This is a genomic window from Aquabacter cavernae, assembly GCF_003993795.1.
GTDB lineage: Bacteria > Pseudomonadota > Alphaproteobacteria > Rhizobiales > Xanthobacteraceae > Aquabacter > Aquabacter cavernae.
Genome location: NZ_RWKV01000003.1, coordinates 223530 through 278677, shown reverse-complemented (window position 1 = coordinate 278677; position 55148 = coordinate 223530). Strand labels below are relative to the sequence as shown.

General features: G+C 68.1%; 57 protein-coding genes (2 of these 57 cut by a window edge). 38 read left to right on the top strand and 19 right to left on the bottom strand.

Annotated elements, in window-relative coordinates; all coding sequences use genetic code 11:
* The 5 genes in view from EJJ38_RS03095 to EJJ38_RS03075 are tightly spaced (at most 7 nt apart) and all read left to right on the top strand, a layout consistent with a single transcriptional unit that may run on beyond the window.
* Positions 1-344, top strand: the 3' portion of a protein-coding gene (locus tag EJJ38_RS03095) for a branched-chain amino acid ABC transporter permease (protein ID WP_127088646.1). It extends 577 nt beyond the left edge of the window; 344 of the gene's 921 nt are visible here — the last part of the coding sequence; the start codon falls outside the window, past its left edge; the stop codon is at positions 342-344.
* Positions 341-1270, top strand: coding sequence for a branched-chain amino acid ABC transporter permease (locus tag EJJ38_RS03090; RefSeq protein WP_127088645.1), 930 nt, complete (start codon positions 341-343; stop codon positions 1268-1270). The genes EJJ38_RS03095 and EJJ38_RS03090 overlap by 4 nt, the downstream gene beginning before the upstream one ends.
* Positions 1267-2013: an ABC transporter ATP-binding protein gene (locus EJJ38_RS03085; RefSeq protein ID WP_127088644.1), complete on the top strand. Its 747-nt coding sequence runs from the start codon at positions 1267-1269 to the stop codon at positions 2011-2013. Before EJJ38_RS03090 ends, EJJ38_RS03085 begins: the two co-directional genes overlap by 4 nt.
* Positions 2010-2723, top strand: a complete 714-nt coding sequence (locus tag EJJ38_RS03080) for an ABC transporter ATP-binding protein (RefSeq protein ID WP_127088643.1) — start codon at positions 2010-2012, stop codon at positions 2721-2723. The genes EJJ38_RS03085 and EJJ38_RS03080 overlap by 4 nt, the downstream gene beginning before the upstream one ends.
* Positions 2724-2730: 7 nt before the next feature.
* On the top strand, positions 2731-3228 hold the full coding sequence (locus EJJ38_RS03075) for a peptide deformylase (protein WP_127088642.1): 498 nt from the start codon (positions 2731-2733) through the stop codon (positions 3226-3228).
* An 80-nt stretch (positions 3229-3308) separates the two neighbouring features.
* Here EJJ38_RS03075 and EJJ38_RS03070 read toward each other — a convergent pair whose 3' ends face one another.
* Positions 3309-4148: a transglutaminase-like domain-containing protein gene (locus EJJ38_RS03070; protein ID WP_127088641.1), complete on the bottom strand. Its 840-nt coding sequence runs from the start codon at positions 4146-4148 to the stop codon at positions 3309-3311.
* A gap of 23 nt (positions 4149-4171) precedes the next feature.
* Here EJJ38_RS03070 and EJJ38_RS03065 point away from each other — a divergent pair, with 23 nt between their 5' ends.
* A complete protein-coding gene (locus EJJ38_RS03065; RefSeq protein ID WP_205666088.1) occupies positions 4172-5068 on the top strand; it encodes an N-formylglutamate amidohydrolase in 897 nt (298 codons plus the stop codon).
* A gap of 17 nt (positions 5069-5085) precedes the next feature.
* Here EJJ38_RS03065 and EJJ38_RS03060 read toward each other — a convergent pair whose 3' ends face one another.
* Together EJJ38_RS03060 and EJJ38_RS03055 are read right to left on the bottom strand one after the other, a co-directional pair.
* Positions 5086-5874, bottom strand: a complete 789-nt coding sequence (locus EJJ38_RS03060) for a TrmH family RNA methyltransferase (protein WP_127088640.1) — start codon at positions 5872-5874, stop codon at positions 5086-5088.
* Positions 5871-6929: a LacI family DNA-binding transcriptional regulator gene (locus EJJ38_RS03055; protein WP_127088639.1), complete on the bottom strand. Its 1059-nt coding sequence runs from the start codon at positions 6927-6929 to the stop codon at positions 5871-5873. Before EJJ38_RS03055 ends, EJJ38_RS03060 begins: the two co-directional genes overlap by 4 nt.
* A 189-nt stretch (positions 6930-7118) precedes the next feature.
* Between EJJ38_RS03055 and EJJ38_RS03050 the strand changes: the two genes are divergently transcribed.
* A complete protein-coding gene (locus EJJ38_RS03050) occupies positions 7119-8024 on the top strand; it encodes an NAD(P)-dependent oxidoreductase (RefSeq protein ID WP_127088638.1) in 906 nt (301 codons plus the stop codon).
* Positions 8025-8089: 65 nt separating this feature from the next.
* On the opposite strand, the gene EJJ38_RS03045 is transcribed toward EJJ38_RS03050, so the two are convergent.
* Positions 8090-8602 carry a hypothetical protein gene (locus EJJ38_RS03045; RefSeq protein ID WP_127088637.1) on the bottom strand — a complete coding sequence of 171 codons (513 nt, stop codon included), beginning with the start codon at positions 8600-8602 and terminating at the stop codon, positions 8090-8092.
* Between the two features lie 425 nt (positions 8603-9027).
* On the opposite strand from EJJ38_RS03045, the gene groES reads away from it, so the two are divergent.
* The 7 genes from groES (at position 9028) to EJJ38_RS03010 (ending at position 16922) form a co-directional block, all read left to right on the top strand.
* Complete coding sequence (groES, locus tag EJJ38_RS03040; RefSeq protein ID WP_127088636.1) at positions 9028-9315, top strand: co-chaperone GroES; 288 nt, start codon at positions 9028-9030, stop codon at positions 9313-9315.
* Positions 9316-9363: 48 nt separating this feature from the next.
* Entirely contained in the window at positions 9364-11001 is a 1638-nt protein-coding gene (groL, locus tag EJJ38_RS03035) for a chaperonin GroEL (RefSeq protein WP_127088635.1), read from the top strand.
* 388 nt (positions 11002-11389) lie between these two features.
* Positions 11390-12538, top strand: coding sequence for an ABC transporter substrate-binding protein (locus EJJ38_RS03030; protein ID WP_127088634.1), 1149 nt, complete (start codon positions 11390-11392; stop codon positions 12536-12538).
* A 93-nt stretch (positions 12539-12631) separates the two neighbouring features.
* A complete protein-coding gene (locus EJJ38_RS03025; protein ID WP_127088633.1) occupies positions 12632-13522 on the top strand; it encodes a branched-chain amino acid ABC transporter permease in 891 nt (296 codons plus the stop codon).
* Positions 13522-15162: a branched-chain amino acid ABC transporter ATP-binding protein/permease gene (locus tag EJJ38_RS03020; RefSeq protein WP_127088632.1), complete on the top strand. Its 1641-nt coding sequence runs from the start codon at positions 13522-13524 to the stop codon at positions 15160-15162. Before EJJ38_RS03025 ends, EJJ38_RS03020 begins: the two co-directional genes overlap by 1 nt.
* A gap of 25 nt (positions 15163-15187) precedes the next feature.
* Positions 15188-15895 carry an ABC transporter ATP-binding protein gene (locus EJJ38_RS03015; RefSeq protein ID WP_205666090.1) on the top strand — a complete coding sequence of 236 codons (708 nt, stop codon included), beginning with the start codon at positions 15188-15190 and terminating at the stop codon, positions 15893-15895.
* Positions 15896-15938: 43 nt separating this feature from the next.
* Entirely contained in the window at positions 15939-16922 is a 984-nt protein-coding gene (locus EJJ38_RS03010; RefSeq protein WP_127088630.1) for a hydroxyacid dehydrogenase, read from the top strand.
* Positions 16923-16953: 31 nt separating this feature from the next.
* Here the strand turns inward: EJJ38_RS03010 and EJJ38_RS03005 are convergent, their stop codons facing one another.
* A complete protein-coding gene (locus EJJ38_RS03005; protein ID WP_127088629.1) occupies positions 16954-17868 on the bottom strand; it encodes an SMP-30/gluconolactonase/LRE family protein in 915 nt (304 codons plus the stop codon).
* 229 nt (positions 17869-18097) lie between these two features.
* Between EJJ38_RS03005 and EJJ38_RS03000 the strand changes: the two genes are divergently transcribed.
* The 3 genes from EJJ38_RS03000 to EJJ38_RS02990 are packed head-to-tail and all read left to right on the top strand — an operon-like array spanning position 18098 to position 20838.
* The gene (locus EJJ38_RS03000) at positions 18098-18571 is read left to right on the top strand and encodes a flavin reductase family protein (RefSeq protein WP_127088628.1); all 474 of its coding nucleotides are present in this window, start codon (positions 18098-18100) and stop codon (positions 18569-18571) included.
* A 45-nt stretch (positions 18572-18616) separates the two neighbouring features.
* A complete protein-coding gene (locus tag EJJ38_RS02995) occupies positions 18617-19963 on the top strand; it encodes an NtaA/DmoA family FMN-dependent monooxygenase (protein WP_127088627.1) in 1347 nt (448 codons plus the stop codon).
* A gap of 14 nt (positions 19964-19977) precedes the next feature.
* Positions 19978-20838, top strand: coding sequence for an amidohydrolase family protein (locus EJJ38_RS02990; protein WP_245454084.1), 861 nt, complete (start codon positions 19978-19980; stop codon positions 20836-20838).
* 61 nt (positions 20839-20899) lie between these two features.
* Here EJJ38_RS02990 and EJJ38_RS02985 read toward each other — a convergent pair whose 3' ends face one another.
* The 4 genes from EJJ38_RS02985 to EJJ38_RS02970 form a co-directional block, all read right to left on the bottom strand.
* Positions 20900-21772, bottom strand: coding sequence for an IclR family transcriptional regulator (locus EJJ38_RS02985; RefSeq protein ID WP_127088626.1), 873 nt, complete (start codon positions 21770-21772; stop codon positions 20900-20902).
* A gap of 107 nt (positions 21773-21879) precedes the next feature.
* Positions 21880-23763, bottom strand: a complete 1884-nt coding sequence (locus tag EJJ38_RS02980; protein WP_127088625.1) for a TRAP transporter large permease — start codon at positions 23761-23763, stop codon at positions 21880-21882.
* Between the two features lie 107 nt (positions 23764-23870).
* The gene (locus tag EJJ38_RS02975) at positions 23871-24878 is read right to left on the bottom strand and encodes a TRAP transporter substrate-binding protein (RefSeq protein ID WP_127088624.1); all 1008 of its coding nucleotides are present in this window, start codon (positions 24876-24878) and stop codon (positions 23871-23873) included.
* 159 nt (positions 24879-25037) lie between these two features.
* Positions 25038-25745, bottom strand: coding sequence for an RraA family protein (locus EJJ38_RS02970; protein WP_127088623.1), 708 nt, complete (start codon positions 25743-25745; stop codon positions 25038-25040).
* Between the two features lie 482 nt (positions 25746-26227).
* Here EJJ38_RS02970 and EJJ38_RS02965 point away from each other — a divergent pair, with 482 nt between their 5' ends.
* The 5 genes from EJJ38_RS02965 (at position 26228) to EJJ38_RS02945 (ending at position 31822) form a co-directional block, all read left to right on the top strand.
* Positions 26228-27862, top strand: a complete 1635-nt coding sequence (locus tag EJJ38_RS02965; RefSeq protein ID WP_245454083.1) for an ABC transporter substrate-binding protein — start codon at positions 26228-26230, stop codon at positions 27860-27862.
* A 139-nt stretch (positions 27863-28001) separates the two neighbouring features.
* Positions 28002-28970, top strand: a complete 969-nt coding sequence (locus EJJ38_RS02960; protein ID WP_127088621.1) for an ABC transporter permease — start codon at positions 28002-28004, stop codon at positions 28968-28970.
* Between the two features lie 128 nt (positions 28971-29098).
* On the top strand, positions 29099-29854 hold the full coding sequence (locus EJJ38_RS02955) for an ABC transporter permease (protein WP_245454089.1): 756 nt from the start codon (positions 29099-29101) through the stop codon (positions 29852-29854).
* Positions 29851-30855, top strand: coding sequence for an ABC transporter ATP-binding protein (locus EJJ38_RS02950; protein ID WP_127088619.1), 1005 nt, complete (start codon positions 29851-29853; stop codon positions 30853-30855). The genes EJJ38_RS02955 and EJJ38_RS02950 overlap by 4 nt, the downstream gene beginning before the upstream one ends.
* Positions 30818-31822 carry an ABC transporter ATP-binding protein gene (locus EJJ38_RS02945; protein ID WP_127088618.1) on the top strand — a complete coding sequence of 335 codons (1005 nt, stop codon included), beginning with the start codon at positions 30818-30820 and terminating at the stop codon, positions 31820-31822. Before EJJ38_RS02950 ends, EJJ38_RS02945 begins: the two co-directional genes overlap by 38 nt.
* A gap of 6 nt (positions 31823-31828) precedes the next feature.
* On the opposite strand, the gene EJJ38_RS02940 is transcribed toward EJJ38_RS02945, so the two are convergent.
* Complete coding sequence (locus EJJ38_RS02940; RefSeq protein WP_127088617.1) at positions 31829-33199, bottom strand: LLM class flavin-dependent oxidoreductase; 1371 nt, start codon at positions 33197-33199, stop codon at positions 31829-31831.
* 257 nt (positions 33200-33456) lie between these two features.
* Here EJJ38_RS02940 and EJJ38_RS02935 point away from each other — a divergent pair, with 257 nt between their 5' ends.
* From EJJ38_RS02935 to EJJ38_RS02910, 6 genes are read left to right on the top strand one after another with little or no spacing between them, the layout of a single operon-like run.
* The gene (locus EJJ38_RS02935; RefSeq protein WP_127088616.1) at positions 33457-34686 is read left to right on the top strand and encodes an ABC transporter substrate-binding protein; all 1230 of its coding nucleotides are present in this window, start codon (positions 33457-33459) and stop codon (positions 34684-34686) included.
* Positions 34683-35459, top strand: coding sequence for an ABC transporter ATP-binding protein (locus EJJ38_RS02930; RefSeq protein ID WP_127088615.1), 777 nt, complete (start codon positions 34683-34685; stop codon positions 35457-35459). Before EJJ38_RS02935 ends, EJJ38_RS02930 begins: the two co-directional genes overlap by 4 nt.
* Positions 35456-36175: an ABC transporter ATP-binding protein gene (locus tag EJJ38_RS02925; RefSeq protein ID WP_127088614.1), complete on the top strand. Its 720-nt coding sequence runs from the start codon at positions 35456-35458 to the stop codon at positions 36173-36175. The genes EJJ38_RS02930 and EJJ38_RS02925 overlap by 4 nt, the downstream gene beginning before the upstream one ends.
* Complete coding sequence (locus EJJ38_RS02920) at positions 36175-37035, top strand: branched-chain amino acid ABC transporter permease (protein WP_127088613.1); 861 nt, start codon at positions 36175-36177, stop codon at positions 37033-37035. The genes EJJ38_RS02925 and EJJ38_RS02920 overlap by 1 nt, the downstream gene beginning before the upstream one ends.
* On the top strand, positions 37032-37931 hold the full coding sequence (locus EJJ38_RS02915) for a branched-chain amino acid ABC transporter permease (RefSeq protein ID WP_127088612.1): 900 nt from the start codon (positions 37032-37034) through the stop codon (positions 37929-37931). Before EJJ38_RS02920 ends, EJJ38_RS02915 begins: the two co-directional genes overlap by 4 nt.
* A 13-nt stretch (positions 37932-37944) precedes the next feature.
* Positions 37945-38502, top strand: coding sequence for a carboxymuconolactone decarboxylase family protein (locus EJJ38_RS02910; RefSeq protein ID WP_127088611.1), 558 nt, complete (start codon positions 37945-37947; stop codon positions 38500-38502).
* Positions 38503-38526: 24 nt separating this feature from the next.
* Here the strand turns inward: EJJ38_RS02910 and EJJ38_RS02905 are convergent, their stop codons facing one another.
* The gene (locus EJJ38_RS02905; protein ID WP_127088610.1) at positions 38527-39987 is read right to left on the bottom strand and encodes an NAD(P)-binding domain-containing protein; all 1461 of its coding nucleotides are present in this window, start codon (positions 39985-39987) and stop codon (positions 38527-38529) included.
* Between the two features lie 180 nt (positions 39988-40167).
* Here EJJ38_RS02905 and EJJ38_RS02900 point away from each other — a divergent pair, with 180 nt between their 5' ends.
* The 7 genes from EJJ38_RS02900 to EJJ38_RS02870 are packed head-to-tail and all read left to right on the top strand — an operon-like array spanning position 40168 to position 46952.
* Positions 40168-41067 carry a branched-chain amino acid ABC transporter permease gene (locus EJJ38_RS02900; protein ID WP_127088609.1) on the top strand — a complete coding sequence of 300 codons (900 nt, stop codon included), beginning with the start codon at positions 40168-40170 and terminating at the stop codon, positions 41065-41067.
* The gene (locus tag EJJ38_RS02895; RefSeq protein WP_127088608.1) at positions 41064-41927 is read left to right on the top strand and encodes a branched-chain amino acid ABC transporter permease; all 864 of its coding nucleotides are present in this window, start codon (positions 41064-41066) and stop codon (positions 41925-41927) included. The genes EJJ38_RS02900 and EJJ38_RS02895 overlap by 4 nt, the downstream gene beginning before the upstream one ends.
* On the top strand, positions 41924-42685 hold the full coding sequence (locus EJJ38_RS02890) for an ABC transporter ATP-binding protein (RefSeq protein ID WP_127088607.1): 762 nt from the start codon (positions 41924-41926) through the stop codon (positions 42683-42685). Before EJJ38_RS02895 ends, EJJ38_RS02890 begins: the two co-directional genes overlap by 4 nt.
* 3 nt (positions 42686-42688) lie before the next feature.
* Positions 42689-43417 carry an ABC transporter ATP-binding protein gene (locus EJJ38_RS02885; protein WP_127088606.1) on the top strand — a complete coding sequence of 243 codons (729 nt, stop codon included), beginning with the start codon at positions 42689-42691 and terminating at the stop codon, positions 43415-43417.
* 11 nt (positions 43418-43428) lie between these two features.
* Positions 43429-44565, top strand: a complete 1137-nt coding sequence (locus EJJ38_RS02880) for an ABC transporter substrate-binding protein (RefSeq protein ID WP_205666087.1) — start codon at positions 43429-43431, stop codon at positions 44563-44565.
* 54 nt (positions 44566-44619) lie between these two features.
* Positions 44620-45831: an N-methyl-L-tryptophan oxidase gene (gene solA / locus EJJ38_RS02875; protein WP_127088605.1), complete on the top strand. Its 1212-nt coding sequence runs from the start codon at positions 44620-44622 to the stop codon at positions 45829-45831.
* Complete coding sequence (locus tag EJJ38_RS02870) at positions 45828-46952, top strand: CMD domain protein (protein WP_127088604.1); 1125 nt, start codon at positions 45828-45830, stop codon at positions 46950-46952. The genes solA and EJJ38_RS02870 overlap by 4 nt, the downstream gene beginning before the upstream one ends.
* A gap of 118 nt (positions 46953-47070) precedes the next feature.
* Here the strand turns inward: EJJ38_RS02870 and EJJ38_RS02865 are convergent, their stop codons facing one another.
* Entirely contained in the window at positions 47071-47682 is a 612-nt protein-coding gene (locus EJJ38_RS02865; RefSeq protein WP_127088603.1) for an NAD(P)-dependent oxidoreductase, read from the bottom strand.
* A 142-nt stretch (positions 47683-47824) separates the two neighbouring features.
* Between EJJ38_RS02865 and EJJ38_RS02860 the strand changes: the two genes are divergently transcribed.
* Positions 47825-48217, top strand: coding sequence for a winged helix-turn-helix transcriptional regulator (locus EJJ38_RS02860; protein ID WP_127088602.1), 393 nt, complete (start codon positions 47825-47827; stop codon positions 48215-48217).
* Here EJJ38_RS02860 and EJJ38_RS02855 read toward each other — a convergent pair.
* Positions 48211-49356, bottom strand: coding sequence for a hypothetical protein (locus tag EJJ38_RS02855; RefSeq protein ID WP_127088601.1), 1146 nt, complete (start codon positions 49354-49356; stop codon positions 48211-48213). The genes EJJ38_RS02860 and EJJ38_RS02855 overlap by 7 nt on opposite strands.
* Before the next feature lie 92 nt (positions 49357-49448).
* On the opposite strand from EJJ38_RS02855, the gene EJJ38_RS02850 reads away from it, so the two are divergent.
* Positions 49449-50147: a TIGR00266 family protein gene (locus tag EJJ38_RS02850; protein WP_127088600.1), complete on the top strand. Its 699-nt coding sequence runs from the start codon at positions 49449-49451 to the stop codon at positions 50145-50147.
* Positions 50148-50201: 54 nt separating this feature from the next.
* Here the strand turns inward: EJJ38_RS02850 and EJJ38_RS02845 are convergent, their stop codons facing one another.
* The 5 genes from EJJ38_RS02845 to EJJ38_RS02825 all read right to left on the bottom strand — a co-directional run bounded on the left by EJJ38_RS02845 (position 50202) and on the right by EJJ38_RS02825 (position 54157).
* A complete protein-coding gene (locus EJJ38_RS02845) occupies positions 50202-51254 on the bottom strand; it encodes a CobW family GTP-binding protein (protein ID WP_127088599.1) in 1053 nt (350 codons plus the stop codon).
* Between the two features lie 76 nt (positions 51255-51330).
* On the bottom strand, positions 51331-52287 hold the full coding sequence (locus EJJ38_RS02840; RefSeq protein WP_127088598.1) for a metal ABC transporter substrate-binding protein: 957 nt from the start codon (positions 52285-52287) through the stop codon (positions 51331-51333).
* Between the two features lie 18 nt (positions 52288-52305).
* Positions 52306-53175: a metal ABC transporter permease gene (locus EJJ38_RS02835; protein WP_127088597.1), complete on the bottom strand. Its 870-nt coding sequence runs from the start codon at positions 53173-53175 to the stop codon at positions 52306-52308.
* A gap of 47 nt (positions 53176-53222) precedes the next feature.
* On the bottom strand, positions 53223-53975 hold the full coding sequence (locus EJJ38_RS02830; protein ID WP_127088596.1) for a metal ABC transporter ATP-binding protein: 753 nt from the start codon (positions 53973-53975) through the stop codon (positions 53223-53225).
* Positions 53972-54157, bottom strand: coding sequence for a hypothetical protein (locus EJJ38_RS02825; protein WP_127088595.1), 186 nt, complete (start codon positions 54155-54157; stop codon positions 53972-53974). The genes EJJ38_RS02830 and EJJ38_RS02825 overlap by 4 nt, the downstream gene beginning before the upstream one ends.
* 144 nt (positions 54158-54301) lie before the next feature.
* On the opposite strand from EJJ38_RS02825, the gene EJJ38_RS02820 reads away from it, so the two are divergent.
* Positions 54302-54949: a bifunctional 4-hydroxy-2-oxoglutarate aldolase/2-dehydro-3-deoxy-phosphogluconate aldolase gene (locus EJJ38_RS02820; RefSeq protein WP_127088594.1), complete on the top strand. Its 648-nt coding sequence runs from the start codon at positions 54302-54304 to the stop codon at positions 54947-54949.
* Positions 54950-55009: 60 nt separating this feature from the next.
* Here EJJ38_RS02820 and EJJ38_RS02815 read toward each other — a convergent pair whose 3' ends face one another.
* Positions 55010-55148, bottom strand: the final stretch of a protein-coding gene (locus tag EJJ38_RS02815) for a hypothetical protein (protein ID WP_127088593.1). Its footprint extends 686 nt past the window's final position; 139 of the gene's 825 nt are visible here — the last part of the coding sequence; its start codon lies off the right edge, out of view — the gene reads right to left on this strand; its stop codon occupies positions 55010-55012.

The window sequence follows — 55148 nt, the reverse complement described above, 5'->3', positions numbered from 1 at the left end:
CCAAGGTGTTCGCCTTCGGCGCCATGCTCGCTGCCTTCGCGGGCGCCATGGCCGGGCCCATCCTCTCCGTGGAGCCGGGCATGGGCGACGGGCTGCTCATCCTCGCCTTCGTGGTCATCGTCATCGGCGGCATCGGCTCCATCCGGGGGGCGTTCGTGGCCGCACTGCTCGTGGGGCTCATCGACACGCTGGGCCGCTCCTTCCTCACCGACCTGCTGAAGCTGGTGCTCCCCCCTTCGGACGCCACCCAGGCGGGGCCCGCGCTTGCGTCCATGAGCGTCTACCTGCTCATGGCCGGCATCCTCTTCTTCCGCCCGCGCGGCCTGTTTCCGGCGCCGGCATGAGAGCCGCCGCCCTCACCCTCGCCGTCCTGGCCGCGCTCGCCCTGGTGCCGCTGGGCGCGGACAATTACACGCTGTCCCTGGTGGCGCGCGCCATGATCTTCGCGCTTGCCGCCATGAGCCTGGATTTCATCCTGGGCGGAGCCGGCCTCGTCTCGTTCGGCCATGCGGCCCTCATGGGGATCGGCGCCTATGGGGTAGGCATCCTCATGGAGGAAGGCACCCGCGACGCGCTCGTCGCCTTCCCCGTCGCCATGGCCGCCGCCGGACTGTTCGCCCTCCTGACCGGCGCCATCTGCCTGAAGACGCGCGGCGTCTATTTCATCATGATCACCCTGGCCTTCGGACAGATGGCCTTCTTCGTGACCCAGAGCCTGTCCGCCTATGGCGGCGATGACGGGCTGACGCTCGCCGCCCGCTCCACCATTGCCGGCCAGCGCTGGCTGAAGAGCCCACTCACCTTCCATTATGTGACGCTGGGGCTGCTGGCCGCCGCCACCGGCCTTTGCGCGCTTTTCCTCGCCTCGCCCTTCGGCCGGGTGCTCAAGGCATCCAAGGAGAATGAGCGGCGGGTGCGGGCGCTCGGCATCGATCCCTATCCCTATCGCCTCGTGGCCTATGGGCTGGCGGGCGCCTTCGCGGGCCTGTCGGGAGCGCTGCTGGCCAATCTCACGGAATTCGTCTCCCCCGCCTTCCTCTCCTGGCATCGCTCGGCCGAGATCATCGTCATGGTGGTGGCAGGCGGCATGGCCGCCTCGGCGCTGCGGGCCGGGGGCATGGGGCGGCTTGGCGGCGCCATCCTCGGTGCGGTGGGCGTGATCCTGGTGGAAGAGAGCCTCTCCAACTTCACCGAGCATTGGCGCATCCTGTTCGGGCCGCTTTTGGTGCTGCTGGTGCTGGCGGGCGGCTGGCGGGGAAGGCGGGCATGAGCGCGCTGCTGGAAGTGCGCGGCCTGCGCAAATCCTATGGCGCCCTGGCCGTCACCGACGGGGTGGACCTCGACGCCGTGCCGGGCGAGATCCACGCCCTGATCGGCCCCAACGGTGCGGGCAAGACCACGCTCATCTCCCTCATCGCCGGAGAGGTGCGCCCGGACGGGGGCACCATCCGCCTCGCCGGAACGGATGTGACCCATCTGCCCGTGCATCGCCGGGCACAGGCGGGCCTCGCCCGCTCGTTCCAGATCACCTCCGTGGTGCCGGGCTTCAGCGCGCGGGAGAATGTGGCGCTGGCCCTGCAAGGCGCGAGCGGCCCCTCCTTCCGCCTGCTGCCCATGCCCGGCGCCGAGCGGCGGCGTGGGGAAGAGGCAAAGGCGCTGCTGGCGCGGGTTGGCCTCGCGGACCGGGCGGAGCGCCCTGCCGCCGTGCTCAGCCATGGCGAGAAGCGCGCTTTGGAACTGGCCATGGCCCTCGCGCTCAAGCCCCGCCTGCTGCTGCTGGACGAGCCCATGGCGGGTACCGGGCCGGACGAAGGGCGCGCCATGGTGGATCTGATCGCGCGCCTGAAGGCCGACTGCGCCATCCTGCTGGTTGAGCATGACATGGACGCCGTGTTCCGGCTGGCCGACCGGGTGAGTGTTCTGGTGGCGGGCCGCGTCATCGCCTCCGGCGCGCCGGAAGAGGTACGCGCCGACCCGGCCGTGCGGGCCGCCTACCTGGGAGACGAGGCATGAGCCCCCCGCTCCTGGAGGTGTCCGGCCTGAAGGCGGGGTATGGCGGAACGCCGGTCCTGTTCGGCGTGGACCTTTCAGTGCCCCAAGGCGGGGTGCTGGCCCTGCTGGGCCGCAACGGCATGGGCAAGACCACCACCGTGCGCACCATCATGGGCCTGCTGCGCCCGGAGGCGGGAACCGTGCGCCTCGGCGGCGCCGACATGACCGGCGCCCCGGCCCATCGCGTCGCCCAGGCAGGCATCGGCCTTGTGCCGGAGGGACGCCAGATCTTCCCCACCCTCACGGTGGAGGAAAACCTCGTCGCCACCTCCGCCCCGCCCCGGACGGACCTCCCGCCCTGGACGCTGGAGCGGGTCTATGGCCTGTTTCCACGCCTTGCCGAGCGGCGGCGCCATTTCGGAAACCGGCTCTCGGGCGGCGAGCAGCAGATGCTCGCCATCGGCCGCGCCCTCATGACCAATCCGCGCCTCGTCATCCTGGACGAGGCCACGGAGGGCCTCGCGCCGCTGGTGCGGGCGGACATCTGGCAGGCGGTGCGGCGCCTCAGGTCGGAGGGCCTGTCGCTGCTCATCATCGACAAGCATGTGGACATTCTCGCCACCCTGGCGGACCGCATCGCCGTGGTGGAGAAGGGGCGCGTGGTGTTTTCCGGCACCCCCGCCGACCTTGCGACGGACCCGCAGGTGCGGGCCCAATACCTGTCGGTGTGAGGAAGGCATGGCCGTCCGCCCCCTCGTCTCCTATCCCGATCCCCGCCTGACCGCCCCCGCCGCGCCCGTGACGGATTTCGACGCCGACCTCGCCACCCTGGCCGCCGACCTGCTGGACACCATGCGCGCGGCACCGGGGGTCGGCATCACCGCGTGCCATATCGGCGTTCCGCTGCGGCTCTATCTGCTGGAACTGGAGCCGGGAGACATCCGCACCTATGTGAACCCGGTGCTTTTGTGGGAAGCCCCCGAACGCATCCGCCACATCGAGGGCAGCGTCTCCATGCCCGGCGCCACCGAGGAGGTGGAGCGGGCGGCCCAGGTCCGCATCGCCTTCCGGGACCTGGACGGCACCCCCCGCGAGGAAGCGGCGGACGGGTTCCGCGCCGTCTGCCACCAGCACGAGATCGACCAGTTGGACGGCATCTTCTGGCTCCAGCGCCTGTCCCGCCTCAAGCGCGAGCGGGTGGTGAAGCGCTACGCCAAGCTGAAGGCGCAGCGCTGATCAAACGCCCGGCGCGACCGGCTCTCGCTCTCTGCGAGGAGGAAGCTGGAACCCATCGACAGTCGTGACCCAGAGCGGGATCACACCCCCGCGAGCCCGTGGTTTCCTTCCTTCACGTCTTGCTCCACCGTCGCCACCTTGAAGCTGACCAGCTTCGACGGTCCGAACGATGTCACCATGGCGACATCGGTGGCATCGCGCCCCCGCGCCATGAGGATGCGGCCGATGCGCGGCGTATTGTGCCGCGCATCGAACGTGTACCAGCGGTCGCCCAGATAGACCTCGAACCAGGCGCTGAAGTCCATCGGCACCGGATCCGGCGGCACGCCGATGTCGCCGAGATAGCCGGTGCAGTAGCGCGCCGGGATGTTCATGCAGCGGCAGAGCGTAATGGCGAGATGGGCGAAGTCGCGACAGACACCCTTCTTCTGCGTATAGGCGTCGAACGCCGTCTTCAGCGGGCTCGCATGGGCATAGCCGAAGGTGATGTGATTGTGGACGAAATCACAGATGGCCTGCACCAGCGGCCAGCCCTTGGGCACATGCCCGAACTTGGACCAGGCGATATTGCTCAGCCGATCCGTCTCGCAATAGCGGCTGCCCAGCAGAAACATCAGCACATCCACCGGCAGGTCACCGAGCGCGTGCTGGGGCGCATCCGGAGCCACCGCGTCGGGAAGGCCACTGTCACGGATGACGAAATCCGTGTGCATGGTGATCCGGCCGGCCGGGGCCTCGATGACGTGGCAAAAATTGCCGAAGCTGTCGTGATAGGTGTTGGCCACGATCAGCGGATCAAACAATGCCCGGTCGAGGCTCACCAGATCCCCGATGCGAGAAGGGTGCACGCTCAAGGTGAGAATCATGGGGGCAGGCTGGGGACACTCATAGGTAATCTCGTAGCCGGCACGGATAAGCATGGGGACCTCAAGGGTGCGCGGGCATGGCCCGCAGGATCGGTTATGGTGCGTGCAACTGGACATATCGCGCCTTAAGCGCATGGCTTGCGGCGGAAGGGTGCCCTGACGTGAACGGAATTTCTTGCTTGTTGGCGGCGCAGGACATGTCGCCGGTCTCGGTGCTCAATGCAGATGGCCGATCCGCGTTCCTTATCGTCGCGGACCATGCGGGCAATGCGTTTCCACGCTCATCGGGCAGGCTTCGCCTCAATGTGGCGGACCAAGAGCGCCACATAGCGTGGGATCTCGGCATTGCCGGAGCCTGCCGGTCTCTTTCAGACCTACTCGATACTGCGGTGATACAACAGAACTATTCCCGGCTCGTCATCGACTGCAACCGGCCGCCGGGCACGCCACAATCCATTCCCGAAGTCAGCGACGGCACTCTCGTGCCCGGAAACCAGGGCCTCGATGCAGCCGCGCGGCGGGCGCGGGAGGCCGAGATTTTTCACCCCTACCATGCGCGCATCGCCGCGGAGTTGGATCGCCGACAGGCGGCAGGCCGTCCCGTGGTCCTTATCGCCATGCACAGCTTCACGCCCGTCTTCGACGGCATCCGACGCCCGTGGCAGGTCGGCGTCCTCCATCACCGCGACAGCCGGCTCGCGCACGCTCTGCTCGCGGAACTTCACCGGCAGGGCGACCTGACCGTCGGCGACAATGAGCCATACGATGTGGGTGACGCGACGGACTGGACCATCCCGGTGCACGGCGAGCAACGGGGCATCCTCCATGTGGGCATCGAGATCCGGCAGGATCTCATCGCCCGGCCGGAAGATCAGGCGGTCTGGGCCGCACGCCTCGCCGACGCCCTGCCGCGTGCCCTGGCACGTTTAGAGGGCGATAAAGAGCGAGTCTCGCCCCTCTCCTGCAAGGGATAGCGCCCCCGCCGGAGGCGTCATTCACCCGCCAGATGATGCAGGACGATGCCGCTGGTGGTGGCGACGTTCAGGCTGTCGAAGCCCGGCGCCATGGGGATGGAGACGGTGCGGGTGGCGGCGAGAATGTCCGCCGGAAGGCCCGGCCCCTCCGTGCCGAACAGGGCGGCCGTGCGCGCGGCGGGCACATAGGCGGAGAGCGCCATGGTGCCGGACGGGCTCAGCGAGACCACCTCGACCCCCGCCCCCTCCAGCAGCCGCACCATGGCCACCCCGTCGGCGACGCGGGCGAAGGGCACGGTGAGACAGGCCCCCACCGACACGCGGATGGCCTTGCGGTAGAGTGGGTCGCAGCAGGCCGCGTCCAGCAGCACCGCATGTGCCCCGAAGGCGGCGGCGTTGCGGAAGATGCCGCCCATATTGTCGTGATTGGCGATGCCGCAAAGCCCCACCACGCGCGCCCGCGCCGGCAGGCCCGCCAGCAGCGCCTCGACCTGCGGAGCGGGCGGCGGCTCCACCAAGGCGAGGATGCCGCGATGGATATGGAAGCCCGCAATGGCATCCATCACGTCCTGCGCGGCCACATAGACCGGTGCATCGCCCAGGTCAGGCAGGTCGGACAGGCGCCGGGCGCTCGCCTCCGACAGGAGGACGGACCGGATAATGTGGTCCGGCCGTCCGGCGACGAGCCGCAGCACCACCTCGCCCTCCGCCATGAACAGGCCCTGCCGTCCGACGAGATCGCGCTCGCGCACGGACAGGAAACCGGCGACCCGCGGATCGCCGGGATCGGTGACGGACTGCATCATCCGGCGCGATGCTTTGCCGACTTCGCAGGGCCCGTGGAGGCGCGCACCACCAGATGGGGCTCCAGAACCGTGCGCTCCATGGGGCGCTGGGGATCCGCGATGCGGGCGAGCGCCAGCTTGGCGGCGGCGACACCATATTCGGGAATGCGGGTGAAGACGGTGGTCAAGGCGGGATGCCAGAGGGCGGCCTCGCCGATATCGTCATAGCCGACGATGGAGAAGTCCGCGCCCGCTGTGAGCCCGGCCGCCTGGATGCCCATGAGGGCCCCGAAGGCGCACAGATCGTTGAAGCACACGGCGGCGGTGGGCGGATCGGGAAGCCGCAACAATGCTTCCACCGCCAACCTTCCATGCTCGCGCGTGCCGCGCCCGGACGCCCAGAGCGTGGGATCATAGGCAAGGCCGTGGGCGGCGAGGCCGGCCTGATAGCCCTCAAGACGGCGGCGGCCCGTGGAGGCCGCGTCGAAGCCGCCGATCATGGCGATACGCCGGTGGCCGAGCGCCACAAGATGGGACACGGCGAGCGACACGCCGGTCACGTCGTCCGAGCCCGCGAAATCGAAGCCGGAGCCTTCCACCTCCCGCGTCACCTGCACCACCGCGATGCCGGAAATGGCGAGCGCGCGCAGATCGTCCACGCCGGTTCCGGCGGCGGGGGAGACGATGAAGGCGTCGGGCCGGTATTCCGCGAGCGTGCCGAGGATACGGGTCTGGCGCGTCACGTCCTCCTGGCCCACCCCCAGCAGGACAGTCTTGCCCGCGGCGGACAGCGCTTCTTCCAGCGCTGCAAGAAGCTCGGTGAAGGAGGGATTGATGATGTCGTGCAGGCCGACGCCGATGATGTTGGTGCGCGCCGTGCGCAGCGAGGCCGCGCCGCGATTGGCCACATAGCCGCGCGCACGGGCGACGTCCTGCACCCGCAGGCGCGTCTCCTCCGCCACCACGGGGCTGTCGCGCAGCGCCAGGGACACCGTGGCGGTGGACAGGCCCAGTTCCACCGCGAGGCGCTGCAGCGTCACCTTGCCTCCACCGGCCGAGATTCGGTCCCCGTCCATCGCCCCTCCCCTGCCCCTCGCCTTGTAAGGATGCGCGACCCCGCTGGCAATTGATCGCCGGGCCGCGCCCGACCGCTGCGGGCCTCGCGGGGGCACAAGCCTCATGCTAAACGATTTAATCCACGTCGCCAAAGGCGTGGCGGCCGGGCTCCACGCCCGGCTGGAAGGGTTCAGGGAGGTGTCGCAATCATGGAACGCGCGCGGATCGGCTTCATCGGTGTCGGCCTCATGGGCCACGGCATGGCGCGGAATTTTCTGGAAAAGGGCTTTGCGCTCACCGTTCTCGGCCATCGCAACCGGGCGCCGGTGGAGGATCTGGTGGCGCGGGGCGCTTCGGAAGCGTCAAGCCCAGAGGATCTGGCTGCCCGCAGCGACATCGTCTTCCTGTGCGTCACCGGTGCGGCGCAGGTGGAGCCCCTGGTGCGCGGCCTCGTGGACGGTGCGGCAAGCGGCCTGCATATCGTGGACTGCTCCACGTCCGAGCCCACCCTGACCATGGCGCTCCATGCGGAACTGAAGCCGCTGGGCATCCAGATGTGCGACGCCCCGCTGGGCGGAACCCCGGCCAATGCGGCGGAGGGCACGCTGTCCGCCATGGTGGGGGCGGAGCCGGACGCTTTCGCCCGCATCGCGCCCGCCATCGCCGCCTTTGCCGCGCGCACCGTCCATGTGGGCGCGCCGGGCGCGGGCCACACCATGAAGCTGCTCAACAATTTCCTGTCGCTGGGCTATGGCGCCATCTATGCGGAGGCACTGGCGCTGGCCGCCAAGGTGGGCGTGACGCCGCAGACCTTCGACAGCGTGATCCGGGGCTCGCGCATGGATTGCGGCTTCTACCAGACCTACATGAAATATGTGCTGGAGCGGGACGTGAACGCCCACCGCTTCACGCTGTCCAATGCCCATAAGGACATGCGCTACGTGAACAATCTCGCCAGCGCCACGGGCGCGGCGAACTTCGTGGGGGCGAGCGTGAAGAACATCTACGCCGCCGCCGAGGGCCTGGGCCACGGCGCCTGGAACGTCCCGCAGATCTCGGACGTGGTGGCCACCCTCAATGGGGTCAGCCTCGGCCCTGTGCCGCAGGAGGAGTGAGCCGACCGGGGACGACCAACAGGTCGTCCCATTCCGCCATCAGTTCACCCAGCCGGTTTTACCGGTCAGCCCGGGCAGCGCACATAGACCATGGTGCCGTAGCGGCGGGCCACTTCCGGGTCCACCCACTTCAGCGCCAGCACATTGCCGTTGAAGCTCACCACCTGCCGGTCACGATCGCCGCCGGCGGGATCCTCGGGCGGGCCGATGAAGACCGGCTGGCCGGGCACCTGCTTGGAGATCACTTCGGTGAGCTTGGTATCATCCGCCAGATACATCATCACGCCGCCATTGGGGCCGGCGGTGATGATGTAGGGGTTCGAGCATTGGGCCTTGGCTTGGTTCTCGGTGCGCACCGCGTCCTCCGGCCTGTGATAGGCGGCAAGGCCGTAGCGGCCCACCAGCGCCGAGGCGGGGATGGGGCTGGTGAATTGGGGGATCGCCGGCACGGGCGGCGGCGGCGGTTCGGAGGCGCAGCCGGCCAGGATCAAGGCGAGCGCCGCCAGACCGAAGGCGGACCGGCGCACCGCACGCGAGGGCCGCGCGGCCTGGGCGGACTTGAGGAAGGACACAGGCATTCACACACTCCGAGCCGGCGCTGGGGCCTCGCATTCAGGTGGAAAGGCGCCGGAGGCAGTGCCCGACGCCGGGAACGGTCCACGACCGTCCACCACGCCGGAGGGGCCGCCCCCCGCTCCTGAGCGAGCGCGCGTCCCGCTTCGCCGAAAGCTGCGCGTCCCCGGCGAAACGGACCGTGCCGGATCGAACCATAGAGCCTGACGGCCCCTGCGTCGATCCGCCGGGCCGCCCAAAGCGCCCCGCCTCACCCCGTTCAGATCAAGACTAGCGGACGATCCCTTACACAAAGGTAAGGATCGCGCCCTTGACGTAAGCGGGGCGGGTCCATATCTCCCTGCCGCAGCTTGGCACTCTGGAAAAGGGAGTGCCAAAGGCGTGGGAGACCCTGCGCCATGGCCCGAAGATAATCGAGAGGATCAGGCCCATGTCCTTCCGCCCCCTGCACGACCGCGTCGTCGTGAAGCGCATCGAAGCCGAGCAGAAGACGGCCGGCGGCATCATCATCCCCGACACCGCCAAGGAAAAGCCCCAGGAGGGCGAGGTGGTCTCCGTGGGTCCCGGCGCCCGCAACGAGAAGGGCGAACTGGTCGCCCTCGACGTGAAGTCTGGAGATCGCGTGCTGTTCGGCAAGTGGTCCGGCACCGAAGTGAAGATCGATGGTCAGGACCTCCTGATCATGAAGGAAAGCGACATTCTCGGCGTCGTCGCCTGAGCATCGCTCCCTCCGCCTTTCCCTTTTTCCTGATTTAGGAGACGGCACATGGCTGCCAAGGACGTGAAATTTTCGGGCGAAGCCCGTGAGAAGCTGCTGCGCGGCGTGGATATCCTCGCCAATGCGGTGAAGGTGACGCTCGGCCCCAAGGGCCGCAATGTGGTCATCGAGAAGTCGTTCGGCGCCCCGCGCATCACCAAGGACGGCGTCACCGTCGCCAAGGAGATCGAGCTGGAAGACCGCTTCGAGAATCTCGGCGCCCAGCTGGTTCGCGAAGTCGCTTCCAAGACCAATGACCTGGCCGGCGACGGCACCACCACGGCCACCGTGCTGGCCCAGGCCATCGTGAAGGAAGGCGCCAAGGCGGTTGCCGCCGGCATGAACCCCATGGACCTGAAGCGCGGCATCGATCTCGCCGTCGCCGCGGCCCTCAAGGACATCCAGGCCCGGGCCAAGAAGGTGTCTTCCTCTTCGGAAGTCGCCCAGGTCGGTACCATTTCCGCCAACGGCGATTCCGACATCGGCGAGATGATCGCCGGCGCCATGCAGCGGGTCGGCAACGAGGGTGTCATCACCGTCGAGGAAGCCAAGACCGCCGAGACCGAGCTGGATGTCGTGGAAGGCATGCAGTTCGACCGCGGCTACCTCTCTCCGTATTTCATCACGAATGCGGAAAAGATGGTCGCCGAGATGGAAGACCCCTACATCCTCATCTTCGAGAAGAAGCTCTCGGGCCTCCAGCCCATCCTGCCGGTTCTCGAGGCCGTCGTTCAGTCCGGCAAGCCGCTGGTGATCGTGGCCGAGGACGTGGAAGGCGAGGCGCTCGCCACGCTCGTGGTGAACCGTCTGCGCGGTGGCCTGAAGGTCGCGGCCGTGAAGGCCCCCGGCTTCGGCGATCGCCGCAAGGCCATGCTTGAGGATATCGCCATCCTCACCAACGGCCAGGTCATCTCCGAGGACCTCGGCATCAAGCTTGAGAATGTCACCCTCGACATGCTCGGCCGCGCCAAGAAGGTGATCCTCGAGAAGGAGAAGACCACCATCGTTGACGGCACCGGCGAGAAGTCCGAGATCGACGCCCGCGTGGCGCAGATCAAGGCGCAGATCGAGGAGACCTCCTCGGACTACGACCGCGAGAAGCTCCAGGAGCGCCTGGCCAAGCTCGCGGGCGGCGTCGCGGTGATCCGCGTCGGCGGCGTGACCGAGGTTGAGGTCAAGGAGAAGAAGGACCGCGTTGACGACGCGCTGAACGCCACCCGCGCTGCGGTGGAAGAAGGCATCGTCCCCGGCGGCGGCGTCGCTCTGCTCCGCGCCAAGAAGGCCGTCGAGGCCATCTCGGCCGAGAACCCCGACATCGTCGCGGGCATCAAGATCGTGCTGCGCGCCCTTGAGGCCCCCATCCGCCAGATCGCCGAGAATGCTGGCGTGGAAGGCTCCATCGTGGTGGGCAAGGTCCTCGAGGCCACCGACCCGAACTTCGGCTTCAATGCGCAGACCGAAGAGTATGGCGACCTCGTGAAGGCCGGCGTCGTGGATCCGGCCAAGGTGGTGCGCACCGCTCTCCAGGACGCGGCTTCCGTGGCCGGCCTGCTGGTGACCACCGAGGCTCTCGTTGCCGACCTGCCCAAGAAGGACAGCGGCGCTCCGGCCATGCCGGGCGGCGGCATGGGCGGCATGGACTTCTGAGGAAGTCCATCCGACCAACAGTTCTCAAAGCCGAAGCCGGCAACGCCGGCGTCGGTGGCGGCATGGACTTCTGAGGAAGTCCATTTTCCTGCTCAAAATCGAAGGGCGCGGCGGAAGCCGCGCCCTTTCGCATTTCAAGCCCATGTCTCGTTCATGTGCCACGCCCGACCGGCACTACTCCCTCAGGTCAGCGCCTCCGGATCATTGCGATGCGACGCCTTGACACGAGAACCCAAATACGGAATGGTTTTCTGAAATCGGAATGAAATGAAGGGCGCTCCTGGCGTCCTGGTTCCAGGGTGTCCCACGCCCTGGTCCCGGCACCCGGCAGGATAAGGGCGGACGACCAAACCGGCGGACCGCCTGCCCACAACCCGGGAGGAAACCAATGGCCATATCTCGCCTTTCGGCGATCGCTTTGTCATGCGCTCTCGCCGGCGCAGCCTTTCAGACCCTGCCTGCGCGGGCCGACGACCTCAAGCTCTCCACCCTGCTGCCACTGACCGGACCCTACGCGAATTATTCCGTCGAGTTCCGGCTCGGCATGGAGATCGCGAAGGACGAGATCAACGCCGCTGGCGGCGCGGGCGGGCGCAAGATCGACCTCGCCGTGCTCGACACCCAGAGCAATAACGGCCAGGTGGTGAGCCTCGTGCGCCAGGCCTGCGGCAATTCCTTCGCCGTGCTCGGACCGAGCATGTCCAACGAGGCGCAGGTGGCCTTCCCGGTGGCCAACGGCCTCGGCTGCCCCTCCATCTCCTCCTCGGCGGCAGCCTCCGGCCTCACGGACAAGAACCGTCCCTGGACCTTCACCTATGCCAGCCCCGCGCCCATCATCGCGCCCCAGGCGGTGGAGTTGCTGGTGTCCCGCCTCAAGGCGAAGAAGGCCGTGGTGGTGGTGGACCGCGGCGATGCCGCCGCCAACGACCAGGGCACCATCGCCGAGCGCACGCTCAAGGAGAAGGGCGTGGAGACCCAGACCTATAGCATCAGCGCGTCCGACCTGGACTTCAGTCCCGTGGTGACCCGCATCCGTGGCCAGGAGCCGGACCTCGTGGTGCTTTCCACCACCGACAAGGGCGCGCTCAGCGTGCTTAAGGAACTGAAGCGGACCGGCTCCAACGCGAAGGTGCTGATCACCCAGTCGGCCTTCACGCCGCTGATCAGCTCTGCCGGTGCCGAGACCCTGGAAGGGGTCTATCGCTATACCGAGTTCGACCCCACCTCCTCCACCGACCCGCGCGTCGTGGCGTTCGTGGAGGCCTTCAAGGCGCGCAATAACGGCCGCGCGCCCACCCAGCTCGCCACCCAAGCCTATGACCTCGTCTATCTGGTCAAGGAAATGGTGGAGGAGGGCAAGCTCACCGGCAAGGATCAGGCGGCCGACCGCAAGGCCCTGGTCGACCGCCTCGCGGCATTGAAGGACTGGAAGAGCATTTCCGGCCCCATGTCCATCACGCCCCAGGGCTATGCGGTGAAACCCGTGACCGTGCTCGTCTTCCATGACGGCAAGCCGCAGAAGGTCGCGGCCGACTAGCCGCCCGCACCGCCTCGCTTGCTTGGGCACCGGCCGGGCCACATCCCGGCCGCGCCGTGCCCGATCCCGTCGCTTCGAGCGGATTGACGTTCCATGCAGATTTTTCTTCAGCAATTCGTCAACGGGCTGACGATCGGCGCCGGCTACGCGCTCGTGGCCGTTGGCTTCACCCTGATCTTCGGCGTGCTGCGCGTGGTCTATCTCGCCCACAGCGCCGTGCTGGTGGTGGGCGCCTATCTGGGCCTGTTCGCCCTGGACTGGAGCGGCAGCATCCCGCTCGCCCTTGCGCTCGGCACTGTCGGCGCGGCGCTCATGGGGCTGGTGGTAGAGCGCGTGGCCCTGCGGCCGGTGGCGGGCCAGAACCACCTCATCTCCCTGGTGACCACCGTTTCCATCGCCACCGTGATCCAGGAAACGCTGCGCCTCTCCGTCCAGCACGGACAGCCCATCTCCTATCCCACGGGCGCGGCGGCAGTGCTGCTGCGGTTCCACCTGGGCGGTATCGAGCTGCATCTGACCGTAGGCCAGCTGGCGGTGATGGTGGTGACGCTGGTGCTCGTGGTCGCGCTCACTCTCCTGGTCCAGCGCACCTGGATGGGCCGCTCCATCCGGGCGGTGGCGGATAATCCCACCATCGCCGCCATGCTGGGCGTTCGGGTAAAGGCGGTGTCCGCGCAGACGGTGGCCGTCGCCTCGGCGCTCGCGGGAGCGGCGGGTGTCCTGCTCGGCCTCACCCTGCCGGCCATCGATCCTTATGTGGGCGAGCATCTCCAGTTCAAGGCGCTGGCGGTGGTGCTGTTCGGGGGCCTGGGCAGCGTGCCCGGAGCGGTGCTGGGCGGCCTTCTGCTCGGCCTCGTGGAGGCTCTCGCCGCCGGATATCTCGAAACCTCCTACCGGGATCTGTTCGCCTTCGCGGCCATGGTCCTCATCCTCACCTTCCGTCCCGCAGGTCTGCTGGGGCGCCGCCCGGTGGAGCGCGTGTGATGGGTACCGGATCCCTCGAAGCCTTCGCGACCATCCAGCTCATCTATCTGATCGCCGCGCTCGGCCATTACATGCCGCTCTCCATGAAGCAGCTCGACGTGGGCATTGCGGGCTATTTCGCCCTCGGCGCCTATGTGAGCGCCCTCCTCACCCGCGACTGGGGCGTGCCGTTCGAACTGGCACTGCTGGCAGGCACCCTCGCCGGCGCGCTCGGCGCGGTGGTGGTGGATGCGCTGGCGACCCGCGTGCGCCTCGCGGGCTTCGCCTATGCCATCTTCAGCCTCAGCTTCGCCGAGGCGCTGCGCATCATCCTCAACAATGTGAGCGCGGTGGGCGGCTCGGGGGGCCTTGTCGGCATTCCCGCCCATACCACCCTGCCCCTGGTGGCGGGGCTCGCGCTGGTCATCCTCGTCGGCTTCTGGCTGTTCGACCGCGCCCGCCTCGGCCAGCTCAAGACCGCCATCGGCGACGACGAACTGATCGTTCCCGTCATGGGCGTCCCGCTGGTGGCCACCAAGCTCACCATCTTCGCCATGGGCGGGGGGCTGGGCGGGCTCGCAGGCGGGCTCTATTCCCACTATGTGCTCTTCATCCGGCCGGATGATTTCGGCTTCGCCCTGCTCATCAGCCTCCAGCTTCCCATCGTGTTCGGCGGACTGGACCGCTTCTATGGGGCAGTGGCGGGCATCCTGATCCTCGGCTGCGTGCCCGAAATGGTGCGGGGCCTCGCGGACTACCGGCTGCTCTTCATGGGGGCCGCGACGCTCGCCGTGCTGGCGGTTCGGCCGTCCGGCCTCATCACCCATGCCACTGTCGCCACCGTGAAGCGATGGCTCGGCCTGCCTTCCGGCGGGGCGCCGCGCCGCGCCGTCACCGGGGTTCCGGCGCCGACCGTGGCCACCGCTGCCGGGCCGTTGGTGGTGGACGGGATCTGCGTGCGTTTCGGCGGCATCGCGGCGCTCGACGGCGTCGGCATGACCATTCCCACCACGCCGGGCATCAGCGCGGTGATCGGCCCCAACGGCGCGGGAAAGACCACCTTCTTCAACGTGCTCACGGGGTTGATCCGGCCGCAGGCCGGGCAGATCCGGCTGGAAGGCCGGGACCTGGTGGGCCTGCGCCCGGACCAGGTGTTCAAGGCGCGCATCGCCCGCACCTTCCAGGGCGTGCGCCTGTTCAGCCACCTCTGCGTCTATCGCAACGTGATGCTGGCGGCACGCTCCGCCACGCCCGACGGCGCCCTGGCCCGCGCGCGGGCCGAGCGGGCCCTTGCCGCTGCCGGGCTCGACCAAGCCGCATGGGGCCTGCCGCCCGATCGCCTCACTTTGCTGGACCGGCGGCTGGTGGAGATCGCCCGCGGCCTCGCCGCCCGGCCGGTCGTGCTGCTGCTGGACGAGCCGGCGGCGGGCCTCAACAGCGCCGAGAAGGAACGCCTGGGGGCCCTGCTGGGGCACCTGGCGGAGGCCTTCGCGTGCCGCATCGTGATCGTGGAGCACGACATGAAGCTGGTCATGTCCATCGCCGAGACCGTCTGGGTGATGAATTTCGGCCGCGTGCTGAGCCACGGCACGCCCGAGGAGATCCGCAACGACCCGGCCGTCATCGAGGCCTATCTCGGCAGCGAGGCCGCCCATGCATGACACCACGCCCCTGAGCCGCCTCGCCGTGCTCGACGTGCAGGGCCTCACCTGCGGCTATGGCCGCACCGAGATCATCCATGGGGTGGACCTGCGGGTGCACCAGGGCGAGATCGTCTGCCTCATCGGCAATAACGGTGCGGGCAAGTCCACCCTCATCAAGGCGGTCATCGGCGCCATCCCCACGCTGAAGGGACAGGTGCGCCTGCGCGGCGAGGATCTGGCCCGCCAAGACATGGCGGCGCGCATCGGCCGGGGCATCGCCGTGGTGCCGGAGGGGCGCGGCGTGCTCGCCCAGCTCTCGGTGGCGGACAATCTGCTCATGGGCGGCTATGTGCGCCGAGGGGCGCCCTGGCTGGACGAGGAGATGGCGCGCATCTACGCGCTCTTTCCCATCCTCGCGGAACGCCGTCATCAGGCCGCCGGCACGCTGAGCGGCGGCGAGCAGCAGATGCTGGTGATCGGCCGCGCGCTCATGAGTCGCCCGGACCTCCTGATCCTGGACGAACCCTCCTTCGGCCTCGCGCCGAAGATCGTCGAGTCCATCTTCGCCGTCATCGAGGGCCTGCGGGACGCGGGCAACACCGTGCTTCTCGTGGAGCAGAACGCCCGCATCGCGCTGCGCGTGGCCGATCGCGGCTACGTGCTCGCCTCCGGCCGCACGATCCTCGACGGACCGGCAGAGCGGCTCAGCGAGGACACCACGGTGCGCGACATCTATCTCGGCTCCGGGTGAGGCACCCGGCCGGGCCACCGCTCAACGGCAAAGCGAGACGACAATGACAACACGCAACACGCCCGACCTCGTCCTGGTGCTGGACCCCATCCACGAGGACGGCATCGCGCGCCTCGCCCGCTCCTTCCGGCTGAAGCTGCCGGGCGAAGCTCTCTCGGCGGAGGACCTGTCCCAGGCCACGGCGGCGGTGGTGCGCGCCTTCGAGGTGAACGGCCCCTGGCTGGCGCAGACCCCGCGCCTGCGCATCGTCACCAAGCACGGCTCGGGCGTGGACAATATCGATGTTCCCGCCGCCACCGCGCACGGGGTGATGGTGGCCAACACGCCGGGCGGCGCCAATTCCACGGCGGTGGCAGAAGGCGCGGTGGCGCTCATGCTGGCGGTGCTTCGCCGGGTGCGGGAGATGGACGCGCTGGTGCGCGAGAACCGGTTCGGCGAGCGCTGGACGCTGCGGCTTGGCGACCTCACCGGCGGGCGGCTCGGCCTCGTGGGGTTCGGCCAGATATCCCGCGTGACGGCGCGCATCGGCGGCGCGGGCTTCGGCATGAGCGTCAGTGCCTTCGACCCCTTCGTGAGCGCCGAGGAGATGGCCAAGGCCGGGGTGGCCAAAGTGGAGGACCTGACGGATCTCATGGCCGGCTCGGACGTGATCTCCGTCCATGTGCCGCTCAGCGCCCGCACGCGGCATCTCATCGGCGAGAGGGAACTCGCCGCGATGCCCGCCAACGCCATCATCGTCAACACCTCGCGCGGCGGGCTCATCCACGAGCCGTCCTTGGCGGCGGCCTTGCGGGAAGGCCGCATCGCCGGGGCGGGCATCGACGTGTTCGACGTGGAGCCCCCGCCCGCCGACGATCCCCTCTTCGCCCTGCCCAATGTGGTGCTGAGCCCCCATGTGGCTGGCGTCACCAACGGCAGCATGCGCGACATGGCGCTGAACGTGGCCAAGGTGGTGGAGCAGGCGCTTTCCGGCGGGCGTCCCGCCACGCTGCTCAATCCCGATGTGCTGGCGAGCGCCGCCACCTGACGGGCCGGAGCCGGGCTCCGGCCCGGCGCCTTCAGGCGTGGGAATAAAGCGGCCGGCCCGCCACCGGCAGGTCGGCGCACAGAATGGTCCCGGTCTTCGATTCGGTGATGAAGATCGTCTTGTTGTCCGGGCCACCGAACGCGCAATTGGTGGTCAGATGCCCCTCCGGCGACGTGATGCGCAGCAAGGGCTCGCCGAGATGGCTGAACAGCCAGACGGACCCGAGCCCCACATGGCAGACCACCAGATTGTCGTCCGCATCGATGGCGAGGCCGTCGGGGCCGCTGCCGCCCGACATCTGGATGAAGGTGCCCACCTTGCTCGCCGTCCCGTCGCGCATGATGGGCACGCGCCAGACGGCATTGGCCCGCGTCACCGCCAGCAGGACGGCGCTTTCCGCCTTGTTGAGCACGAGGCCGTTGGGGCTCGGAATGCCCTTCAGCACGCAGTCCAGCGTCCCGTCCGTGCGCAGCCGGTAGAGGCAGCCGGAGGGATCGTGCAGGCCGGTCTGGCCCTGGTCGGTGAAATAGAGGTCGCCATTGCCGGCGAAGATCAGGTCGTTCACGCCTTTGAAGCGCTGGAGCATGGTGCGCTCCAGATAGGGCTCCACGCGCCCGGTGCGCGGGTCGAACACCATGATCCCGTTCTTGTGGTCGGTGATGAAGGCGCGGCCGTCCTTGTGGAACTTCAGGCCGTTCGGCTCGCCGTCATATTCCGCCTCCACGCTCACCTTGCCCTCCGGCGTCACCTTGATGAGCCGCCCCCAGGGAATGTCCACGACCCAGAGATTGCCCATGCGGTCGAAGGACGGCCCTTCCAGAAAGGTCGGAACCGGCGTGCCGCCGAACTGCACCTCGGCCCATTCCGAGCGCCGTCCGATGACCTTGATCTCCTCCGGCATCACCACGAAGGGACGCGCGACGATGGTGGGCGGGGCTGCATACATGCGTTTCCTCCTGGTCTGCGGCCGATCCTGACACGCTGCGGCCGCTTCGATCCAACGCTCTGATTTTTCATGACTTCAACGGTCCGCCGAAGAGGGCCGCCGCCGGGAGCATGGATGGCTTCCCCAACCATTGACTCCCGATTTAGGAACTGTATTCTTATTTCGGAACAAAAACGACAACAAACTGCTTCGGCATGCCCCCTGCGGGCAGCCGGGAGGATCCCCTTCGATGACAGTCCAGGCCCACCTGAAGGAAGCCATGTCGCGTTATCCGAGCGGCGTCGTGATCGTGACGATGCGCGACCGCGACCGGACGCCGCGCGGCTTCACCGCCTCCTCCTTCACCTCGGTCTCCATGAACCCGCCCATGGTGCTGATCTGCCTGGCGGAAGGAGCGGAATGCCATCCGCATTTCGTGTCCGCCGAGACGTTCGCGGTCAGTGTTCTACGGCCCGAGCACAAGGATCTCGCCCTCACCTTCGCCAAGCGCGGCGAGGACAAGTTCGCGACTGAGGCGCTGCGCCCCAACGCCCACGGGCTCGACGTGGTGGAGGACGCGGTCGCGACCCTGGTCTGCCGTACGCGGGAAGCCATCCCGTGCGGGGACCACACCGTCATCCTCGGCGAGGTCCAGGAAACCGCGCTCGGCGATCCCGGCCCCGCCCTCGCCTATCACCAGCGCGCCTTCGTCACTGTGGGCTGACCGCGCGCCGCCCTTCCCTTCCCGCAGAAAACAAGAAGGTGTCCCATGACCCGGCAGATGCACCTCACGGGCTTCTACATCCACAGCCCCATCAACCACACCATTGCGAGCTGGACGGATCCCGCCGACGAGCGGCTGGAGGGCATGAAGGGCTTCGCCCACTGGCAGGACCTCGCCCGCACGCTGGAGCGCGGCTGCTTCGACGGCCTGTTCTTCGCCGACACGCCCGGCGGCTTCGAGCGCTACAAGGACAGCATGGACAGCGCCATCCGCTACGGCGTGTGCTGGCCGTCCCATGATCCTCTCGCGCTGGTGCCGGCCATGGCGGCGGTCACCGAGCATCTGGGCTTCGGCGTCACGCTCTCGCTCTCCGGGATCCCGCCTTATCTGGCGGTGCGCACCTTCTCCACGCTCGACTATCTCACCGGCGGGCGGATGGGCTGGAACGTCGTCACCGGCCATCTGCGCGGCGAGCATCGTGCGCTCGGCCTCGACCAGTTGGAGCATGACGAGCGCTACGACCGGGCCGAGGAATATCTGGAGATCTGCTACCGCCTGTGGGACGGCTTCCCCCCCGAGGCGGTGGTGGCGGACCGGGCGAGCGGCGTGCTGGTGGACCCCGCCAAGGTGAAAATCGTGGATTTTGAGGGCCGCTACCTCAAGTGCCACGCCGCGCCGCCGACCTTCCCCTCGCCCCAGGGGCGGCCCGTCCTGTTCCAGGCGGGCACGTCCGGCCGGGGCCAGCGCTTCGCCGTGTCCCATGCGGACGTGATCTTCTCCATCCAGCCGCAAATTCCCGGCATGCATGATTTCATGAAGCAGGTGCGGGCCGCGGCGACCGCCGCCGGAAAGGACCCGGACGTGAAGGTGACGTTCGGCATCCAGCCCATCATCGCCGGCACGGAGGCGGAAGCACAGCGCCTGCGCGAGGAACTGCTCGCCCGCGTGCCCATCGAGGGGGCGCTCGCCCGCGCATCCGGCACGCTCGGCATCGATTTCAGCAAGTTCAATATCGATGAGCCCATCGAGCATATCGAGACGCAGGCGTCCCAGGGCCTCATGTCCGCCATCACGGCTTTGTTCGGCGACCGCCGCCTCACCTTCCGCGAGGCGGCGCTGAAATGGGGCTGCGCGGCGGGCATGCTCCAGATCGTCGGCACGCCGGAGCAGGTGGCCGCGCAGATGGAGACCATCTGGCGCGAGACCGGTTGCCACGGCTTCAACATCACCCCCACCACCAATATCGGCAGCATCCGCACCTTCGTGGACGAGGTGGTGCCGATCCTCCAGCGGCGCGGCGTCCAGCGCACCGCCTATGAGGGGCGGACCTTCCGCGAAAATCTCGCGGGCCGCGCGGCGACAGGCGCCCCGCGCGAACTGGCACCCGCCTGAGGGACGAGCGAGCCTTGACCGCCCCCTGCCAGCCGCCGGATCCCGCTCCCCGCCCGCCGCGCCTTAGCGCTCCGGCGGGGGCCACGGATTGCCACATCCATATCTTCGGGCCGCAAGAGACCTATCCCTACGTGCCCGAGCGCATGTACACGCCGCCGGACGCAAGCCCGGCAGCCTTCCGCCACCTGGCGGATACGCTGGGCATCGAGCGTGTGGTGGTGATCCAGGCCAGCGTGTACGGCCTGGACAATTCCCGCCTCCTCGCCGCCCTTACCGACCTGGGGCGGCCCGCCCGCGCGGTGGTGGTGGTGCACCCCGACGTGCCCGATGCCGAGCTGGACCGCCTGCACGCGGCGGGCGCGCGGGGCGTGCGCATCATCGCCACCCATCCCGGCGGCCCGGGCCTCGACGGGCTGGAGCGGCTGGCGCCCCGACTGGCCGAGCGGGGCTGGCATATTCAATTCATGCTGTCCCCATCGCAGATGGTGACGCTGGAAGCGCGGCTCGCGGCCCTGCCCTGTCCCGTGGTGATCGACCATTTCGCAGGCATCCCCGCCGCCGGGGGGATCGACCAGCCCGCCTTCCAGGCTTTGCTGCGGCTCATGGAATCGGAGCGGGCCTGGGCGAAGCTCTCGGCGGCCTATCACTGCTCGGCCCTGCCGCCGCCCTACCCGGACCTCGCCCCGTTCGCGCAGGCGCTGATCAACCTGGTGCCCGACCGGCTGGTCTGGGGCTCCGACTGGCCGCATCCGCATCTCCAGGGGGAGATGCCGAATACGACTGTGCTGTTCGACCGGCTGGCGGACTGGCTTCCCGATACCGACCTGCTGCGCCGGGTGCTGGTGGACAATCCCGCGCGCCTCTACGGTTTCTAGGGCGGCGCGCCGCTCAGTCTCGGCCTCTGAAGCGGCCCTTCCCCATGCCCGTGGCGGCCGTCTATTTCCGGGGCGCTGAACTGGACTTCGGCCGTCCGCGCTTGCGCACGGGCGCTTCGGGCGGGGGCTCCAACGCGGCAGCCAGGCTGCCGGGCGGGAACGGACCGCGATAGTTCAGGATGCGGGACAACTCCTCGGCGGCGGTTCGCACCAGCCCGGTGAAATGGTCCAGATGGTCCCGCAGGCGGATGGTGGGCCCGGCGATGGTGATGGAGCAGCGCACGGTGCCGCTCTCGTCGAACACCGCCCCCGCGACCCCGCTCGCCCCGTCGATGAGCCCGTCAATGTCGAACACCACACCGGTCTCGCGGATCTGCGCGATGCGCTCATCCAGCTCCGCCCGATCGACGGTGCGCGGGGTGAAGCGGACGAAGGGCGTCGCGTCCAGATAAGCCGCGCGCTCCGCCTCGGTCATGAAGGCCAGCAGCACGTTCCCGGCGGCGGTGCAGTAAAGCGGGCGGCGGTTTCCCACCCGCACGGCGAAGCGCAGCAGCTTCTCGGATTCGATGACATCCACATAAGTCACTTCGTGGCCGCTCTCGGCGAGAACGCCGAGCAGGATGGTCTCCTCCGTCTCCGAGGCGAGCCATTCCAGGGTGGGGCGGGCGCAGCGCGGGAAGGCGCTGGCCTGACGCAGGCTGGAGCCGAGCTTCAGCGCCTCGGCGCCCAGCAGGTAGCGCCCGGCGGCGGTGCGGATATAGCCACCCGCCTCCAGCGCCTTGAGCAGGCTGAACAGGCTGGTCTTGGGCAGGTCGAGCTGGTCGCTCAGGGCGGCCAGGGTCTTGCCCTCGGTGCTGTCGGCAAGCATCGCCAGGACATTCATGACCCGCAGCACGGAACGCGGGCCGGCCTGCTTATCATCGGTGTCCTGCACGCCTCGTCGCCCCTTCCCGCGCGCCGCGCCCGGACGCGCGGAACCCCTCGGGATATAGAGGGAAACCGGCGCGCGCGAAAGCGCTCCCCATGCTGCGCCGCATCGCTTCAGCCGGCGAACAGGCGGGGCACGGCGTGGGTGAACCAGGGCACGAAGGCGACGGTCAGCACCCCGGCCAGCAAGGTCAGGAAATAGGGCATCATGGCCTGGGAGGTGCGCTCCACGCTGGCCCCCATGACGGCGCAGGAGATGTAGAAGCCGATGCCGATGGGCGGCATGAAGATGCCAACCCCCATGGCGAGGATCATCACGATGCCATAATGCACCGCGTCGATGCCGAGCCCGGCGGCGATGGGCAGGAGGACCGGGCCGAGGATGATGAGCGCGGGCAGTCCCTCCAGGAGCGCCCCCACCACCATCAACAGCAGGATCGAGCCCAGCATGAAGACGGTGTGGTTGTTGCCCGCCAGCGCCAGCAGGTCGATGAGCTGGGTGTGCAGGTCGGCCGCCGAGAGCGTCCAGCCGAAGGCCCCCGCCGCCGCGACGATGAACAGCACCATGCCCGACAGAACGGCGGCATTCACCCCCACCCGCACCAGCGCGCGCCATTCCAGCGCCCGATAGACGAACAGGGCAAGCACCAGTCCGTAGGCCACCGCGAAAGCCGAGATCTCGGTGGGCGTCGCGAAGCCGAACTTGATGCCCAGCACCATGAAGACCGGCATGGCCAGCGGCAGGATGGCGGACGCGGCGCTGCGGCCGATGGCGCGGGCGGACATGCGGGGCGAGGCCACCTCGCCCCGGCGGCGCGCCAGGGCATAGATGAGCACCATGAGGAACACGGCGATCACCGCCGCCGGCAGCAGCCCCGCCATGAACAGGGTACCGATGGAGATGGGCGTCACCGAGCCCAGCACAAGCATGGCAATGGAGGGCGGGATGGTCTCCGCCATGGCGGCCGAGGCGGAGAGCACGGCGGCACCCTCGCGGGCGGAATAGCCCCGTTTCTCCAGCTCCGCCTTCATGACCGAGCCCACCGCCGCCACGTCCGCCGCCTTGGAGCCGGAAATGCCGGAAATGAGATAGATGGTGATGACCACCACCTGCAGCAGGCCGCCGCGCAGATGGCCCACCAGCGCCATGGCGAACTGCACGAAGCGCACGCTGATGCCGCCCTGCTCCATCACCGCGCCCGCCAGGATGAAGAAGGGCAACGAGAGCAAAATGAAGTTGCTGTTCGCATCCAGCATGTTCTGCGGCAGCGCGATGGTCGGGATGTCGGTGGAGGCCAGGAAGGCCAATGTGGTCAGCATGAGCGCGAGGCCCACCGGCATGCTCAGCAGCACCGCCAGCGCGAAGATGGCGACGATGAGCGGCAATGCGTGGTCCGAGGCGAACACATCGGTCCAGGGCTCCCACACCGCCCAGAGACCCAGGGCGATGAGCGCGAGCACGCCTGCGACCGCCAGATGCACCGCCCGCGCAAAGCCCGTCAGCCGCTCCAATGCGGTCAGCGCCACCACCACCATGCCCAGCGTGAAGGGCACCACGGACCAGGCGCCCGACAGGCCCAGCATGGGCAGCACCTCGCCGAGGCGGCTGCGGAACAGGCCGATGGAGGCAAGGCCCGCCGCCACGGTGACGATGAGCACGAGATATTCCACCAGGGCCCGGCACACCTCGCGCCAGAAGGGCGGCAATGCGCTGATCCCCACCATGATGGCGGCATGCTGGCCGCGCCGATAGGCAATCGCGCCACCCAGGAAGGCGATGACCGGCAAGGTCAGCTTGGCGCTGTCGTCCGCCCACAGGATACTCGAATGGGCGAGCGCGCGCAGGGTGACGCTGACGAGGGTGATGGCGAGCTGCGCCACCAGCGCCGTCACCACCACCGCATCGAGGCCGGCATCGAACAGCCGGGGCAGGCGCAATGCGCCGGAGGCTGCCGGGGGCACGGCATGCCCCTGCGAGACGGATTCCAGGTGGGACATGGCCGGTGCCTTCCGCTGAACGGCGCGCGGCGCGCCCAGGCGGGGCGCCCGCAGAGGTCGGGTTGCGGGATGGGATAGCGGGCGCGAAACCGCCCGCCCGATACGCCTCAGGTGGCGGTTTCCTTCAGCACCATGTCCACGAGATCGGCGCCAAGGACGGGGCGGAACTCGTCATAAACGGGCTGCATGCGTTCCCGGAACGGCCGGTGGTCCACGGTGTTGAACTTGATGCCCTTTTCCTCGCACACCTTGCGCGCCGCATCGGCGCTGTCCGCCGCCACCTTGCGCCAGGTGACGGACAGCCCGCCCGCCAGCTCGCGCAGGATGGCGCCGTTCTTGGCACCCAGGCTGTCGAACTTCGGCTTGTTCATGAGCAGCGCCGAGGCGTTGTAGACGTGGTTCGTCAGCGAGACGTAGGACACCACCTCGTTGAGCTTGGAGGCGACCAGGGAGGCGAGCGGGATCTCCATGCCCTGCACCGCGTTCTGCGACAAAGCGAGATAAAGCTCGGCCACGTCCAGCACCACCGGCACCGCGCCCACCGCCTTGAACATGGCGGCGAACATGGGGCTCTGCTGGATGCGGATCTTCATGCGGTCGAGGTCGGCGGGCTGGACGATGGGTTTGCCATTGGTCTCCATGACGCGCCAGCCGTGATGACCCCAGCACAGGCCGGTCACCGCCTTCTCTTCCAGGCTCGCGAAGATCGCCGTGCCGACGGACCCCTTCAGCACCCGCTCGGCCACGTCTCCATTGGGGAAGACGAAGGGCAGATCGAGGATCTGCATCTTCGGATAATAGGACGAGAAGAAACCGGCGGTGTGGACCACCATGTCCACGGTGCCCGTGCTCACCCCCGAGACGATATTGGCCGAGCTGCCGAGCTGGCCGCCACCATAGACGCGCACGCGCACCTCGCCGCCGGTGCGCTCCTCAACCGACTTTCCGAACTCCTCGAACATCTTCTGGAACGGATGCTGGACGCTGTCCGGCTGTGCCAGCTTCAGCGTGACGCCCGCCGCCCGCGCAATATGGGGAGCGCCGATCACCGTGGCGGCGGCACCTGCCGCAAGACCCGCGCGCAACAGGGCGCGCCTGTTCATCTTGAGATCCATGGTTTCCTCCGGCTTGTCTTTTGTTCGGCGACTTGATGTCGAGCCTTGATGTCCGGTCGGCGCAGGGCGCGCGACCGCGTTCGGGGCGGGCGAACCCGCCCCGTTTCAGCCGTTCACGGCAGGCCGCCTCGCCCTCAGGCGGCGGCGCTCATGGAATGGTCAGGCGTCCGTCCAGACGGCGTCGCGCACCTTCACGCCCGCCGCCTCCACATTGCGGCCCATCTGCAGCAGCTCGAACAGCGAGGCGCCGTCCTGGAGCTTGCGGCGCAGGCCCATTTCCTTCTCGTTGCGTTCGCGCGCGCCCTTTACCGCCCGCTCCAGCGAGCGCAGGGGAATGGCGAGCACGCCATCGTCATCCGCCACGATCACGTCGCCCGGGTCCACCCGCACGCCGTCGCACACCACCGGCACATTGACCGCGCCGGGGCCGCGCTTCTCGGGGTGGCTGGAGGAGATGGAGGTGGACCAAGTGAGCGAGCCGATCTCCCGCAGCGCGCCGGTATCGCGCGCCGGGCCATCCACCACGATGCCCGCAATGCCCTTCTGCTTGGCGAAATTGGCCGCCACGTCGCCCCACAGCGCGCCATGGGAGCCGCCGCCATTCACCAGCACCAGCACATGGCCCCTCCCGGCGACGTTGAGGGCGGCATGGATCATCAGGTTGTCGCCCGGAAAATTATACGAGGTCACGGCCTGCCCGACGATCCTCTGGCCGGGCGCGATGGGCCGCATGCGCGGGCCCATGAGCTGCATGCGCCCCTCCACCGGACCCAGCGCCTCGTGCAGGTCGGAGACGGGATAGTTCGCCACTTCCTCCAGAAGATCGGCGGGGCATTCCGGGATGCGCGTGTAGATGACGGAATCCATCTGTCCTCCCAATTGGGGGTCTTGGCCCCCTCGTTCCGAAAACGATAGAATGCCAATATCGGAAAGTCATTCCTTTTTTCGTACTAATTTATCTCTCGCAGCTCCGGCCCGTCGTCCACCGAATGGCCCGTCCTGCGACGCTGCTCCCCGCGCGGAAGAAGCATGAACCCGCATGCCCACGTGTCTCGTCGGGTGCTGCCGGGTCGCTGATGAGGCATGCGTGCGCGCGGCCACCAAACGGCTGGGATGACCCGAGCGCTCCGCCACATGCCGGTCCCGCCATGGGCGCTTTCCGCGCACTCCCGATCCCGCTGCGCGACGCCCGAAGGCATGGGCACATGTGTCCTGAATATTTATCTACTAATTTTATGGATATAATTGACTTAACAGAAAAAAGCTGCCTATCATTTGAAAGCACACATGAATTTTGTGAGATCGGGAGAGCGGACATGGGCTTCAGGGGTAGATGGGGAACGCGCGCCGTGCTCGCGCTGACGATGTCGGCCCTGGCCGGCAGCGCCTGGGCCGAGCAGGCGGGCGGCGCATCTCCGGCGGCCCAGCAGGAGCCGCGACGCGGCGGCACCCTGACGGCCATCATCCAGCCGGAGCCGGTGATCCTCACCGCCGCGATCAACACGGCCGCCCCGACCGGCGTCGTGACCGGCTCCATCTTCGACGGGCTGGTGGATTACGACGCCAACCTCAATCCCGTGCCCGCACTGGCGGAATCCTGGGAGACATCGGCCGACGGCAAGACCCTCACGCTGCATCTGCGCAAGGGCGTGAAGTGGCACGACGGCAAGCCCTTCACCTCCGCGGACGTGAAATGGACTCTGGAGCAGGTCTGGAAGAAGATTCATCCGCGCAACCAGGCCACCTTCGCCAAGGTGACCTCGGTGGATACGCCCGACGACACGACCGTGGTGCTGAACCTCAGCGAGCCTTCGGTGGCGATCCTCTCCTCGCTCAATTCCAACGGCGCCCAAGTGCTGCCCAAGCACCTCTATGAGGGCACCGACATCCTGAACAACCCCCACAACAACAAGCCCGTGGGCACCGGCCCGTTCGTCTTCAAGGAGTGGAGCCGCGGCAATTATATCGTCCTTGAACGCAACCCCGACTACTGGGCCAAGGGCAAACCCTATCTCGACCGTATCGTCTATCGCGTGATCCCGGATGCGGCGGCCCGCTCGGCGGCGCTGGAGAAGGGCGAGGTGCAATATGCGGTGCTGAGCCCCGTGCCGCTGAAGGATGCGGAGCGGCTCGCCAAGCTGCCGAACCTGCGCGTCACCACACAGGGCTATGAGTGGCTCTCGCCCTGGCTGTTCGCCGACTTCAACGTGGAGCGGCCCCAGCTGAAGGACCCGAAGGTGCGCCAGGCGCTGGCCCAGGCCATCGACCGCAACACTATTTCCAAGGTGGTGTGGTTCGGCTTCGCCAAGCCCGCCGACAGCCCGATCCCCTCGACGCTGACGGCCTTCCATGACACCAGCGGCATCACCTATCCCTTCGACCCGAAGAAGGCCGAGGCACTGCTGGACGAGGCGGGATACAAGCGCGGCGCCGATGGCGTGCGCTTCACGCTGGACATCGACTACATTCCCTATGGCGACGACTTCAAGCGTACCGCCGAATATCTGAAGCAGGCCCTGAAGCGCATCGGCGTGGACGCGAACGTGCGCTCCCAGGACACCGCCGCCTATACCAAGCGCATCTATGGCGACCGCGACTTCGATATCGCCATCACCTGGTTCGCCGCCTTCTCCGATCCGCAGGTCGGGGTGAACCGCGCTTACGGGTCTGGTCCCATCGGCAAGAACATCCCTTGGACCAATGGCTCGGGCTATCGCAACCCGCAGGTGGACGCGCTCATCGCCGCCACGCAGGGCGAAGCGGACCCCAAGAAACGCATCCAGCTCTTCAAGGACCTGCAGAAGGTGGTGCTGACCGACCTGCCCACCCTGCCGCTGGTGGAGCTGAAGTTCTTCACCGTGGAAGCCGCGAACCTGAAGCACCCGCAGCCGACCGGCGACCAGGTCTACGGGTCGTTCCGCGACTTCTGGTTCGACGACGCCAAGGCGGCCGACGCCAAGCCTGCGGATACGAAGTCAAACTGAGGTTCTCCCCAACTGGCCGTCCGGGAAACCGGACGGCCCTTTCTTCATTGCAGCCCGAGACGCCGCCATGGCCATCCTGTCCCGCCGCCACGTCCTTGCCGCCACCGCCGGCGCCGCCCTGCAGGGGAATTGACGCGCCGTGGCCCGCTATCTCAGGCGCACCATCGCCCAGATCGCCTTCGTGATCATCGGCATCGCCATCATCAACTTCTTCCTGCTCCGCCTCGCGCCCGGTGATGCCGCGCAGGTGATGGCGGGAGAGGCGGGTTCTGCGACACCGGAATACATGGCGGCGCTGCGCAAGCAGTTCGGCCTCGACCAGCCGCTCTACGTGCAATTCTTCAGCTATCTCAAGAACGTGCTGACGCTCAATCTCGGCTATTCATTCCGGCAGGGCATGCCGGTCTCGGACCTCATCCTCCAGCGCCTTCCCGCGACGCTCCTTCTCATGGGCACCTCCATCGCCTTTGCCGTCAGCATCGGCGGGATGCTGGGCCTCCTCGCCGCGCGGCAGGCGGGCAAGCTGGCGGACACGCTCATCTCCGCCCTCGCGCTGCTGTTCTATGCGACCCCGGTCTTTTGGATCGGCGTGATGCTGGTGGTGGTCTTCTCAGTGCTGCTGGACTGGCTGCCCGTGGGCGGCATGGCCAGCGTGGAGGCGGGCCTCACGGGCCTTGCCTATGCGGCGGATGTGGGCCGGCACCTCATCCTGCCGGCGACCACCCTCGGCCTGTTCTACCTCGCCATCTATACCCGGCTCATGCGCGCTTCGATGCTGGAGGTGTACGGCCAGGACTTCGTGCGCACCGCGCGGGCCAAGGGCGTGCGGCCGCGCCGCATCGCCGTGCGCCATGTGCTGCGCAATGCGCTCCTGCCCATCGTCACCACGCTCGGCGTGCAGCTCGGCTCCATCCTGGGCGGAGCCATCCTGGTGGAAACGGTGTTCGCCTGGCCCGGCCTCGGGCGGCTCGCCTTCGAGGCACTGTTCCAGCGCGACCTCAACCTGCTTCTGGGTATTCTGTTCTGCTCGTCGGTGGTGGTGGTGCTGGTCAACCTCGCGGTGGACCTCGCCTATACCGCCCTCGACCCGCGCATCGAACTGTCCTGACCATGACAGTCTTCGAGATCTCGGCCCCTGCGGCCCCCGCTCCCCGCGCCCGCGACGGGTTGCTGCTGCGCCTCCTCCGCCAGCCGTCCGCCGCCGTGGGCCTGACGCTCCTCGTCCTGATCATCGCCATGGCGGCCTCCGCCAACCTGGTCTTCCCGGATGACCCGCTGGACATGGTGACCCAGCCCTTCCTGTGGCCGGGCGAGGACGCCGCCTACCCGCTCGGCACCGATATGCTGGGCCGCGACATCGCCTCGGGGATCTTCCATGGCGCGCGGGTGTCGCTGCTCATCGGCGCGGTGGCGACGCTGGTCTCGCTGGTCATCGGCGTGGGGACGGGGGCGCTCTCGGGCTATTATGGCGGGCGGCTCGACGCCGTGCTCATGCGCGTCACCGAGCTGTTCCAGACCATCCCGCCCTTCCTGTTCGCGCTGGCCATCGTGGCGATCCTCCAGCCCTCCATCCCCACCATAACGGTGGCTATCGGGATCACGGCCTGGCCGAGCCTCGCGCGCCTCGTGCGGGCGGAGGTACTGAAGCTGCGGCATGGCGAGTTGGTGCAGGCGTCCATCGCGCTCGGGGCCTCGGACCTGCGCATCATAGTCCTGCACATCCTGCCCAACACGCTGGCGCCGGTGATCGTCTCCGCCTCCATCCTGGTGGCGAGCGCCATCCTCACGGAATCCTCCCTCGCCTTCCTGGGGCTCGGCGACCCCAATGTGGTGAGCTGGGGCGGCATGGTGGGCGCCGGCCGCGAGGTGCTGCGCACCGACTGGTATGTGGCGACAATCCCCGGCCTTGCCATCGTCACCGCCGTCCTGGCCCTGAACCTGCTGGGAGACGGCCTCAACGACGCGCTGAATCCGAAGGAGGCGGCGCGATGAGCGATCCGGTCCTGGCCGTCGAGCGGCTCAACATCTCCTTCCACACCCGGCGCGGCGTGCTCCGCGCGGTGCGCGATCTCTCCTTCCATGTGGAGCGGGGCGAGACCCTGGCCATCGTCGGCGAGAGCGGGTGCGGCAAGTCCATCACCGCGCTCTCCCTGCTCGGCCTCGTGCCCGAGCCGGGGCGGGTGGAGGGCGATGCGGTGCGGCTGGAGGGGCGCAACCTGCTGGCGCTGCCGGAGGCCAAGCTGCGGCGGCTGAGGGGCGCGCGCATCGCCATGATCTTCCAGGAGCCCATGACGGCACTCAACCCGGTTCTCACCGTGGGCGAGCAGATCATGGAAGCGATCCTGGAGCATGAGAAAGTGAGCCGCGCCGCCGCCCGCGACCGGGCGCTGGCGCTGCTGGAGCGCGTGCGCATTCCCGACGCGAAGCGCCGCTTCTCCGACTATCCCCATCGCCTCTCGGGCGGCATGCGCCAGCGTGTCGTCATCGCCATGGCGCTCGCCCTCTCCCCGGCCGTGCTGGTAGCGGACGAACCCACCACCGCGCTCGATGTGACCATCCAGGCACAGATCCTCGAACTCATCGACGAACTGAAGCGCGAGAACGGCACCGCCGTCGTCCTCATCACCCACGACCTCGGCGTGGTGGCCGAGCATTCCGACCGGGTGCTGGTGATGTATGCCGGCCGGAAGGTGGAGGCCCGCGCCACCGCCGACCTGTTCGCCCGCCCGCTCCATCCTTATACGCGCGGCCTCATCGCCGCCCGCCCGCAGCCGGGCGGCGGGCGGGCGCGCCTCGCCGAGATTCCCGGCACGGTGCCGAGCCTTTTCGCCATGCCGGCCGGCTGCGCCTTCGCCCCGCGCTGCGCCGTGGCCGAGCCCGCCTGCGGCGTTGCCGTGCCCCCCCTCATGCCCGCGGAAGACGGCGCCGTCGCCTGCATCCGCGCGGGAGAAATCCATGTTCCAGAGCCCGCCCGCGAAGCCCTGCGTGCCTGAGAGCGTCCTCAGCGTGGATGACCTCTGCGTGCGCTTCTCCACCGCGCGGGGCACCGTCCATGCGGTGGACGGCGTCTCGCTTTCTCTCGCGCCCGGGGAAACGCTGGGCCTCGTGGGCGAATCCGGCTGCGGCAAGTCCACCCTGGGCCGCGCTGTCGTCCGCCTCATCGAGCCCGCGTCAGGCCGCATCCGCCTTGCCGGAGAGGATGTCACGCACCAGCCCCGCCATCGCCTGCGGGCAGCACGGCGGAACGTGCAGATGGTCTTTCAGGACCCCTTCGCCTCCCTCGATCCGCGCTGGACCGTGGGCGAGCTGATCGCCGAGCCGCTTCATATCCACGGCATCGGAAGCCGAGCAGAACGACGCGCCCGCGTGACGGACCTCCTGCACAAGGTCGGCCTTCCCCCCGACGCGGCGGAGCGCACGCCGCATCAATTCTCCGGCGGGCAGCGCCAGCGCATCGGTATCGCCCGCGCATTGGCCCTGGAGCCCAAGGTGGTGGTGCTGGACGAGCCGGTCTCCGCCCTGGACGTCTCGGTTCAGGCGCAGATCCTCAACCTACTGGTGGGGCTTCAGCGCTCGCTCGGCGTCGCCTTCCTGTTCATCAGCCACGATCTGTCCGTGGTGGAATATGTCAGCGACCGCGTGGCGGTGATGTATCTCGGGCGCATCGTGGAACTGGCGGACCGCGAGACGCTCTGGCGCAGCCCCGCCCATCCCTATACGCGCGCGCTTCTGGATGCGGTGCCGCGCATTTCCGGCGGCCACCGGCCGGCACCGCTCAAGGGCGACCTGCCGAGCCCTTATGATCCGCCGCAAGGCTGCGCCTTCCACACGCGCTGCCCGCTGGCCTATGGGCGCTGCCGCACCGAAACGCCGCTCCTGCGCGGCATCGGGCCGGGGCACAGCACCGCCTGTCACCTCGCCGATCCGACCCTGCCCGGTGCGGCCCCGTTGGCGGCCTGAGCGCGTTCAGAGGCGCCGGAACCCGGCGCCGGGATGCCGGGCGGGCAGGCGGGCGCCGATATCCGGGAAAAGCTTCTCGCGCAGGCTGCCATCCCGGTATGCGGTCTTGAACGCGCCTCGGGATTGAAGCTCCGGGATGAGCAGGTCAACGATGGCCTCAAGGGATTCCGGCATCACCGTGCGCACCAGGTTGAAGCCGTCCACGTCTGTCTCCTCGACCCAGGAGAGCATCTCGTCCGCCACCTCCACCGGCGAGCCGACGAAGATGGGCGCCCGCGCGCCCGCAGGGGTGAAATCGAACAGGTCCCGCACCTTCGGCAGCGCAGGCGCGTTGACCGTGAGGTTCTCCAGCGTGGAGCGGATGGCATTGCTGCGCTGGAACGCCAGCACATCGTCCGGACCGAGCCCGGACAGGTCCACCCCCGTCCAGCCGGAAACCAGGGCGAGCTGCCCGGCGGCGTGGATATAGCGCCGGTACTCTTCCTTCAGGTCGTGCGCTTCGGCGGACGTGGGCGCCACGATCACGGTGGCGCCGAGCAGCGCCAGAACATCGTTGGGCTTCCGCCCCGCCGCCACTGCCGCTTCGCGCACCGCGCGCACCGCCTTGGCGGCGATGGGCTTGGTCTGGCCGTTGAGAAAGGTCGCTTCCGCATGGCGTCCGGCGAAGGCCCGCCCCGTCGCCGATGTGCCCGCCTGATAGAGGAGCGGCGTGCGCTGGGGCGACGGCTCCGCCAGGGCCCGGGCATCCACCTTGTAATAGGGTCCGTCATGCACCACGCGGTGCACCTGCTCCGGGTGGGTGAAGATGCCAGCGACCTTGTCCCGGACCGCCGCCCCGTCTTCCCAACTGCCTTCCCAGAGCGTGTAGACGGCAGCCATGAAGTCCTCGGCGGCATCATAGCGCTCGTCATGATCGCGGGCGACGGTGAGGCCCATGCCCCGTGCGCCGCTGTCCAGATAGCCCGTGACGATATTCCAGCCGAGGCGCCCGGCGGTCAGGTGGTCGAGGGTGGTGAAGCGGCGGGCGAACTGGAAGGGATGCTCGTAGGACAGGTTGGCGGTCACCCCGAAGCCGATATGCTCCGTCACATGCGCCATGGCCGAGATGGGAATGGTCGGGTCCGCATTGGGCGCCTGGGCCCCTGCCGCCAAGGCTGTATCCCCGCTTGAACCATAGACGTCATAGAGGCCGAACACGTCGGCGATGAAAATGGCGTCGATCAGGCCACGCTCCGCCGTCTTCGCCATGTCCGTCCAATAGCTCAGCGTGTTGTAGCGCACCTGGTTGTCGCGCGGGTGGCGCCACAGGCCGGCCCAATTGTGCGAGGGGGCGGCCATCTGGAACGTGTTGAGCCTCAGCTCGCGGGGCTTGGTCATGGGCGATCCTGAAGATGCATCCGCCAGGGGATGCACGCACAAATTTCACCGAAATGTTTCGGTGTTTTTCATAAAATGCATCACTTTGGTGGAATATATTATTGATTGAGTCAATTGACTTAATATAATCAATCATCGCGATCCTGAATGGCGTGAGCGCTGCCGCATCCACTCCAGATGCCATACCCGGCACGCCGCGGGATCAGCCTGGGCGGAGCCTCGCGTTCCGCCAGGAATTTCCTCATCCGGAGCCAGCCATGCCGTTCCCGCCCCTCGCCCGCCGGTCGTTCCTCGCGGCGTCCCTTCTCAGCCTGGCCGCAGGCCTGCCCATGCTCGCGCCCACCGGCGCGCTGGCGGCGGACGAGACCATCAAGATCGGCCTTCTCGCCCCGCTGACCGGCACGGGCGGTCCCTATGGCAAGGAAGAGGAAGACGCCGCCAAGGCCGCCGTCGCGAACATCAACGCGGCCGGAGGCGTGCTGGGACGCAAGCTGGAGTTGTTCGTGGCGGACGATGAGACCGCTCCCACCGCCGGCGTCGCCGCTGCCCGCAAGCTCATCGACGTGAACGGCGTGTCCGCCATCACCGGCATCTGGAGCAGCGCGGTCGGCCTTGCGGTGCGCCCGCTCGCCCTGGAAAAGGGCGTGGCGCTCCTGCCCAACGGATCGGCCGACGAGCTGACCCAGGGCGACACGAAGGGCCTTGTCTGGCGCTTCCAGACCAACGGCAAGGACTGGGGCCGCGCCTTCGCCAATGTGGCGCTGAAGGACGGCGCCAAGACCGCCTCCATCCTGGTGCTGCAAACGCCCTTCACGCTCAGCACGGTGAAGCCGTTTGAAGAGGCGTTCACCGCCGGCGGCGGCAAGATCATCGACGTCGTCTACTTCAACCCGAACCAGCCGTCCTACCGCACCGAGGTGGACAAGGTGTTCGACAAGAAGCCGGACGCCGTGTTCGTGCCCAGCTATATCCCCGAATTCAGCGCCATCGCGAAAGAGGTCTACCGCTCCGGCTTCGAGAGCAAGCTCTACACGTTCAGCCATGCGGCCGACAGCCAGGGCAAGTTCGTGCAGAACGTGGGCAAGCAGGTGGCCGAGGGCATCAACCACGTCCAGGCCGTGCCCGTGGGCAACAGCACGACCTACCAGCTCTATCTGAAGCTCACCGGCCAGAAGCCCGACACCCTAGCGACGTTCGGCGCCAATGTGTTCGACGAGATCAACATCCTCGCCCTCGCCATCGAGAAGGCGAAGAGCGACAAGGCGGTCGATTTCACCAAGCAGATCCCGTCCCTGGTGAACGGCACCGGCCCGGCCATCTCCGACCCCGTGGAGGGCCTGAAGCTCATCCGCGAAGGCAAGCCCTTCCGCTATGCGGGCGCCACCTCCAACTTCCGCTTCGCGCCCAACGGTGACCAGATCGACCTCGATTACGGCCACTTCCGCGTCACGGACGGGGTCAGCAAGCTGGTCGGCTCCACGAAATGAGCGTGGGCCCGGACGCCTTTCTTGACGCCCGCCACATCGGCATCAGGTTCGGCGACTTCGTCGCCCTCGACGGGGTGAGCCTCACCTTCCGCCGGGGCGGCATCACCGGCATTGTCGGCCCCAACGGGGCCGGCAAGTCCACCTTGTTCAACGTGCTGGGCGGGCAGGTCCGGCCGGGCAAGGGTTCCGTGTCCTTCGACGGGCGGGATGTCACCCGGCTTCCCGCCCATGACCGGGCGCGCCTCGGCCTCACCCGTACCTTCCAGATCTCCCGCGAACTCGGCGCCCTGACCGTGCTCGAAAACCTGCTGCTCGCCTTCCCGCGCCAGCCCGGCGAGAACGTGCTGCCGGCGCTGTTCCAGAAGGCGCGGGTGCGCCGGGCCGAGGAGGAGGCGACGGAGCATGCCCGCGCCCTGCTCCAGCGCGTCAACCTGTGGCGGCTGGCCGATGCACCGGCCGATGCTTTGTCCGGCGGCCAGAAGAAGCTCCTGGAACTCTGCCGCGCCCTCATGCTCGAACCGCGCCTCGTGCTGCTGGACGAGCCCGCCGCCGGCGTGAACCCCGTCCTCGTGGGCGAGATCGGCGACTTCATCCGCACCCTTCGGGACGAAGGCATGAGCTTCGGCATCGTGGAGCACAATATGGATCTCATCGCCGCGCTCTGTGACCCCATCCATGTGCTGGCGGAAGGGCGCGTGCTCACCAGTGGCAGCTTCGCGGAGATTTCCGCCAATTCCCTCGTGACGGAAGCCTATCTGGGAGCGGTCGCGTGAGCGGGCTGGTGCTTGAGAATGTGGTCGCCGGGTATCGCGGACGGCCGGTCCTGCACGGGGTGAGCCTTTCCGTTCCCGCCCGAGGCAGCCTCACCGTGGTCGGCCCCAACGGCTCGGGCAAATCGACCCTCATGAAGACGGTGGTGGGCCTTGTTCAGCCCCAGAAAGGCCGGGTGCTGCTGGAGGGCGAGGACGTCACCCGCCTGGATGCGCCGGGGCGCGCGCGGCGCGGCCTCGGCCACGTGCCCCAGGAGGCCAACGTGTTCCGCTCCCTGAGCGTCTCCGAGAATCTGAAAGTGGCCTTCGAGTTCATCCCCGCCCGCTCCGGCGCGACCTTCGCAAGCCGCCTGGAGGCAGTGCTGGCGCTGTTCCCCGAGATCCGCCCGAAGCTGAAGGTGGCTGCCGGGCATCTCTCCGGCGGGCAGCGGCAGATGGTGGCCATGGCCGCCGCCCTCATGCCCGAGCCCTCGGTTCTGGCGCTGGACGAGCCGTCCGCCGGCCTGTCGCCGAAGAATGCCGAACTGCTCTTCGCCGCCATCGCCCGGATCGCGTCGACGGGGGTCACGCTCCTCATGATCGAGCAGAATACCCGCCTCGGGCTGGCGGTCGCCGCGCGCGGCCTGGTTCTGGTCGCGGGGCAGGTGAAGGCGGAGGCGCCCGCCACGGACCTCCTCTCGGACGGCCTCATGCAAAGCCTCTATCTGGGCGGGCACTGATGGGACAGCTCATCTTCAACGGCCTCGTCACCGGCCTGCTCATCGCCCTGCCGGCCCTGTCGCTGGCGCTGGTGTTCAGCGTGCTGCGCTTCGCCAATTACGCCATCGGCTCCATGCTGACGGTGGGCGCCTATCTGGTCTACGCCTTCAATGCGGGCCTCGGCTGGCCCCTGCCGCTGGCGGCTCTGGCGGGCGGCGCGGTCGGTGCCGGGCTGGCGCTGGCCATCGACCGGCTGGTCTATGAGCCGCTGAAGGGGCGCGGGGGCGTGACGCTTCTGGTGGCCTCCATCGGCGTGGGCATCGCGCTGGAAAATGCCGTGCGCTTTATCGCCGGCTCCTCCACGCGCGGCTTCGCGGTGGAGGTGGCGCGCCCGCTGCGGCTCCATGGCCTGCGCATCAACCAGGAACAGATCACCACCATCGCCACTGTCCTTCTGGCGCTCGCCGTCGTGTGGATCGTGTTCCGCTTCACCCGGCTCGGCCGGGCCATGCGGGCGGTGGCTGACAATGCGGACCTCGCCGCCGTGCGGGGCATCCCACGCCGTCAGGTGGTGTGCGCCGTATGGGTCATCTCCTCGGTGCTGGCGACGCTCGCGGGGGTGCTGGTGGGGCTCGACGGCAACGTGGATCCGCAGATGGGGTGGAACTACATCCTGCCCGTCTTCACCGCCGCCATCCTCGGCGGCATCGGCAATCCCATGGCGGCGGTGGCGGGCGCGGTGGTGCTGGGCATCACCGAGGAATTGGCGACGCTGGTCCTCGCCCCTCATTACCGCACCATGGTGGCTTTCGCGGTGATGGCCCTGCTCCTGCTGGTGCGCCCCACCGGCCTGTTCGCGGCACAAGGAACGGCGAAATGATTTCCTATGTGGCCGCAACCCTGGTGCTGGTCGCCATCGCCACCATCGCCGGGCTTGCCTTGAACCTGCAATGGGGCCTGGGCGGGCTGGTGAATTTCGGCCTGTTCGGCTTCTACATGCTGGGCGCCTATGTCTGCGCCCTTCTCGACACCAAGGGCGTGCCGCCGCTCGCCGCCATGGCCGCCGCCATCGTGGTCACGGCCGCGGTGAGCGCAGCGGTCAGCCTCATCTCGGTGCGGCTCAGCGAGGATTATCTCGCCATCGTCACGCTGGGTTTCGCCGAATGCGTCCGGCTGTTCATCAGCTATGAGGAATGGCTGACCCGCGGCACGCTGGGCGTGCCGGGCATCGTGCGCCCCTTCGCCGGCTCCGTGCCGCCGGAATGGTCGGACGCGGTGTTCCTGGCCTTCGCCTATGCCTGGCTGGCGCTCGTCTTCCTGCTGCTGCGCAAGATCACCCGCGCGCCCTTCGGGCGGCTCGTGCGGGCGACACGGGACGATGCGACGGTGGCCGAGGCCCTGGGAAAGAACGTGCTGGCCGTGCGGGCGAAGGTGTTCGCCATCGGCGGCGCCCTGCTGGGCGTGGCGGGCAGCCTTCATGCCTTCCACTACAGCTATATCGACCCCACCCAGTTCAGCACCACGCTGAACGCCTACGCCTTCATGGCGGTGATCATTGGCGGGCGGGGCAGCCATCTGGGGGTTCTCATCGCCGGCTTCACGGTGATCCTCCTGCTGGAGGGTAGCCGCTTCCTGGCGGATGTCATCCCCTTCCTCGACGGCGCTCAACTCGCCGCGCTGCGCCTCTTCCTCGTGGGGGCGGGGCTTGTCGCCATTCTCATCTTCAAGCCGGACGGCCTCGTACGAGAGTATCGCCTCCGCTCCGGCGCATCCTGACAGGAGACCACCCATGTCGCGTATCACCCGCAAAGTCCGCGCCGACCTGCCCGAGACGCTTCACCCCCTGTGGGACAAGATGGAGACCTATGGCGACTTCGCCGACCAGGCGGGCGTCATGGCCCATCGCCTGCCCATCTTCGAGCATAGCTGGCGCCAGCTCACCCAGCTTGCCGACGAGGCCGTGCTCTCCAAGCGCTATCTGGAACTGGCCATCGTCACCGTGTCGCTGCTGAACAAGTGCGACTATTGCGTCGCCCACCACACACCCAAGCTCTCGGTGCAGGGCATCTCGGCGGAGGGTGCCCAGCACCTGCTCGACTATCAGGACCATCCCGAGCTGGATGCAGTGGACAAGCTGGTGGTGGAATATGCCATCGCCGTCACCAACAATTGGAGCCGCACGCGGGACGAGATCTTCGCCCGCCTGAAGGCGCATTTCACCGAAGCCCAGATCGTGGAACTCACCTGGCGCACGGCGCTGTGCGGCGCGTTCAACCGCTTCAACGACATCCTGCAGGTGGAGCATGCCGAACCTGCCGTCGCGGACCGCACCGTCGCGGCGGAATAAGGCTCGCCCCTCGATCCGCCCCGGTCATCCCTCGACCGGGGCCGGCGCGGCATATTCCTCGCCCGTCAGATCCGCGACGGCGAACGACGTGAGACGTTCGAGGTGCCTGTCCCTGTCCGCCAGGAACAGGTCTCGGCCGATGGCGGCGACAAGACGGGGAATGCCATGCTTCAGGCTGGCGATCTCGCCCACCGCGCGGCCGTGGCTCATGGCGGCGGCGGCATTGAAGCAGTGGATGTCGCGCAGGAAGGGTGCGGCTCCCGGCTGTCTTTCCAGGAACTCGAAACCTGCGCCGAGATAAGGGTGCCGGGCGAGGTTGGCGTTCTGCGCGTCCGCCGGCGCGGGATAGCGGTCGCTCCACAGGGCGATGCGGGCCGCGAAATCCGCAAGCTCCGGCCGCGCCGCCAGATTCACCGCATAGCCCGTTCCGGCGATGACGAAATCGAAGACGAATCGGCCGGCGGCGGTTTCCACCACGACACCTTCCCCGGTCTCCCGCACGGACTGCCAGTCTTCGCCGAGATGAAGATGGAAATCCGGCAGCCGGGTCGCGCGCCGCACGGTGTCCGCGATGGGGCCCGCGGAGCGCTGCATGTAATAGTGCATGAGATGCCAGCGGTCGGCGTCCGCCATCTCGTGAAAATGGTCGAGCACGCCGGCATAGGCCATGCCCTTGATGGTGGTGATGCGCACAAGGTCGTTGTGGCGGCTGAACAGGTGCGCATCCGCCGCCCCATTCTCCAGCGCGGTCGCTGCCGCATCGAACGCCGAGGATGCCGCCCCGAGCACGCCGACGCGCCTGCCACGCAGCGCCTCGAAATCGATGACACCCTCGGTATGCGCCCATCGGCCCGGCGACAATGCGGAAATGGCGGGCGGCGTGAAGGGGACGCCCCCGCCGACCATGCCCGTTGCGAGCACGACCTTTCGGGTCGTCTCGGTCACCTGAAGACCTTCCCGCACCAAATGGAGACGAAAGCCCTCGGCGAGCGGCTCGATCCGCTGCAACCGGACCTCGCTGCGCACCGGCACACTGACGGCCTGTCGGTACCAGTCCACATAATCCGCCCAATCCAGGCGGTCGCACCGCACGAGGGCCTCATAGGCCGGTACGCCGAACTTCGCCTCATACCAGGCCCGGAAGCTCAAGGCGGCAATGCCGCCCTCCGGCCCGGGGAGGGCCTTGGTGGACCGCAGCGTCTGCATCCGCGCGATGCCGCGCCACACACCCTCCTGCTGGGCCGGCGCGGCATCCAGAACGGTGGTGCGGGTCACGCCCGCACGGCGCAGGGCGACGGCGACCGCGACCCCGCTCTGCCCGCCGCCGACGATCGCCACGTCGGACTCGAACTCGGGCCGCTCCGGCACCCAGCCGGGACCGGCCTCGCCCAGATAGACGACCGCCTTCGTGGCTTCGGCAACCAAAGCGTCAAGGGCGGCTTCCGCGTCCGGCTGCGGCGTTTCACGGGTGCTGTGGACCGTCATTCGGGACCTTTGGATCAGGCTTGGAAATGTCAGGCGGGATGGGGGCTTCGGCACGGCGGATAAGAGCCGGAAAATCTCATATTCTTCAATCAATCCGATAGACGAAATATTATCACGTGTGTATAACTGAAAATAACATATTATCAACGTACAATCAGATCCTCGCACCCCTTCCCCGCCATGACCCTCGTCTTCCAGCAGATCCTGAACGGCTTCGTCGTGGGCGGCACCTACGCGCTTTTCGCCTTGGGCTTCACGCTCATCTTCGGGGTGCTCCACGTCCTCAATCTCGCCCACGGTGCCGTGTTCATGTGGGGGGCGTTCGTCGGCCTGTTCACCGTGACCTCACTGGGCCTTCCGCTCTACGTGGCCTTCATCGCGGCGATGCTGGCCGCCGGTCTCATCAGCGTCCTGGTGGACCTCGTGGCCTTCCGCCCGCTGCGGGCGCGGGGCTCGCCGGAATTCGCCGCCATCATCTCCAGCATCGGCGTGGCGCAGATTCTCATGAGTCTCGCCCAGATCGCCTCCCAGACCCAGGTGTATCGCTTTCCCTTCGGCACCTTCCCCATCGTGTTCTACAACGTGCTGGGCCTGCGCATCTCGCTGCAGCAGATCGTCATCGTGGCGAGCGTGGTGGTGCTGGTGGCCCTGCTGCTGGGGATCCTGTTCGCCACCAGCTTCGGCCGGCAGATCCGGGCCGTCGCCATCTCGGAGCGGACGGCGGCGCTGCTGGGCATCAGCGTCTCCAATATCCACGGCCTCACCTTCTTCATCTCCGGGGCATTGGCGGGCGCCGCGGGCGTGATCATCGGCATCGCCTTCAATTCCGTGCACTTCCTAATGGGAGAGCCCTACCTCCTGCGCGGCTTCGTGGTGATCATCCTGGGTGGTCTCGGCTCCATCACCGGGGCGCTCGCGGGCGGCCTCATCTTCGGAATGGTGCAGACGCTGAGCATCGCCTTCCTCTCGTCCGCCCTCTCGGACGCCATCCTGTTCGGCATGATGTTCCTCATCCTCCTGGTGCGGCCCAGCGGGCTGTTCGGCGCGCTGCACCGGCAGGTGCGGGTGGTGCGGCAATGATCGGCTTCGTCTCTTCCCTCCAACCCCTCGGCGAGCTGGTGCTGGTGAATGCCTGCCTCGCCTTCAGCCAATATGTGGTGCTGCGCGCGGGCGTGTTCTCGCTCGCCACGGCCGGCTTCGCGTCCCTGGGCGCCTATGGCGCGGCCATCCTTGCCGCCCGCCACGGCGTGCCCATGCCCCTGGCGCTGGTGGGCGCGGGGCTCATCGGCGCCGTCGCCGGCCTCGTCCTGTCGGTGCCGCTGAGCCGCCTGCGCGGTGTCTACCAGGCCATCGCGACGCTCGCCTTCGTGCAGATCGTGCTGTCGCTCGCGCTCTATCTGGAACCCGTCACCGGCGGCGCCATGGGCATGAACGGCCTGCCGCGCCTTATCGGAGGCTGGGAGCTGATCCTCGTCTTCGGCGTCATCTTCTACGCCATGCTCGCCCTGTCCCGCGCGGGCATCGGCAGCACATTCGACGCCATCCGGCAGGAGGAGACGGTGGCGGTCTCGCTGGGCATCCGGGTGGTCGATTATCACCGCCTCGCCTTTGCCCTGAGCGGTGCCCTGGGCGGGCTCGGGGGCGGGCTCATGGCGCTGCGCAACTACAGCCTGGTGCCGGAGGATTTCGGCTTTCCCCTGCTCATCGCCGTGCTCACCTTCGTGGTGCTCGGCGGCCGCGTCTCCCCGGTGGGGCCGGTGGTGGGGGCGGCAGTCCTCACCCTTCTGCCGGAGATCGCCCGGCCGCTCGCGGACTACCGGCTGCTGGTCAACGGGGTGCTCATGGTGCTGGTCATCATCTATTGGCCCCACGGCATCGTGGACACCATCCGCCTGCATCTGCGCCAGCGCCGGCACGCCGTCTCGCAGGCCGCGCCATGACCGCCAGCACACTGAGCCTGGAGGGCGTCTCGCGCCGTTTCGGCGGGGTTCTCGCCGTGGAAAACGTCTCGTTCTCGGTGGCACCGGGGGAAATCGTCGGCCTGATCGGGCCCAACGGCGCGGGCAAGTCCACGCTGGTCAATCTCATCGCCGGGCTGCTGCGCCTCACCTCGGGCCGCATCCTGCTGGGGGCAGCGGACATCTCCACCGCCGAGGCGCCGGAGATCGCCCGGGCGGGCATCGCCCGCACCTTCCAGACCGTGCGCCTGCTGAAGGACGAGAGCGTTCTCGACAACGTCGCCATCGGCTTCCACGCCCAGCAGAAAAGCCCGCTCCTCGCGCGCCTCCTGGCCCTTCCGGCCGCCCTGGCGGAAGTGCGCGCCACGCGGGAGCAGGCGTTCGCGATCCTTGAGCGGTTCGACATGGCGGGCTTCGCCCATGTGCCGGCGGGCGCTCTGTCCTACGGCCACCAGAGGCGCGTGGAAATGATGCGCACCTTGGCGCTGCGCCCCAATCTCATCCTGCTCGACGAGCCGGTGGCGGGCATGAATGACGTGGAGGCCGACGCCCTCGGCCGCATCTTCCAGGGCATTGCCGGGGAAGGCATCGGCATCCTGCTCATCGAGCACAATATGCGGTTCGTGATGTCGCTGTGCGGACGCATCAACGTGCTCGATTCCGGGCGCATCATCGCCTCCGGCCCACCCGCCCAGGTGCGCAGCGACCCCGCTGTCGTCGCCGCCTATCTCGGGGCGTAAGCGATGCTGGAAGTCACGGATCTCGCCACGGCCTATGATGGCATCACCGCCCTGCGCGGCGTCACGCTCCGCGTGCCGACGGGCAGCATGGTGGCCATTGTCGGCCCCAACGGGGCGGGAAAGTCCACGCTCCTCAACACCATCAGCGGCGTGTTGCGCCCCCATGCCGGAACCGTCCGCTTCGACGGCGCGGACGTGACGCGCCTTCCCGCCCACAAGGTGGCGCGGCTCGGCCTGCTCCAGGTGCCCGAGGGGCGGCAGATCCTCGGGCCTCTGTCGGTGGAAGAGAACCTGCTGCTGGGCCGCCTGGCACGCGGCGCGCGGGCCGCAGACGGGACTGCGGACGACCTCGACGCGGTATTCAGCCTGTTCCCCATTCTCGCCGAACGCCGGCGACAGGAAGGCGGTTCGCTGTCCGGCGGCCAGCAGCAGATGCTGGCCATCGGCCGCGCCCTCATGGGGCGCCCGCGCCTCCTGATGCTGGATGAGCCCAGCCTCGGCCTTTCCCCCATCATGGCGCGGCAGGTGTTCGACGCGCTGGCGACGCTGAAGGCCCGCGGCCAGACCATCCTGCTGGTGGAGCAGAATGCGCGGCGCGCGCTCGCGTCCACCGACTTCGCCTATGTGCTCGAACAGGGGCGCATCGTCCAGGAAGGCCCCAGCGCGGCTCTGGCAAGCGATCCCCGCATCATCAGCCACTACCTGCCTGAAACCGATCTCTCCACATCCTGAAGGGGGTTATTGTGACCATTCGTGCGCTCTTCTCCTCACCCCGCCTTGCCGCCGCAGGGCTCGTTCTCGCGGGCGGCCTCGCCACCCCTGCCGCCGCGCAGGAGGTGGTGATCGGCGTTCCCGCCGCGCTCACCGGCCAGTTCGCGTTCGCCGGCGTCCCCAACCGCAACGGCATGCAGATCGCCCTGGAGCAGGTGCAGGCTTCCGGCGAACTCGGCCCCTTGAAGCTGAAGGTCCTGTTCGAGGACACCGGCAGCGACAAGAACCAGGCGACCACGCTGATCACCCGCTTCTCCGAATATGACAAGGCGGCCCTGATCCTCGGCCCCACCTCCAGCGTCGAGGCATTCGCCGCCCTTCCGGTGGCGCAGAAGAACGGCACGCCCGTCATCTCCGGCGCCTCCGCCGACGTGACGCCCGTGGGCGACTGGATCTTCAAGGCGACGGCGACCCCCGTCACCATCATGCAGGCCCTGGCGCAGCGCGCCTTGGCGGACCTGAAGCCCAAGAAGGTCGCCTACGTCTTCAACCGGGACAATGACGCCTATATCGCCCAGAAGAACGGCCTGCGGGATGCCTTCGTGGCCGCTGGTGTGGCCACCGTGGCGGAAGAGACCATCGTCGGGAGCGACAGCGATTTCACCGCCCTCGCCACCAAGCTCGCCAGCCTCGATATCGACACGCTGGTGATCTCCACTACGGCGGAACTGTCCGCCAACATCATCATCCAGGCGAAGCAGGCCGGGCTCTCCGACAAGGTCCGCATCCTCGGCACGCCCTCCATGGCGTCCGCGCAGTTCCTGAAGGTGGGCGGCGCCGCGGTAGAGGGCACGATCTTCGTCGCCGACTACTTCCTCGGCGGCGAGAACGCGCTGAACAAGGCCTTCGTGGAGGCCTACACCAAGAAGTACAACACGCCGCCGGACGTGTTCGCGGCCATCGGCTACACGCAGTTCTACGAGGCGGTGACCGCGCTGAAAGCGGCCGGCGCGACCCTGGACCGCGAGGCCATCCGCAAGGGCATCTTCTCCATCAAGGACATGCCCACCATCCTCGGCGACGGCAAGCTGACCATCACGGAGAAGCGCACGCCCGTCTATGGCGGCTATGTGCTCACCGTGAAGGGCGGCAAGCTCGCCCTGCTTTGAGTGCCCCGCCGGGAGCGGCGATAGCCGCTCCCGGTTCGCCGCCTGCGAGGTTCCATGTCCCCTCTTCCCACCTATGACGTCGCCGTCGTCGGCCTCGGCGCCATGGGCAGCGCCGCGCTCTACCAGCTGGCGCGCCGCGGCGCCCGCGCGATCGGTCTCGACCGGTTCGCCCCGCCCCATGAGCGTGGATCGAGCCACGGCGAGACGCGCATCACCCGCCAGGCCATCGGCGAGGGGGAAGCCTATGTGCCGCTGGCCCTGCGCGCCCACGCGATCTGGCGGGAGCTGGAGGCGGCGACGGGGGAGACGCTGCTGGTCGAAGCCGGCTGCCTCATCATTTCGCGCGAGGACGATCAGGTGGAGCGCCGCGCGCGCACCGGCTTCATCCAGCGCACCATCCGCGCCGCCGAGCGCTACGGCATTTCGCACGAGGTGCTGAACGCCGCAGAACTCGCCTATCGCCACCCGCAATTCATCCTGCGTGGCGACGAGAGCGCCTATTTCGAGCCCGGCGCGGGCTATGTGCTTCCCGAGCGCTGTATCGGCGCTCAGATCGGCGAGGCGGAGCGCCTGGGCGCGCAGGTTCGCCTCGGCACCGTGGTGGAGCGTATCGTACCGGAGCACGGCGCCGTCCGGATCGAGACATCCGCCGGAACGCTGCTGGCCGGCGAGGTGATCGTCTCGGCCGGCGCATGGGCGGGGGCGCTCCTGGGCGGGCGGTTTGCCCGCCTGCTGGAACCCCAGCGCCAGATGCTCCACTGGTTCGCCATCGAGCCGGACGCCGTGCCGCTCTGGGAGCGCAGCCCCGCTTATATCTGGCCGCACGGCGAGAGCCTGGACGACTTCTTCTACGGCTTCCCGGCTTTGCACGGCTCGGCTTCGCTGAAGACCGCCAACGAGCAATATGACGCCCTGGTGGACCCCAACGACTTCGACCGCGTGGTGAGCGCGGCGGAATCCCGCGCCATGTTCGAGGCCAACCTCAAGGGTCGGCTGCGCGGCATCCGCCCCGATGTGGTGCGCTCCGCGACCTGCCTCTACACCGTGACGCCGGATTCCGCCTTCCTCATCGACCGCCACCCGGAAGCGCCGCGCATCCTCGTCGTGTCGCCCTGCTCGGGGCACGGCTTCAAGCATTCCGCCGCCATCGGCGAGGCGGCCGCCGAGATTGCAATAACGGGCCGCAGCACCGTCGATCTCTCGGCCTTCGCCGTGTCGCGCTTCGACACCGCAGGCGGCACACCCAGCACAGGGGCAAACGGATGACGCACCCGACTGAGGTCGATCTCATCGACACCCTTGCCGGGATCGCGCCCGGATCGCCACTGGACCAGCTTCGCCGCGAGCGGCCGGTGACCCGCGACTATGCCCAGTCCTGCCACGAAGTGATCTTCCGCCTCGCGCCCGGCCAGGGTGTCTCCGCCGGGGAGCGGCACGCGCTCGCGCTGCGTATCGCGCGCGTGAGCGCAGCCCCTGCCCTCGCTGCCTATCACCGGCAAGCCCTGGAAGCGGAGGGCGCCGCCCCCACCTGGGTCGCGGCCATCGAGGCCGGAGGGGGGCCGGACCTGGACGGGCGGATGACCGCTCTCCTGCGCCATGCCGATCGTCTCAGCCTGTCCCCGATGGAAGCGGGCCGCGCCCATCTCGCGGCTCTTGCCGAAGTGGGGCTCTCACCCTCCGACATCGTGGTCGTCTCGCAGGTCATCGGTTTCGTGAATTACCAGACGCGGCTTCTGGCGGGCCTCGAACTGCTCGCGGGACGCGGCATCCCCGGCACCCAGCCCGGCGCGCTTCCGCTGCTTCCGCCGGACATCGCAGCCGCCTTCACGCTCGATGAACTGGACTGGCACGCATGGCTCCCGCCGGTGTCCATGGATGCGGCGAGCGACACGCAGCGCGCGGTGGTCAAGGAGGCATGGCCCGGCGCCGACACATCGGAATTCTTCACGCTGCTGGTGCGCGAGCCGGAAATCCTGCGCCACCGCATGAAGCTGCTGAACGGCATCATGTATGCGCCGCGCGGCCTGCCCAGGGCCGAGCGTGAACTGGCCGCCACCATGGAATCGCGCCTCAATGGCTGCCCCTATTGCGCGTCCGCCCATGGCCGCCTCTATGCGCAGCTCGCGAAGGAAGACGCCACCATCACCGCCATCTTCGCGCATGGGGCGACGGCGGCCCTCGAAGGGCGGAAGGCGGCGGTTGCGGCCTATGCGGCGAGCCTCACGCCGACGCCTCCGGCGCTGGCACCGGACAGCCTTGCGATCCTGCGAGAGCACGGACTGCCGGACATCGAAATCCTCGACCTCACGCAGGCCATTGCCATCTTCGCATGGGCCAACCGGCTGATGCAGACGCTGGGGGAGCCCGCGCCGCACACTGTCCGATGAGCCGGGGCCGGGCATTCCAGAAGCCTTTGCGCGCACACCACGCAAAGGCAGGGAAACGGATCGCTCCGGCGCTTTCGTGCGCGCCAGAGGCGATCCGGATCCGTGCGGTCGGGGCGGATCAGTAGCCGACGGTGAACCGTGCCCGCCGATGCTTCGGGGTCTCGATTTCGTCGGCCAGCGCCACCGCGAAATCCTCGAAGCTGATGAAGCTGCGCCCGCTGTCGGAGACGAGCAGCCCGTCCTGTCCGAGGCGGAAGCGGCCCGTGCGCTCGCCCGGCACGAATTCGGCTGAGGGAGACAGGAAGGTCCAGTCCAGTGCCGGCTCGGCCTTCAGGCGCTTGAGGAAGGCGCCGCCCGCCTTGGCTTCGTTCAGATAGATCGCGGGAAAGTCCGGCGCATCATAGAGCGCGCCACCCGGCGCCACCTCCAGGCTGCCCGCGCCGCCCACCACCAGATAGCGCGCCACGCCCGCCGTCTTCACAGCGGAAATCAGCGCCTCGGCATCGCTGGCGAGGAAATGGATGGAGCTGATGACCGCGTCATGCCCCGCCAGGAGCGGCGCCAGCGTGTCCGGCTTCAGGGCATCGCCTGCCACGGGCGTAACGCCCGGCAGGACCGCGATGCGCTGGGGATCGCGGGCAATGGCCGTGACCGAGTGGCCGCGATCGGACAGTTCTTTCAGGATGCGCGAGCCGGCCGCGCCGGAGGCGCCGATGAGGGCGATTTTCATGAGATGTCTCCTGACAGGTTTCTGATGGAAACCAGATAGCCATTCTGATAGCTACACGTAAGAAGGCACCTTCACCTCATCTGGTTTCGCGCAGGAAACCGGCTCAGTAAACCGGCTCCGGCCGCCCGCGCGGGAGAGACCCATGAACCTTGTCATCGCCCCTGCCGACCTCACCCCGGACCCGTTCAACCCCCGCTGCCCCACCCGCCTGCTGCTGGACCGCATCGCGGACAAATGGACCGTGCTGCTGCTCACCGTCATCGCGCGCGAGCCGGTGCGCTTCAACGCGCTGCGGCGGGAGGTGGGCGGCATCTCCCAGAAGGTGCTGTCCCAGACCCTGAAAAGCCTGGAGCGGGATGGGCTCGTGACGCGCACCGCCTATCCCACCGTGCCCGTGACGGTGGAATATGCGCTCACGCCGCTCGGCATCTCCCTGGCCGCCACCCTCGCTCCGCTGGCGCTCTGGGCGGCGACGCATATGGGGGAGATCGGGGCCGCGCAGGACCATTTCGACAGCCGCGCCGGGGCTCACTGACGCGGACGCAGGCCGACGAACCCCTCCTGCGCGTCATAGAGATAGTCGAAGGCGTTCAGGAGCCGGACGCTGGTGTTCACGAACACCCGGTTCGTCCGATTGACGAGGGTGACCCCTTCCGGCGCCGCAGGATTCGTCTTGTCGCCCACCTGGAAGCCATAGCCCAGGGGCGTGCCGGGCGCTCCGAAGCTCATCTTCAGCTCCGCGCCCGGCACCAGCGTCTGGCCCTTGGCCGCCTTTTGCGTGCGGTCCGCCAACTGAGCGGGCGGCAGGGTGAGATACATGACGGTCACACCGGTATCGATGAGGGCGGTGCCACAGGCCGGGGGCGTGCGCCCGTCCAGGCTCATGCAGACGGGCAGCGCACTCCAGTCACCCGTGGCGGCATTCTTCTCCAACTTCACGAAGCGGAAGCCGTCCAGCAGATCCGGCGTGAGGCCCAGCCACACGCCGCGCCGCGTGACCAGATAGGCCGGGCGCACGGTGCCGGTCGTGCCGGGCTGGCCCGTGCTCGCGATATTGAGGAAGGGATTGCGCGCCCGCGCACCCTTCTGCAGCGCCGGATCCCCCGCCTGGGGGATCTCCGCCCCCGCGCCCGATCCCTGGCGGGCGAAGCCCACGCCGATCATGGCGATGTTGGTGGGCGCGATCACCGGCTTGCAGCGGCGCGCGGCAGGCGTGCAGTCCACCCGCTCCACGGCGAGGACCGGCATGGGCTGGGTGGTCACCTCGCCGCCATTGGTGCCGCCGATGGTCACCGGCACGCGCACCCATTTGCCGCGCATGATGCGGCCGGACGAGGAATAGGTCTGCTCCCCTTTCCCGATCACGGGGAGCTTGTCCATATCGGGAATGAGGCGCGCCGCCACCACGATGCCGGTGGAGCCGGTATCCATCACCGCCCGCACGGTGCGCCCGCCATTGATGGTGAGGCCGAGGCGGGGCGAATGGCGAATGGGATCGCCCTTCAGAGGGGCGTTGAGGAAGGTGAGGAACACCGCAGCCCCACCCGCCTTCACATCGGGAGCGGCAGCGGCAGGCGCCGCAGACGGAGTGGCGGCAGGTGTTTCGGCAGCGGCCGGGGCAATCGTAAGAGCCGCCATCAGCAGCGCGGCGGTCAGTCTGGTGGGGAACAGCATCGTCAGGTCTCGCAATCCGGCCCGCATGGGGGATTGCTCCCGAAGCATGTTCCCCCCAAGCTCGCTTTCCTTGCTCCTACATCATGGCGATCATGCGTACCGAAATCACTGGCTCCACGCTCCCCGTCCTCCAGGTCACGCTCGCCGCCGGCGAGACCATGATCGCGGAACCGGACCGCCTGTCCTGGATGACCTCCAACGTCGCGCTGAACACCACCATGGCCACCGCGGGCGCCGGCGGTTTCTTCGGCGCCATCGGCCGCGCGGTGTCCGGCGGCGGACTGTTCTTGACCGAATTCACCGCCGAGGGTGGGGAAGCCCTGGTGGCGTTCGCGGCCACGGTGCCGGGCAATATCGTGGAGGTGCATGTGACGCCGGGGCGCGGCTACATGGTCCAGCGCAGCGGCTTCCTGGCGGGCGCCCACGGCATCGAATTGTCCATCGGCTTCCAGCAAAGGCTCGGCGCGGGGGTGTTCGGCGGCGAGGGCTTCGTGCTCCAGCGCCTCGCCGGGCAGGGCGCGGCTTTCGTGGAACTGGGCGGGGAGATCGTCTCCTACACGCTCGCGCCGGGCCAGACGCTGCTGGTCAATCCCGGCCATGTGGGCATGTTCGAGGAAAGCGTTTCCTTCGACATCACCATGATGCGCGGCATCAAGAACATCCTGTTCGGCGGTGACGGGCTGTTTCTCGCCCAGCTCACCGGACCGGGCAAAGTGTGGCTCCAGTCGCTCACCCCCGCCAAGCTCGCCCACGCTCTGGCGCCCTACCTGCCCTCCGGCGAGCGGCGCTGAACGCCGCATACGCCGGATTGCAAGGCCCGCGGCTTCACCCCGCGGGCCGTCGCGTCAGGCCGCGCAGGAGAGGAAGCCCTCTTCCAGCGCCTTCACGTCCAGATGGCGGCCGATGAAGACGATGCGGCTCTGCCGCTTCTCGTCGTCCCGCCAGGGGCGCTGGTGGTCGCCGTCCAGGATCATGTGCACGCCCTGGAAGACGAAGCGGTCCGGATCGTCCTTGAAGGCGAGGATGCCCTTGGAGCGCAGGATGTTGGGGCCTTCCACGGCCACCAGATTCTGCACCCAGGGGAAGAACTTGTCGGGGTCCACCGGCGTGTCGGTGGCGAACGAGACCGACTGCATTTCCTCGTCGTGATAATGCTTCAGCCCGCCATGGTCGTGGTGGCCGTGGTCATGGTCGCAGCCGCAATCGGGGCCGTGATCATGGTCGTGGTGATGATGGTGATGGCCCTCGTCTTCCAGGAAGGCGGGCTCGATGGCCAGGATGCGGTCGAGGTCGAACGCGCCCTGGTTCAGCACCTTGTCGATCTCGATCTGCGACTTCTGCGTCCGGTAGAGCTTGGCATAGGGGTTGATGGCGCGGATGCGGCCCTCCACCTCGGCCAGTTCCTCCGGGCTCACCAGATCCAGCTTGTTGAGCAGGATCACGTCCGCGAAGGCGATCTGGTTCTTGGCCTCGGGCGCATCCTTCAGGCGGTCGCTCAGCCATTTGGCATCGGCCACCGTCACCACGGCGTCGAGCTTCGTGCGCGCGCCCATCTCCTCGTCCACGAAGAAGGTCTGCGCCACCGGCGCGGGGTCGGCGAGGCCCGTGGTCTCCACGATGATGCCGTCGAAGGCCCCCTTGCGACGCATCAGCCCGTCGATGATGCGGATGAGGTCGCCGCGCACCGTGCAGCACACGCAGCCATTGTTCATCTCGAACACTTCCTCGTCGGCGCCCACCACGAGGTCGTTGTCGATGCCGATCTCGCCGAACTCGTTGACGATGACGGCGTATTTCTTGCCGTGCGGCTCGGAGAGAATGCGGTTGAGCAGCGTGGTCTTGCCGGCGCCGAGATAGCCGGTCAGCACGGTGACGGGAATCTTCTGGGTCTCAGACATGGGGCACTCCAGGGACGGCCCGCGCGGGAGCCGTGAAGACAAATCTCGGGCAGATATCTCCCCGATCGGAGAGAACTCAGCTCGTGAGGGCGCTGGACAGCTCCCGCACATTGCTCTGCATCATGTCGATGTAGGTAGCCGCCGGGCCTTTGTCATCGGACAAGGCGTCGGAATAGAGCGTGCCGCCCACCTTGGCGCCGCTCTCCTTGGCGATGCGGTCCACCAGCTTGGGGTTGGTGACATTCTCCAGGAACACGGCGGGCACCTTCTGCGCCTTGATCTGGCGGATGATGCGCCCGACATCCTTCGCCGACGCCTCGGTCTCCGTGGAGACGCCTTCCGGCGCCAGCAGCTTCACGCCATAGGCATCGCCCAGATAGCCGAAGGCGTCATGCGAGGTGATGATGATGCGCCGGTCCGCCGGAATGCCGGCGATCTTCGCCTTCACGTCCGCTTCCAGCGCGTCCAGCTTGGAGAGATAGGCGGTCGCATTCGCCTCATAGTCCGCCTTGCCCGCGGGGTCGGCGGCGATCAGGGCATTGCGGATATTGGCCACATAGACCTTGGCATTGGCGATGGACTGCCAGGCATGGGGGTCGATGGGGCCGTGGTCGTGGGCATGGCCCTTGCCGCCCTTATGGCCGTGGTCGTCCTCTTCCTGGGGCTCGGAGGCCGTGCGCTCGCGCGGGGCGATGCCCTTGGTGGCCACGATCACCGTGGCCTTGGAGCCGGACGCCTTGATGAGGCGATCCATCCAGCCCTCGAAGCCGAGGCCGTTCACGAACACCAGCTTGGCCGCCGCGATCTTCTTCGCGTCCGCAGGGGTGGGCTGGTAGACGTGGCTGTCGCCGTTGGGGCCGACGATGGTGGTGAGCGCGATGCGGTCGCCGCCCACATTCTTCACGAAATCCCCGAGGATGGAGAAGCTCGCCACCACGGGCAGCTTCTCGGCGGGAGCGGCCGCGCCTTGGGCGAGGACCGGGGCGGCGGCCAGCGACAGGGTGGCGGCGAGGAACAGGCGGCGGGCGATCATGGACGCACCTCTTCTGTGTCAGGCTTCGAGATGACGGCGCGGCCAGCGGCGGGCGAGGATGCCCCCCGCCGGACCGAGAACCACGGAAAAGAGATAGGCGACGCCCGCCACCAGGATGATGGCCGGGCCGGACGGGGCGCCCAGATGGTAGGAGACCAGCAGCCCCACCACGCCGGAGACGAAGGCGATGGCCGTGGCGCACACCACCAGGGCCGTCAGGTCCCGCACCCAGAAGCGGGCGGTGGCGGCAGGCAGCATCATGAGGCCCACCGACAGCAAGGTGCCCAGCGCGTGGAAGCCGCCCACGAGGTTGAGCACCACCATGGCCAGGAAGGCGATGTGCGCCAGCGCACCCGCCCGGCTCACCGAGGAGAGGAAGGCGGGGTCCACGCATTCCAGCACCAGAGGCCGCCAGATCACCGCCAGGGTCACGAGCGTCAAGGTGGCGATGCCCGCCACCAGCAGCAGCGTGGGATCATCGAGGCCGAGCACGGTGCCGAACAGGACGTGGAGCAGGTCCACGTTCGACCCCTTGAGCGAGAGGATGAGCACGCCCAGCGCCAGGGAGATGAGATAGAAGGCCGCCAGCGAGGCGTCCTCCTTCAGTTCGGTCGCGCGTGCCACCACGCCCGCGCCCACCGCCACCAGCAGCCCGGCCGCGAGCCCGCCAATGGTCAGCGCGAACAGATCGAGGCCCGAAACCAGGAAGCCGATGGCCGCGCCGGGCAGGATGGCATGGGCCATGGCATCGCCCGTCAGGCTCATGCGGCGCAGCATGAGGAAGGCGCCCACCGGCCCCGCCCCCAAGGCAAGGGCAAACACGCCCACCAGCGCGCGCTGCATGAACTCGAACTCGACGAAGGGCGCGATGAAGATATCGGTGAACATGCGGCTTCCAGAAACTGCGGGCATCCCGCCTGAGCGGGATGGGGGCCTCAGGCGGCGCAGGCCGGCGCGTCGTCGTGCCAGGCTTCGCCCATGCGCCGGGCTTTGAGGAGATTGTCGGGCGCCAGCGTCTCGGCGGTCGCGCCCCAGGCGACGGGCGAGCGGGCGAGCAGCAGGGTCTGCGGGAAATGGGCGCGCACCAGATCGAAATCGTGCAGCACGGCCAGGATGGTGCGCCTCTCGCCATGCCAGCGGCGCACCAGGTCCAGCAGGTCCGCGATGGTCTTCGCGTCCAGCGCGTTGAAGGGTTCGTCCAGCAGGATCAGCCGGGCATCCTGCAGCAGAAGGCGCGCAAACAGCGTGCGCTGCATCTGCCCGCCCGACAGGGTGCCGATGGGACGGCACTCGAACCCCTCCAGGCCCACGGCGGCCAGCGCCGCACGCACCTTTTCCCGGTCCTTGCGGCCGATGCCGCCGAACAGGCCAGCGCTGCGCCACAGCCCCATGCAGACCATGTCATAGACGCTGATGGGGAAGGAGCGATCCACCTGCGCGCCCTGCGGCAGATAGGCAATGTCGCGCGGATCGACCCCGGCGCGCTCGATGGAGCCGCCCAGCGGGCGGAGCTGACCCATGATACCGCGCAGGAGCGTGGACTTGCCCGCGCCGTTGGGTCCGCAAATGGCCAGCAGCGCGCCCGTCTCCACCTCGCCGCTGAGATGGTGCACGGCCGGATGCCGCTCATAACCCAAGGTCAGGTTGCGGAAGCGCAGAGCCGGCGCATCACCGGGCGCGGCGCTCACGCGATCACCGCGAAGACAGCCGCCCAGAGGACGCCCGCACAAACGGCCACCACCAGAAGGCGGGAGGCGAGCGAACTGCGCAGAAAGGAAAAGCCCGGATCGAAATCGCCCCGCACGCGGTTCTTCCCCTGCGACGACCCGGCGGCCGGCGTGGAAGCAGGATGGGTGTGGGGCTTCGACATAGGATTATTGATATAGAGTATCAGTATGCCTGTCCAGACAGGAAACGACGCTCGCGGCGTGAATCCGCCCGCCGGGGGCTCGACACGCGCGGGTTGCTGCGCTTGAAAGATCCGTCCCAAAGAACAGTGCCGTGGAGACGCCCCATGAGCCTTCCCAGTCCCTTCCCGCTGCTCAAGCACGCACCCGTCATCCCCGTCGTCGTCATCGAGCGGCTGGAAGATGCGGTGCCGCTCGCCCGCGCATTGGTGGAGGGCGGGCTGCCGCTCATCGAGGTCACGCTGCGCACGCCCGTGGCGCTGGAAGCCATCCGCGCCATCGCGTCAGAGGTGGAAGGCGCCATCCTGGGCGCGGGCACGGTCACCGAGAGCGCCCATGTGGAAGCCTCCCTTGAGGCCGGCGCCGCCTATCTGGTGAGCCCGGGCACCACCCCCGCCTTCGCGCAGGCCCTGGCAAAGGCCCCGGTGCCGGTCCTGCCCGGCTGCGCCACGGTGAGCGAAGCCATGGCGCTCATGGCGCTGGGTTTCGAGGTGTTGAAATTCTTCCCCGCCGAGGCGGCGGGCGGCGTGCCCTTCCTGAAATCCATCGCGGGCCCCCTGCCCCAGATCCGCTTCTGCCCCACGGGCGGCATCGGCCCGGCCAATGTGGAGAGCTATCTGGCGCTGCCCAATGTGGTGGCGGTGGGCGGCTCCTGGGTGGTGCCTGCGGATGCCATCCGGGCGGGGGATTTCGGCAAGGTCCGCGACCTCGCCAAGGCGGCGTCCACGCTGAAGCGGGCGGCCAAGCTCGGGTGAGAGGAAAAGACAGTCGGAGTGCCGTCGATCTGCGCTCCGACCTGTTCACTCCGGTCAAATTTACTTCAGCAAAGCATCCTGAAGCGTGAGCGCCTGAGTGCGTAGGTCCACCGCCTTTTCGGCGAGCATTGGATATTTGGACACGATCCGCCTGGAGACTTCGGCGGCACCCACTGCAACGTCGATGAAGAGCTGTCGA

Bases quoted from the DNA above. Each gene is read 5' to 3' on its own strand.
- EJJ38_RS03090 (WP_127088645.1), top strand. From the start codon at position 341: ATGAGAGCCGCCGCCCTCACCCTCGCCGTCCTGGCCGCGCTCGCCCTG.
- EJJ38_RS03085 (WP_127088644.1), top strand. From the start codon at position 1,267: ATGAGCGCGCTGCTGGAAGTGCGCGGCCTGCGCAAATCCTATGGCGCC.
- EJJ38_RS03080 (WP_127088643.1), top strand. From the start codon at position 2,010: ATGAGCCCCCCGCTCCTGGAGGTGTCCGGCCTGAAGGCGGGGTATGGC.
- EJJ38_RS03075 (WP_127088642.1), top strand. From the start codon at position 2,731: ATGGCCGTCCGCCCCCTCGTCTCCTATCCCGATCCCCGCCTGACCGCC.
- EJJ38_RS03070 (WP_127088641.1), bottom strand. From the start codon at position 4,148: ATGCTTATCCGTGCCGGCTACGAGATTACCTATGAGTGTCCCCAGCCT.
- EJJ38_RS03065 (WP_205666088.1), top strand. From the start codon at position 4,172: ATGGCCCGCAGGATCGGTTATGGTGCGTGCAACTGGACATATCGCGCC.
- EJJ38_RS03060 (WP_127088640.1), bottom strand. From the start codon at position 5,874: ATGATGCAGTCCGTCACCGATCCCGGCGATCCGCGGGTCGCCGGTTTC.
- EJJ38_RS03055 (WP_127088639.1), bottom strand. From the start codon at position 6,929: ATGGACGGGGACCGAATCTCGGCCGGTGGAGGCAAGGTGACGCTGCAG.
- EJJ38_RS03050 (WP_127088638.1), top strand. From the start codon at position 7,119: ATGGAACGCGCGCGGATCGGCTTCATCGGTGTCGGCCTCATGGGCCAC.
- EJJ38_RS03045 (WP_127088637.1), bottom strand. From the start codon at position 8,602: ATGCCTGTGTCCTTCCTCAAGTCCGCCCAGGCCGCGCGGCCCTCGCGT.
- groES (WP_127088636.1), top strand. From the start codon at position 9,028: ATGTCCTTCCGCCCCCTGCACGACCGCGTCGTCGTGAAGCGCATCGAA.
- groL (WP_127088635.1), top strand. From the start codon at position 9,364: ATGGCTGCCAAGGACGTGAAATTTTCGGGCGAAGCCCGTGAGAAGCTG.
- EJJ38_RS03030 (WP_127088634.1), top strand. From the start codon at position 11,390: ATGGCCATATCTCGCCTTTCGGCGATCGCTTTGTCATGCGCTCTCGCC.
- EJJ38_RS03025 (WP_127088633.1), top strand. From the start codon at position 12,632: ATGCAGATTTTTCTTCAGCAATTCGTCAACGGGCTGACGATCGGCGCC.
- EJJ38_RS03020 (WP_127088632.1), top strand. From the start codon at position 13,522: ATGGGTACCGGATCCCTCGAAGCCTTCGCGACCATCCAGCTCATCTAT.
- EJJ38_RS03010 (WP_127088630.1), top strand. From the start codon at position 15,939: ATGACAACACGCAACACGCCCGACCTCGTCCTGGTGCTGGACCCCATC.
- EJJ38_RS03005 (WP_127088629.1), bottom strand. From the start codon at position 17,868: ATGTATGCAGCCCCGCCCACCATCGTCGCGCGTCCCTTCGTGGTGATG.
- EJJ38_RS03000 (WP_127088628.1), top strand. From the start codon at position 18,098: ATGACAGTCCAGGCCCACCTGAAGGAAGCCATGTCGCGTTATCCGAGC.
- EJJ38_RS02995 (WP_127088627.1), top strand. From the start codon at position 18,617: ATGACCCGGCAGATGCACCTCACGGGCTTCTACATCCACAGCCCCATC.
- EJJ38_RS02980 (WP_127088625.1), bottom strand. From the start codon at position 23,763: ATGTCCCACCTGGAATCCGTCTCGCAGGGGCATGCCGTGCCCCCGGCA.
- EJJ38_RS02975 (WP_127088624.1), bottom strand. From the start codon at position 24,878: ATGGATCTCAAGATGAACAGGCGCGCCCTGTTGCGCGCGGGTCTTGCG.
- EJJ38_RS02970 (WP_127088623.1), bottom strand. From the start codon at position 25,745: ATGGATTCCGTCATCTACACGCGCATCCCGGAATGCCCCGCCGATCTT.
- EJJ38_RS02955 (WP_245454089.1), top strand. From the start codon at position 29,099: ATGGCGGCCTCCGCCAACCTGGTCTTCCCGGATGACCCGCTGGACATG.
- EJJ38_RS02950 (WP_127088619.1), top strand. From the start codon at position 29,851: ATGAGCGATCCGGTCCTGGCCGTCGAGCGGCTCAACATCTCCTTCCAC.
- EJJ38_RS02945 (WP_127088618.1), top strand. From the start codon at position 30,818: ATGTTCCAGAGCCCGCCCGCGAAGCCCTGCGTGCCTGAGAGCGTCCTC.
- EJJ38_RS02940 (WP_127088617.1), bottom strand. From the start codon at position 33,199: ATGACCAAGCCCCGCGAGCTGAGGCTCAACACGTTCCAGATGGCCGCC.
- EJJ38_RS02935 (WP_127088616.1), top strand. From the start codon at position 33,457: ATGCCGTTCCCGCCCCTCGCCCGCCGGTCGTTCCTCGCGGCGTCCCTT.
- EJJ38_RS02930 (WP_127088615.1), top strand. From the start codon at position 34,683: ATGAGCGTGGGCCCGGACGCCTTTCTTGACGCCCGCCACATCGGCATC.
- EJJ38_RS02920 (WP_127088613.1), top strand. From the start codon at position 36,175: ATGGGACAGCTCATCTTCAACGGCCTCGTCACCGGCCTGCTCATCGCC.
- EJJ38_RS02915 (WP_127088612.1), top strand. From the start codon at position 37,032: ATGATTTCCTATGTGGCCGCAACCCTGGTGCTGGTCGCCATCGCCACC.
- EJJ38_RS02910 (WP_127088611.1), top strand. From the start codon at position 37,945: ATGTCGCGTATCACCCGCAAAGTCCGCGCCGACCTGCCCGAGACGCTT.
- EJJ38_RS02905 (WP_127088610.1), bottom strand. From the start codon at position 39,987: ATGACGGTCCACAGCACCCGTGAAACGCCGCAGCCGGACGCGGAAGCC.
- EJJ38_RS02900 (WP_127088609.1), top strand. From the start codon at position 40,168: ATGACCCTCGTCTTCCAGCAGATCCTGAACGGCTTCGTCGTGGGCGGC.
- EJJ38_RS02895 (WP_127088608.1), top strand. From the start codon at position 41,064: ATGATCGGCTTCGTCTCTTCCCTCCAACCCCTCGGCGAGCTGGTGCTG.
- EJJ38_RS02890 (WP_127088607.1), top strand. From the start codon at position 41,924: ATGACCGCCAGCACACTGAGCCTGGAGGGCGTCTCGCGCCGTTTCGGC.
- EJJ38_RS02885 (WP_127088606.1), top strand. From the start codon at position 42,689: ATGCTGGAAGTCACGGATCTCGCCACGGCCTATGATGGCATCACCGCC.
- solA (WP_127088605.1), top strand. From the start codon at position 44,620: ATGTCCCCTCTTCCCACCTATGACGTCGCCGTCGTCGGCCTCGGCGCC.
- EJJ38_RS02870 (WP_127088604.1), top strand. From the start codon at position 45,828: ATGACGCACCCGACTGAGGTCGATCTCATCGACACCCTTGCCGGGATC.
- EJJ38_RS02865 (WP_127088603.1), bottom strand. From the start codon at position 47,682: ATGAAAATCGCCCTCATCGGCGCCTCCGGCGCGGCCGGCTCGCGCATC.
- EJJ38_RS02860 (WP_127088602.1), top strand. From the start codon at position 47,825: ATGAACCTTGTCATCGCCCCTGCCGACCTCACCCCGGACCCGTTCAAC.
- EJJ38_RS02855 (WP_127088601.1), bottom strand. From the start codon at position 49,356: ATGCTGTTCCCCACCAGACTGACCGCCGCGCTGCTGATGGCGGCTCTT.
- EJJ38_RS02850 (WP_127088600.1), top strand. From the start codon at position 49,449: ATGCGTACCGAAATCACTGGCTCCACGCTCCCCGTCCTCCAGGTCACG.
- EJJ38_RS02845 (WP_127088599.1), bottom strand. From the start codon at position 51,254: ATGTCTGAGACCCAGAAGATTCCCGTCACCGTGCTGACCGGCTATCTC.
- EJJ38_RS02840 (WP_127088598.1), bottom strand. From the start codon at position 52,287: ATGATCGCCCGCCGCCTGTTCCTCGCCGCCACCCTGTCGCTGGCCGCC.
- EJJ38_RS02835 (WP_127088597.1), bottom strand. From the start codon at position 53,175: ATGTTCACCGATATCTTCATCGCGCCCTTCGTCGAGTTCGAGTTCATG.
- EJJ38_RS02825 (WP_127088595.1), bottom strand. From the start codon at position 54,157: ATGTCGAAGCCCCACACCCATCCTGCTTCCACGCCGGCCGCCGGGTCG.
- EJJ38_RS02820 (WP_127088594.1), top strand. From the start codon at position 54,302: ATGAGCCTTCCCAGTCCCTTCCCGCTGCTCAAGCACGCACCCGTCATC.